Genomic DNA, 56,686 nt, shown 5'->3' on the forward strand with positions numbered 1-56,686 from the left:
CACCGTACTGACCCAGAAGCGCCTGGTGAAGTCGACCAATTCCGGGTTCGGGCCCTCATCGCCAGTGGGTACGCCCATCGGCTCCAACGCCATGCCGCAAATCGGGCACGAGCCGGGCTTGTCGCGAATGATCTCGGGATGCATCGGGCAGGTGTATTGCGTGCCTTTCGGCATTGGCAGCAGTGCCGGCCTGTCGCCGAGATATTTTTGCGGCTCGGCCTCAAACTTCGCCTGGCAACCGGCCGAGCAGAAATAGAAACCCTGGCCTTCGTGCCGGAGAAAATGCGTCGCGGTGGCGCGGTCGACGCTCATTCCGCAAACAGGGTCGATGGCGGTCAGGTATTTTTCAGGCTCAGCGACGAATTTCGTGCGGCAGCCTTCGCTGCAGAAGTGAACGAGACGACCGCCATGCTCTGCCGACGGCTTGCCCGCGGCCGGATCGACGCTCATGCCGCAGACGGGATCGCGCACCACGGCCTCGGGGGCCGGTGCAGCCGCCTTTGCCGCACAGCAGCCGCCATGGTGGTGATGCTCGGAATGCGCCATCGAATAAATGCCTTCATGTCTGTCTGGATGCGGAGGTAGTGCTTCCAGTAACTGGAAGGTCAAGGGGTGATTTCCACTTTTCGATCATGGCCGCCATCGGACGGCATCGAGGGAAAAGTCGCTTACGCAATTTCTTTCCTATGTTATGGACGCGACCAACCGCATCCGCTGCATCGAACCCACCCACATGAAATGCCTGGTCATCAATCTCGATCGGTCCCGCGACCGCCTCGCCCATATGACGGCCGAGTTCGCCCGCATCGGCGTCGCCTTTGAACGGGTCGTCGCCATCGACGCGCGCGATCGGCCTGATCTGGCCGAAATGCCGCAAAGGAAAAAGCGTTTGCGTATGGCCGACACCGAGATCGCTTGCCTGCTCAGTCACAAACAGTGCTGGTCGATGATCGCGGCAGGCGATGACGCCTATGGCGCCATCTTCGAGGACGATGTCGTCTTCTCTGACAATGCCGGCGCTTTGCTTGCCGATATGGGCTGGATCCCCGCCGATGCGGACATTGTCAAGCTGGAAACGTTCTTCAATCGAACCGTGATTTCACGCAAGGGGGTCGCTTGTGGCCACGGTTTTTCTGCGAGCAGGCTGCACGCCGTCCATATCGGCGCGGCCGGGTACATCCTGTCGAGACAGGCTGCACGAGACCTCATCGAGGCGACGAATGAGATCGCCATGCCCGTCGATCATCTCGTCTTCAATCCGCGTTTTGCGACTTCGTCCGACAAGATCATTTATCAGCTTGTGCCGGCTTTGTGCCTGCAGGCTCAGTTCCTTGGCGGCGGACCAGTGCAATTGCCGAGCCTGCTCAAGCAGGAGCGCACAGAGGAACGGGTGGCAAGCGGGATGGGCACGAAGCGCCACAAGCCGATTGCGGCCAAGGTAGGGATCGAGATAAGGCGACTGGCGAGGCAAATCACCGATCTCTTCCAGTTACGGCGGGAGAAAATCATCCCGTTCGAGTATCGCGGCCGACGCGTCCGTCCGCCCCATACCCAGCATCGCGAAAACGCGCTATAGACGCCGCGCAAAGGCGAGGCCAACCGGCAATCTATGGCAACAATCTCCCTCAAGCTCGACGAGCTGATCGACAGCGAGGCCTTGCGCCGCGAGATGACGGCGCTGACCTCTGCCGGCAACGGCGCCGAGTCCGGCGCGCGCGTCGGCGCGCTCAAGCTGTTGAAGGGACGCCTGACCGAGGGCCGCAAGGTCGCCGAGCGCATGCTGATGGACGATGGCAGCGGCGCGGCCTGTGCTGCCCGGCTGTCGCATCTCATGGACGAGATCATCCGTGCCCTCTACGAGTTCGCCGCGACCCATGTCTATCGGGTGAAGAACCCGTCGACCGCCGAACGCATGGCCGTCGTCGCGGTCGGCGGCTATGGTCGCGGCACGCTGGCGCCGGGTTCCGACATCGACCTCTTGTTCCTGCTGCCCTACAAGCAGACGCCGTGGGGCGAACAGATCGTCGAATACATGCTCTATATGCTGTGGGACCTCGGGCTGAAGGTCGGCCACGCCACCCGCAACATCGACGAGTGCCTGAGGCTGTCGCGCAGCGACATCACCATCCGCACCTCGATCCTGGAGGCCCGGTTCCTGTGGGGAGAGCAAAAGCTCTTTGACGAATTGCTGATCCGCTTCGACCATGAAGTGGTGCGCACCACCGGGCCGGAATATGTGCAGGCCAAGCTCGCCGAGCGCGACGAGCGCCATGCCAAGGCCGGCGAAAGCCGCTATCTGGTCGAGCCCAACGTCAAGGACGGCAAGGGCGGCCTGCGCGACTTGCAGACGCTGTTCTGGATCGCGAAATACTTCTATCGCGTGCGCACCGGCGAGGAGTTGGTCGACAAGGCCGTTTTCACCGAGGCCGAATACAGGGAGTTCCTCAAGGCCGAGGACTTTCTGTGGGCGGTGCGCTGCCACATGCATTTCCTCACCGGCAAGCCCGAGGAAAGGCTGCATTTCGACATCCAGCGCGAAATCGCCGAGCGTCTCGGTTACACCACCCATCCCGGCCTGTCGGCGGTCGAGCGCTTCATGAAGCACTATTTTCTCGTCGCCAAGGATGTCGGGGACCTTACCCGCATCTTCTGCGCCGCGCTCGAGGAAGAGCAGGCCAAGCACGTGCCGGGCTTCAACCGCATCTTCCTCACCTTCCAGCGCCGCAAGCGCAAGCTGGCCGGCACCTCTGATTTCATCGTCGACAACCATCGCATCAACGTCGCCGACGACACAGTCTTCGAGCGCGACCCGGTCAATCTGCTCAGGCTGTTCTGGTTTGCCGACAAGCACGGGCTCGAATTCCATCCCGATGCACTGAAGCTGCTCACCCGTTCGCTCGGTCTCGTCAACAAGTCGCTGCGGCGCGACCTGGAAGCCAACCGGCTGTTCCTCGACATCCTGACCTCGGACCGCAATGCCGAGCTCAATTTGCGGCGCATGAACGAGGCGGGCCTGCTCGGCAAGCTGATCCCCGACTTCGGCAAGATCGTCGCCATGATGCAGTTCTCGATGTACCACCACTATACGGTGGACGAGCACCTGATCCGCTGCATCGGCGTGCTGGCCGAGATCGAGCGCGGCGATGGCGAAAAGGTGCATCCGCTGTCGCACACGCTGATGCCGGGGCTGAAGAAGAGCCGCGAGGCGCTTTATGTCGCCGTGCTCTTGCATGACATCGCCAAGGGGCGGCCCGAGGATCACTCCGAGGCGGGCGCCCGGATCGCGCGGCGCATCTGCCCGCACATGGGGCTGTCGGCCGCCGATACCGAGACCGTCGCCTGGCTGGTCGAGAACCATCTCGTCATGTCGATGACGGCGCAGACCCGCGACCTCAACGACCGCAAGACGATTGAGGATTTCGCCGCGATCGTGCAGTCGGTCGAACGGCTGAAGATGCTGCTGATTCTCACCGTATGCGACATCAGAGGCGTCGGTCCGGGCGTCTGGAACGGCTGGAAAGGCCAACTCCTGCGCACGCTCTACTACGAGACCGAACTCTTGTTGACCGGCGGTTTTTCGGAAGTGTCGCGCGCCCAGCGCACGGCGGCATCTCGCGAACGGCTGGCCGAGGCGCTGGCCGACTGGCCGGACAAGGCGCGCAAGCGCTATGTCGGCCTGCACTATGAGAATTACCTCTTGACCGTCGACCTTGCCGACCAGTTGCGCCATGCCGAATTCATCCGCGAGGCGGACGCGGCGGGCAAGAAGCTCGCCACCGTCGTCAGGACCCACCAGTTCGAGGCGGTGACCGAGATCACCGTGCTGGCGCAGGACCATCCGCGCCTGCTCTCTGTCATTGCCGGCGCCTGTGCGGGGGCCGGCGGCAACATCGTCGACGCGCAGATCTTCACCACATCCGACGGCCGCGCGCTGGACATCATCCTGATCTCCAGGGAGTTCGACCGCGACGAGGACGAGCGCCGCCGGGCCGAGCGCGTCGGCCGGCTGATCGAGGACGTGCTGTCGGGCAAGAGCTGGCTGCCGGAGATGATCGAAAAGCGCACCAAGCCACGGCGCGGCGCCAAGGTGTTCAAGATCCCGCCGCGCGCCGAAATCCGCAACACGCTGTCGAACCGTTTTTCGGTCATCGAGGTCGAGGGCCTGGACCGGCCCGGGCTGTTGTCGGAGATCACCGGAACGCTGTCCGACCTGTCGCTCGACATCGCCTCGGCCCACATCACCACCTTCGGCGAGAAGGTCATCGACACCTTCTATGTCACCGACCTGACGGGACAGAAGATCGACAGCCCGGCGCGCACCGCCGCCATCCGCACCAGGCTTATTACAGCGCTCGAGGGCGTGGTCCCCGAGCGCGGCGGCAAGGCCAAGGCGGCGGCCGAGTGACCATCACTTTGTCCCAATCACCCCCTTTCTCCCAATCATCTAGGCAATCTCCGCGCGCATGAGCCTCGTCAAGAAATTCGCCACAGTTGCGTCCGGCACGCTGATGAGCCGCGCGCTCGGCTTTGGCCGCGAAATGCTGATGGCGGCCGCACTCGGCACTGGGCCGGTGGCGGACGCCTTCAACGCCGCGTTCCAGTTTCCCAACACGTTCCGCCGGCTGTTTGCCGAGGGCGCGTTCAACGCCGCCTTCGTGCCGCTGTTTGCCAAGGAGATCGAGACCCACGGCACCGACGGCGCCAAGCGCTTTTCGGAGGAAGTGTTCGGCGTGCTGTTCTCGGCGCTGCTGGCGCTGACCATCGTCATGGAACTGGCGATGCCGCTGATCGTGCGCTATCTGGTGGCGCCGGGCTTTGCCGACACGCCGGGCAAGTTCGAGACGACCGTCCTGCTTGCGACGATCATGTTCCCCTATCTCATCTGCATGTCGCTCGCGGCCATGATGGCCGGCATGCTGAATTCGCTGCGCCGCTATTTCGCGGCTGCCGTCGCACCGGCCTTCCTCAACATCATCCTGATCAGCGTGCTCGGTTACGCCTGGTACCACGGCATGGATGCGCATGATGTCGGCTTCAGCCTGTCCTGGGGCGTCCTGGCGGCGGGGTTGGTGCAGCTCGCCATCGTCTGGATCGCGGTGCGCAATGCCGGCATCGCAATCGGCTTTCGCCGGCCGAAGATGACGCCCAACGTCAAGCGGCTGCTGATCCTGGCGCTGCCGGCGGCGATCACCGGCGGCATCACCCAGATCAACCAGTTGATCGGCACGGCGATCGCCTCGGCGCAGGACAGCGCCGTGTCCTCGCTTGCCTATGCCGACCGCATCTACCAGCTGCCGCTCGGCGTCGTCGGCGTCGCGGTGGCGATCGTGCTTTTGCCGGAACTGTCGCGGGCGCTGAAGTCGGGCAATCTGGTCGAGGCGGCCAATCTGCAGAACCGCTCGGTCGAGTTCACTTTGTTCATGACCTTGCCGGCGGCGGCGGCCCTCTGGGTGATGTCCGAGCCGATCGTGCGGTTGGTCTATGAGCGCGGCGCCTTCGCAGCCAACGGCTCGACGCCGACGGTGGCGGCGATCCTGGCGATCTTCGGCCTCGGCCTACCGGCCTTCGTGCTGATCAAGGCCTTCACCCCCGGCTACTTCGCCCGCGAGGATACCCGCACGCCGATGATGTTCGCCGCCATTTCGGTCGGCGTGAACGTGGCCACCGCGCTGACGCTGTTTCCGACGATGGGTGCACCCGGCATTGCCGTGGCATCGGCTGTCGCCGGCTGGGTCAACGCTATGATGCTGCTTGCAGTGCTGATCCGGCGCGGCCATTGGGGGCGCGATGTGCCACTGCTCAAGCGCATCCCGCGCCTGGTGCTGTCGGCGGCGGTCATGGCGGCAGCACTCTATTTCGCCGAGCATTGGCTGGCCGTCAGGCTCGGCCCCGGCTCGCCCTTGGTGATCAAGGCGACGACGCTGCTGGCGCTGGTGGCCGGCGGCGCCCTGCTCTATTTCGTCACCGCCTTTGCCACAGGCGGCGCCGATTTCGGCATGATCCGGCGCAATGTGAAACGCGGATCGGGCAAGGTGCCACCCGTTAAGGAACCGTCTCCAGATCCGTAAGGCGGACCGTAGCGACTCGCTCGGCAAGCATCAGTCGTCGCCAGACAATTCGTCGTAGACCGAGCGTGGCAGGGGTTCGCGAGCCTGCTTGCTAAGTTGGATTCCGAACTCGGCGCGAAGCCGTGCCGCTGTCTCCAGCGGCATCTCGCGGGCGTGTGGGCGCTTGGGCGCGCTTTGCTCGTCGTCGTCAGCTGCGAGAGGCATCCATCTTCTCATTATCTGCAAGACACATCCCACCATATCATGAATGTCGATGTCGGCGCCGCCCCTCATTGCCCTGCCGGGCATTTCTCCCCGTAAACGGGGAGAAAGAAGCTGGGCGGGCGCTTGCGCCTCCCTGGCAACGCTGGTGATGGCGAAATCGGCGACGGCTGCATCTTTCTCCCCGTCAATATACGGGGAGAAATGTCCGGCAGGACAATGAGGGGCGGCGCGGACCTGTCAGGCCGAGATACAGACCCAACAAGCGTGATACGAACAAAACGAACAAGTAGTCCGCCTGAAACAGTTGCTCAGGGACCATCCCCCGCCTCTTGATCCTCTCCACGCCTTCGTCCATAAGCGCGCCGTCGCAAGACTTTCGCCGCGTGCGAAACGGCCCTCCACAAGCCATGAGGAACCCATGACCGCCTTCAAACAGCTCGTCTTTTCCGGCGTCCAGCCGACCGGCAATCTGCATCTCGGCAACTATCTCGGCGCCATCAAGAAATTCGTCGCACTACAGGATACATCCGACTGCATCTATTGCGTCGTCGACCTGCATTCGCTGACCGCGCAACTCGTCCATGACGATCTCGCCGACCAGACCCGCTCGATCACTGCGGCGTTCCTTGCCTCGGGCATCGACCCGAAGAAGCACATCGTCTTCAACCAGTCGCGGGTCATGCAGCATGCCGAGCTTGCCTGGATCTTCAACTGCGTGGCGCGAATCGGCTGGATGAACAAGATGACGCAGTTCAAGGACAAGGCCGGCAAGGACCGCGAGAATGCCTCGCTGGGCCTGCTTGCCTATCCCTCGCTGATGGCGGCCGACATTCTGCTCTATCGCGCCACCCATGTGCCGGTGGGCGAGGACCAGAAGCAGCATCTGGAGCTGACCCGCGACATCGCGCAAAAATTCAACAATGACTTTTCGAGCCGCATCGCCAGCCTTGGCGTCGGCGTCGAGATGCAGGTCGGCGAAGAGACCGTGAACGGCTTTTTCCCGATCACCGAACCGGTCATCGGCGGCCCGGCAGCGCGCATCATGAGCCTGCGCGACGGCTCCAAGAAAATGTCGAAATCGGACCCGTCCGACCTGTCGCGCATCAATCTGACCGACGATGCCGACACCATCTCGAAGAAGATCCGCAAGGCCAAGACCGACCCGGAGGCCTTGCCGAGCGAAATCGACGGACTGGAAAGCCGCCCGGAAGCGGAAAACCTGGTCGGCATCTATGCCGGGCTGGCCGAGATGTCGAAGGCCGACGTGCTGAAGGAATTCGGCGGCCAGCAATTTTCCGTGTTCAAGCCGGCGCTGGCTGACCTTGCCGTGGAAAAGCTGGCGCCGATCGCCGGCGAGATGCGCCGCATCGAGGGCGACCGCGCCTATGTCGATGCGGTGCTGAAGGATGGCGGCGAACGAGCCGGGGTGCTGGCCGAGACCACGATGAAGACCGTGCGCGACATTATCGGCCTGCTGCAGGGCTGAGCCTAGAGCCGGATGATTTCAGGTCGAATCGACCTGAAATCTGAATCCGGCCCTAGATCAAAGAGATAGAGCATGATGCCTGGACAAACGGTTTCCCGTTTGTCCGAGAAAACCGCTTCACACTTTTCGGCATCATGCTCTAGCCGTCACAGTGCACTGCACCACACTGGCACAAGGCCGGCGGCTTGCCGCCGGTCTGCCGTGGTGGCAGATTGCGGCCGAAAACACATCGAGTAGATAGACATGGTCTCCAAACGCCTCAGTCGCGAAGCCGGCCATCGCAGGAAATTCCTGACGATCATCGACGACACGCCGGAGTGCGAGCGCGCCGTCGCCTACGCCTCGAAGAGGGCGCAGAGCACCAGCGGCACGCTGGTGTTGCTCTACATCATCACACCGGACGATTTCCAGCACTGGCTGGGCGTCGAGAAGATCATGCGCGAGGAGGCCAACGCCACGGCGCGCGCGGCGCTGGACGGCTATGCCAACAAGGTGCGCCAGAAGCTCGGCATCGAGCCCGAAATGGTGGTGCGCGAAGGCAAGCCGACCGAAGAGATCCACAAACTGATCGAGGAAGACCAGGATATCGCCATCCTGGTGCTGGCGGCAGGCGCCGGCAAGGAAGGTCCCGGACCGCTGGTCGGCGCTGTCGCCGGCAAGGGCGCGGCCTTCCCTATTCCGGTCACAGTGGTGCCGCAGAATTTGTCGGACGAGGAGATCGACAGCCTCGCCTAGAGCATGATGCCGAAAAACGTGAAGCGGTTTTCGGATAACATCAAGCTCTTCGATTTAGAGCCCGCCCGGGATTCATTCCCGCCAGCAAAAACATTCCGCCAGCCAGCCCTTTGAGCGATGCGTTTCGCTTGAATGTCCAGCCAATTGAGCCTATTTAGAATTATTCCAAACTAGCTGCCCGACTGGGGCACGGAGACGGCCATGTTCATCCAGACCGAATCGACGCCGAACCCGGCAACGCTGAAATTCCTGCCCGGCAAGGAAGTGCTTGTTGAAGGCACCGCCGACTTCCGCGACGCCGACAGTGCCGCGAGCGCCTCGCCGCTGGCCGGCCGGCTGTTCGAGATTCCCGGCATCACCGGCGTGTTCTTCGGCTATGACTTCATCACCGTGACCAAGGATGGCCCCGACTGGCAGCATCTGAAGCCGGCAATCCTCGGCGCCATCATGGAGCACTTCATGTCGGGCGCGCCTGTCATGGTCAATGCCGGCCCCGCCGCCGAGACCAGCCAGACCGGCGAATTCTACGACAAGGCCGACGAGGAACTGGTCATCACCATCAAGGAACTGCTCGACACAAGGGTGCGCCCGGCGGTTGCCCAGGATGGCGGCGACATCACCTTCCGCGGCTTTGAGAACGGCACTGTGTTCCTGCACATGAAGGGCGCCTGCGCCGGTTGCCCGTCGTCGACGGCGACGCTGAAGCACGGCATCCAGAACCTGCTCCGCCACTTTGTGCCGGAAGTACAGCAAGTCGAACAGGTTTCCTGAGAGTTTCTCAGCGCACATCCTCCGCCAGTGCCGTAAAAAACAAAAAACCGGGCCAAATTGCCCGGTTTTCTGTTTGGGACGTCCGTTGTTGCCTAGACGGTCCGCGCACGAACTGTAATCACATCACAATGACCTTGGCGCCGACCGACGTGCGGTCGTAGAGGTCGATGATATCCTGGTTCATCAGCCGGATGCAGCCCGACGACATCGCCTTGCCGATCGAATTCCATTCCGGGCTGCCATGCAGGCGGTAGCCCATGTCGCCGCCCTTGTTAAACAGGTACATGGCGCGCGCGCCGAGCGGGTTCTTCAGGCCCGGCTCCATGCCGCCGGCAAACTTGGCCAGTTCCGGCTGACGCTGGATCATCTGCCGCGGCGGGGTCCAGGTCGGCCATTCGCGCTTCAGCGCGATGTGGGCGGTGCCGTGCCATTCAAAACCTTCGCGGCCGACGCCGATGCCGTAGCGGATCGCCCGGCCGTCGCCTTCGACGAAGTAGAGAAACTTGTTCTGCGTATCGACGACAATGGTGCCCGGCTTTTCCGAGGTGTCGTAATTCACCTCCTGCCGGTGGTACTTCAACGGCACTTTCTCGATCGGGATGCGCGGCAGCTGATAGCCTGCATCGTTCACCGCACCGTAGTTGTTGCTGAAGAGCTGCGAGCCGATCGTGCTGCAACCCGAGATCGCGGTCGACAACGCAAGTGCAGCGACGATTGCAAATGACTTCATGCGCATGAAATGGTCCGATGCCCCGCCCAGAATCGAGCGGCACGTTGCGGCCGCTTTTCCTGAAATCATTCATGCTGGCATTTGCTTTGCTTGCCAAGCGCGCGATGCCTATATGCGAGACCTTACCTGCTGGTAAGCCGTCCACTATGGCATTTCGGCAACAGGGGTCACGGGATTGTGAAGGAAAAACAATGGGCGGTCCTGTCGGATGGCCCGGAATCGAGGAACCACTATGAATGTTGGCGATGCCGCGGTGCGGTCCGGCCTGCCGGCCAAGACCATCCGCTACTATGAAGAGATCGGCCTGATCGCGCCGGCGCGCGCCGGCAATGGCTATCGCGATTATTCCAGCGACGACATCCACCGGCTGGCCTTCCTGCGCCGCGCCCGCAACCTCGGCTTTTCAATCGATGATTGCCGCCAGTTGATGGCACTTTATCGCGATCGCAGCCGCGCCAGCCACGACGTGCGCGAGATCGCCGCCGCCCATGTCAGTGCGATCGAGGAGAAGGTGCGCGAGCTGCAGTCGATGCGCGCGACCTTGCAGAAGCTGATCCACGCCTGCCATGGCGACGACCGGCCGGACTGCCCGATCCTGGACGATATTGCGGGATCGGCGCCGGCTGGAGACAGGCCGGCCTCGGCCACGGCTTGAAGGACTGGGCGCCGGGCGGTTTCGGCGCTTCGCAGGGAGGGCGATCCAGCGATGATGTCGGCAACCGTTGAACTGCGCACTGTCGAGGGCACGCAGGCCGCGATGGGCTGGGCCGGCGGACATACGGTGGTGGTCGACCGGCCCGAAGGCAAGGCCGGCGGCATGGGGCTGGGCTTCAACGGCGCCCAGATACTGGCGCTGGCGATCGGCGGCTGCTTCTGCAACGACCTGCGCTATGTCGCCGAGGAGATGGGCGTTGGTCTGGGAAAGATCGCCGTCAGCGTGACCGTGAACCTCGACGGCAAGCCGTTGCTGGCGACCTCAGCCACGATGACCGTTTCCTGCGAAACACTGGACGGTTCAGATCCCCGGAAGGTCATCGACAAAGCCGGTGAGATTTCCGCGATCAGCAACTCGCTGCGGCGGGGCGTGCCGGTGACGATCGAGGTGGCCTGAAGGCATGCCCCAGGGTTGATAGGGTGCCGCTATGGTATGGAACGGGGCCGGTTCGGGCCGCCATGGCTGGGTGGCGCACGAAAGCTGACTTCGGTAGGTCTAATATCTCGTTTGACTAAAATACGGAACGTCCAATGGACAAGAACGGAACCAAAGCGGTTACATCAGACCTTTGCGTTTACGGCGCAAGACTTTAGTCCTGCCGTCTTATAGCTAAGAACGGAAGTTGATTGGCACGACATAGGGCCGCCCCGGATTAATACCAGACCGCACCCAGACCAAATATGGTGCGATCGCGGAACGCTCGGATCAGGTCGTCGCGCCAGCTTTGTCAACCGGATAATCGCCTAATGGGGCGCTGATGCTGGGATCAAAATCCGAAAGCGACTGCCACCTTCAGACGAACGAGTAAGAAGCAGACCTAGCTTGAGGTAGGCTCAAACTCGTCTCTGACTTCCTTCCAGAGCAAGAAATTGAATGGCCACACTCTGAGATACGGGATCAGCTTTTCTCGCGGCATAGCCGCAAGAAGAAGGGTGGTCAGAACTGGAAACACACAGGACAGAAATGCTACAAACGCTATCGGCATCATCGCTACCACAACGAAGCCACCGACAATATGCGGCCAAGTACCCTTCTCGGCTACGATTCCCGCGCTAGCAAGAAGGCCAATCCCCAGCAAGATGAGGCCTATCGTAGCCAACGATACGAGCAGCGCGGTGAGTGTGGTTCTACGCTTCATGGTTTGCATCCCCCAGTAGCCTATCTCAAGCGTAGCGGGGATCAATCGGCAGGGCGGCGTTTGTAAAGTACATAATCCCCTTTTGGGAGGCGATTATGTACCTTACAAACACGGGAAGGATCGCGCGAGCGAAGGCGCCTGATGCGGTAGCAAGCGACGGACATGAGAAATGTGGGGTTTGCTCTGGGAGTTCTATGCGACGCCCGAATGCTTTGAGATTCGACTCTTTCGGTTTCTGCCAATCTATCGGCTGAAAGCGACGAACATCGTCGCCGCCCACGTCATCGAAGGTCGGTTCAATTTCGCCGCTATCTTGAATCTGGGCTCACATCCTTGGAATACCGTCAGCATCGTCAATCGTTGGCCTCGGAAGGTGGTCTTAGTCGAAAAACGGTGGTGGCCTCGGTTCCTAGCGATCACGCCGAAAAACCCGGATGAGTTCGCAGCGATGCTAGTCCGCAAGGTCTAGCGCCGGGACGCTCTTTGGCTTGTGTGTTCGCAAAGTACATAATCGCCTACATAAGACAGGTTCAAACCGTGAACAAAATCTGGCATGGTGGCTGCCATGCCGATCATTTCCCCGATTCCCCTCAATCCCCTGATCGACGGCCGCCAGTCGGAACGCGCCATACTGGTGCGGCGTGGCGTGCAGCGGCTGTTGATGCAGATGGGAATGCATATGCTGCCTGAACTGTCGCTGGCCACGGGCCGGCGCGCCGATCTGGTGGCGCTGACCCGGCAAGGCGACATCTGGATCATCGAGATCAAATCCTCGATCGAGGATTTTCGCGTCGACCGCAAATGGCCTGACTACCGGCTGCATTCCGATCGCTTCTTCTTCGCCACCCATCCCGGTGTGCCCTCAGAGATTTTTCCCGAGGAATGCGGTTTCATCCTTTCCGACGGCTACGGTGCGGAAATCCTGCGCGATGCGCCGGAGCACCGCATGGCGGCGGCGACGCGCAAGGCGCTGATGCTGCGCATTGCAAGGGCGGGTGCAGCGCGGCTGCTGGCGGCGGAGCTTGCGGGCGTGGCTGTGCCGGCGCTGGAGGGGGAGAGCGAATAACCGTGCGCCGGGCCGACGGTGGCGCGTCCCGCTGGTGCCCGACCATGGCTTCGCGCAGGCCCGCCGATCCATTGAGAGAATTTTTTGACCTGCACCGATGATTTCCGATCACCTCGGCTGTCCTGATCAGTAGGCGCGTTGGATGGTCCGGCGGCCGGAAAGAGAGGTGATCCATGGGATCGTTGCAAGGTCAGAATGTCGTCGTCGTCGGAGGCAGCCGGGGCGTCGGCCGCTCAATCGTGGAGGCTGCGCTTGGCGAGGGCGCGACAGTGCTTGCCGTTGCTCGCGGTGCAGCGGCGCTGAAGGAACTCTCCTGGGAGACATCAGGTGTGAAGACGCTTACGGTCGACGCCACCGACGAGACCGCACCCGATGCGGTTTTCGCCGCGCTCGAGCCGGACGTGCTGGTGATCTGCGCCGGCGCCCTTGCTCCGTCCGCGCCCGTCCAGGATCAGAGCTGGGAGGACTTCTCGGTGAACTGGGAAGTGGACGTCAAAGCGTCGTTCCTGTTCTGCAAGGCCGCGCTCCAGGGCCGGCTGAAACCAGGCAGCCGGGTTGTGCTGATCTCCAGTGGTGCAGCCTTGACCGGCGGACCGCCGTTCGCCGGCGGGTATGCAGGCGCAAAACGCATGCAGATGTTCCTGGCCGGTCATTGCCAGAAGGAATCGGATCGGCTTGGACTGGACCTGCGCTTTATGGCGCTCGCACCGGCCCGCATCATGCCAGGGACCGGCATAGGCGATGCCGGGCTCGATGGCTTTGCGGCCTATTTGGGCATTCAGCCTACGGACGTCCTCGCGAGCATGACCGACATGCAGACGCCGGCCGATGTCGGCCGCGCGGTGGTCGCGCTCGCCACAGGCAAATCGGAAGGCAGCTCCTTCGCCGTCAGCGGCAGCGGACTTGCGGCAGCGGCGTGAGGCGCGCACGATGCCAGGCAGCTTCAGCACCGCAGGCTCCTCCATGACAGACGCTCTTGGCCCCGTTGAGCCCCTGGGGCGGCCGATCCTCGATCGACTGGCCTTCGAGCGTTTGACGGCGGCCCACCGCCGCGAGCTCAAACTCCATTGCTATCGGATGATGGGCTCGCTGCATGAGGCAGACGACCTTGTCCAGGACACTTTGCTGAGGGCGTGGCGCGGCAGGTCGCAATTCGACGGCCGGGGCTCGGTGCGCGGCTGGCTCTATACGATCGCCACCCGCAGCTGCCTCAACGCCATCAAGGCGAGGTCGACGGCGCATCGCACTCTCCAGCAGCCCGGACGACCTGAGACCGACGGGCGGGCCACCGGCGGGCCCGCCGCCGAGTTCACCTGGCTGGAGCCGTATCCGGACACAGAGCTTCCGGACCTCGTTGACGACGAGCCCGGTCCGGAAGCGCGCTACGAAGCCCGTGAAGCGGTGCAACTCGCCTTCGTGGCGGCGATCCAGCTTCTGCCGCCCAGGCAGCGGGCCATTCTGCTTCTGTGCGATGTGCTGGGATGGTCGGCTGTCGAGACGGCGCAATTGCTGGGCGGCTCGACCGCTTCGATCAACAGCGCCTTGCAGCGGGCCCGCGCAACGCTGGGCGAGCGATATCCTCAGGGGCGTCCGCAGCAGCGGTCACGGCCCAACCGGCAAGAGGCGCTGCTGCTCGAGCGCTACATGCAGGCCTGGCAGGCGGCCAAGCTCGACGGCCTGATCGAGCTCTTGAAGGAAGACGCCACCTACCACATGCCACCATGGCGGGAATGGTACCGGGGACGCGAGGCGATCCATGCCTTCTTCGAGACCGTCTGGGGCAATTTTTCGGGCTACCGCACGGTGGCCATCGGAGCCAACGCCCAACCGGCGGTCGGCGTCTACGCACGCAGCCATCAGGATCTATTGTGGCGCCCGCATTCGCTGCATGTCATCGAAGCTGCGGACGGCAAAATCGCCTCGCTGACGATCTACGTGCCGCCGCTCGGACCCGAACTGTTCGCGGCTTTCGGCCTGCCGCCAATCTAGTCTTCGTCAATCTCCCCCACGGCCGGCGCCATCAGCAGCACGGCAGCGCCGAGCAGTGCGGCGATGAACGAGCCTGCCAGGATGCCGACCTTGACCGCGTCCTGCAGCGCCACGTCGTTGGCGAAGGCGAGCAAGCCGATGAACAGGCTCATGGTGAAGCCGATGCCGCACAGCAGCGAAATGCCGATCATGTGCAGCCAGCCGGCGTTGACCGGCAGGTCGGCGAAGCCGAGCCGGATCGCCAGCGCCGACGAGCCGAAGACGCCGACCAGCTTGCCCAGCACGAGGCCGGCGGCAACGCCGAGCGTCAGCGGCTCGACCAGGGCAGCGGCGCTGAGGCCGGCCAGCGACACGCCGGCATTGGCAAAGCCGAAGATCGGAATGACGATGAAAGGCACGATCTTGTGCAGACCGTGTTCGAGCCGGTGCAGCGGCGAATGGTCGAGATCGTGGCCGCTGCCGGGAGACACTTTGAGCGGGATGGCGAGCGCCAGCGCAACGCCGGCCAGCGTCGCATGGACGCCTGATTTCAGCACCAGCACCCACAGGATGGCGCCGAGCACGAGATAGGGCGTCAGCGTCGTCACCCGCATGCGGTTGAGCACGACGAGCACCGCGATGACGGCGAAGGCGGCGCCAAGATAGGCGAGCGATAGTCCGCTTGTGTAAAAGATGGCGATGATGATGACGGCGCCGAGATCGTCGATGATAGCGAGCGCGGTGAGAAAGATTTTCAGCGACGCCGGCACGCGATTGCCGAGCAGCGACAGCACCCCGAGCGCAAAGGCGATGTCGGTGGCGGTCGGGATCGCCCAGCCGGAGAGCGCGGCCGGATTGTTGCGGTTGATGGCGACATAGACCAGCGCCGGGACCAGCATGCCGCCGGCGGCAGCGACGCCCGGCAGCACGCGGCGCGGCCAGGTCGAGAGCTGGCCGTCCAGCATCTCGCGCTTGATCTCCAGGCCGACCAGCAGGAAGAACACCGCCATCAGGCCGTCATTGATCCAGTGCGAGAGGCTGAGCGGGCCGAGATAGGCGTGGAGGGCGGCGAAATAGGTTTCGGCCAGGGGCGAATTCGCGACGATCAGCGCAAGCGCCGCCGCCACCATCAGGATGATGCCACCCGCCGCCTCGCCATCGAGGAATTCGCGAAGGATGGATTTCGGCCGCTCGTCGCGCATGTTTCCTCCGTTATCGGGTTTCCCCGTGGCCTTAGCGATGATGCGCAAAGGTCGATGGCAGGGCAAGCGCAACTCTTTCCAGCGTTGGCGCCGCCCCTCATTGTCCTGCCGGACATTTCTCCCCGTATAGTGACGGGGAGAAAGGGGCAGCTTCAGCCTAGCCGTCGTTTCCTGCAACGCCGGCGATTGGCGAAACCAGCGATGAGAGCGCCCCTCTCCCCGTCTCTATACGGGGAGAGGATGCCGGCAGGCAGGTGAGGGGCAGCGTTGACGTTCGGCAATTGGCGGCCTGCGCGCGTGAACCTCAGCGCGGCGCGCGCTTGGCCAGTATCCGCTGCAGCGTGCGGCGGTGCATGTTCAGCCTCCGCGCGGTTTCGGAGACGTTGCGGTCGCACATTTCGTACACGCGCTGGATGTGTTCCCAGCGCACACGATCGGCCGACATCGGGTTTTCGGGCGGGGCGGCGCGTTCGCCGGCGGTGCGGGTCAGGGCCGCAAACACATCGTCGGCATCGGCGGGCTTCGACAGATAGTCGATGGCGCCGAGCTTCACCGCCGTCACCGCGGTGGCGATGTTGCCATAGCCGGTGAGGATGACGGTGCGGGCATCGTCGCGCTTCTCGCGAATGGCGGCGACGACGTCGAGGCCGTTGCCGTCGCCGAGCCGCATGTCGACCACCGCATAGGCCGGCGGATGGGCGCGCGCCTTGGCCACCGCCTCCTCGACGCTCTCGGCCGTCTCGACCACAAAGCCCCTGGTTTCCATGGCGCGGGCCAGCCGCGTCAGGAACGGCTTGTCGTCGTCGACGATCAGCAGCGAGGTGTCCTCGCCTTCAACCATTGCGCCAATTGTTTCTTCGCCAGTCATCGTCTTCAAAAAATCCTGCTGCCTTAATTTTACGCAGATATAGTTCCTGAACGCCATTGTCCAATTTTGCCGGTCTCAGCCAGTGCATGACCCCGAAAATCGTAATCGATTTTCGGAAAGGATCATGCGCCAAATCAAAATGCCTCAGGCGGTGTCGAACATCGAGGTTCCCACCGATTCCGGGTTTAGGAAGACGGTGCGCGGCCACGATACCTGCACGATGGCGCCCTCGCCCAGCCCGCTCGAATTGCGGAAATCGAGCGTGGCGCCGGAGCGTTCGAGCAAGGTCTTGGCGATGAAGAGCCCGAGACCCAGTCCGCCGCCGGCTTCATTGCCCTGGCGCGTCGACATGTAGGGCTCGCCGATGCGGTCGATGATTTCGGGCGGAAAGCCCGGCCCGTCGTCGATGATCGAGAAGGTGACGTCGAGCTCGTCCCAGCTCCATTGCACGGTGACGGTCTTGCGGGCGAAGTCGACGGCATTCTCGACCAGATTGCCGAGGCCGTAGATCACGCCGGGATTGCGTCGCCCGACCGGTTCGGGGCCGATGCGCTCGCCCGGCCGAAGCTTGATCGAGATGCCGAAATCGCGGTGCGGCGCCGTCACCTCCTCGACCAGCGAGGTCAGCGGCAGCCGCGACAGATGCGCCTCGCCCTCCGAGGACAGGCTGGTGAGGCGTTTCAAGATCTCGCGGCAGCGCTCGCTCTGCGACCGCAGAAGTTTGACGTCCTCACCGTATTTCGGGTCGTCGCCAAGCGCCTTTTCCATCTCCTTGGAGACCAGGGCGATGGTGGCGAGCGGCGTGCCGAGCTCGTGTGCTGCGGCGGCAGCCAGGCCATCAAGCGCCGACAGATGCTGCTCGCGCTGCAGCACCAGCTCGGTGGCGGCAAGCGCGTTGGCGAGCAGGCGGGCCTCCTCGGCGACGCGGAAGGCGTAGATGGCGGTAAAGGCGATCGACGAGAACACCGCCATCCAAATGCCGGCGACATAGATAAACGGCATTGGCAGCGGCGCGCCCTCGTACCAGGGCAGCGGCAGATGGAAGAACACCAGCAAGCTTGCCCCCACTATCACCAGCCCGCCGAGAATGGCGGTGAGACGCAGTGGCAACGATGTCGCCGAGACGACCACAGGCACGGTCATCAGCAGCGAAAACGGATTGGTGAGACCGCCGGTCATGTAGAGCAGGCCGGCAAGCTGCAGGCTGTCGAAGGTCAGGATGACGAAGGCCGAAAACGGCGTCAGCCGGTGCGCCGCCGGATAGCGGAAGGTCAGAACCAGGTTCAGCCAGGCCGAGCAGGCGATCAGCGCGAAGCAGAGGCTGACCGGCAGCGGGAATTTCAGCCCATAGGCGACGACCAGGACGGTCAGGCTCTGGCCGACAATCGCCAGCCAGCGCAGTCGGATCAGCGTGTTGAGGCGCAGCCGCTGGCTTTGCTGGAAGTCGGGCGCACGCAGGATGTTGATCATGGCCAAGGATTATAGCCGGGAAAGCAGAAACGCTAGGTGCCGCGCGGTTTTGCCCGGGCGGTGGCGGCGGCGAGCAGCGGATTTTCCGGCCAGACATGGCGGGGGTAGCGGCCGCGCATGTCGGTGCGCACATCGGCCCAGGAGCCGCGCCAGAAGCCGGGCAGGTCGCGCGTCGTCTGGATCGGCCGGTGCGCCGGCGACAGCAGCTCGAGCGTCAGCGGCACGGTGCCGTTGGCGATAGCGGGATGGCGGTCGAGGCCGAACAGCTCCTGCACGCGGATCGCCAGCACCGGCCATTCGCCGTCATAGCGGATCGGCACATGGCTGCCGGACGGCGCATCGAAATGGGTTGGCGCCAGTGTGCCGATCTTGCGCTGCAATTCATGCGGCACCAGCGCCATCAGGCCTGAAGACAGCGCGCCGGGATCGATCGCGGCGAAGGACGCCTTGCCTGTGAGGAACGGCAGCAGCCAGTCGTCGAGGCGTTCGATGAGGGCCGTGTCCGAAACATCGGGCCAGGGCGCACCGAGGCCGCGGTGCAGCCAGCCGAGGCGCTGGCGTAGCGTCTCCCCCTCCTTGCCCCACTCCAGCAGAGAGAGCCCGTGTTCGCGCAACGCATCCAGAATGGCGCGGTTGGCGTCGGCGCCGGACGGCGCCGGCAGCATTCGCTCGGACAAAGTGATGGCGCCGAGCCTGGCGGTCTCACGCACGCGCACCGCGCGCCGCTCGCGGTCGAAGCTCGTCTCGCGGCGGGTCTCGATCCTGTCGGAAAGTGCGGCGCGGATATCGGCCTCGTCGACGGCGGCCGCTGCGGTGATGCGGGCATTTTGCGCCTTGCCCTGCAGATCGGCAACGACCAGCCAGCTCTCGCCGGCCAGCGGATCGGCGGCGTCGACCATGGCGCCGGAGCCGTTGGCGAGCACGAAACGCCCGCGCTCGCCGCGCGCCTTGGCGACCCGGTCCGGCCAGGCGTGGATGAGCAAAGCGCCGGCGCTTTTACCCTCCCCCTTGCGGGGAGGGTCGGCGAGCGCGCCTTGCGCAGCAAGGCGAGGGAGACGGGGTGGGGGTGCGGCGCCCAGCCTACCCCCACCCCGCTCCGCTTCGCGGATCGACCCTCCCCACAAGGGGGAGGGTGAAGAAGCCTGCTTCGCCAGCCGCTCAGCCAGCTGCCTTGCCGCCACGGCCCGCGGCGATTTCTCGGTGCGAAAGCGCATCAATCGACGCTCGAGGTCGGCGCCGTCGCCGCCGAGGCCGCGTTCGGTGAGCAGCACCGGCAGCATCGCAGCCTCCGTCGCATGGCCGGTCCCCGCAGCTTCGGCGACCATGTGCGCCAGCCGTACCGGCAGCGCCAGCTTACGCATCGCGCCGCCCGCCTCGGTCAGCCGTCCGGTCGCGTCGATGGCGTGCAGCGCACTGAGCAGCGTCCGCGCCTCGTTGAGCGCCGGCGTAGGCGGCGGATCGAGGAAGGACAGGCTCGCCGGATCGGCGACGCCGAAAGCGGCGCAATCGAGCAGCAGGCTGGACAGATCGGCTTCGAGTATCTCGGGCGGGGTGAAGGCGGGAAGTGCCGCCGTCTGCTCGGCCCGCCACAGCCGGATGGCGACACCTGGCTGCGTGCGCCCGGCGCGCCCGGCGCGCTGGTCGGCCGATGCCCTGGAAACACGCACCGTCTCCAGCCGCGTCAGGCCGCTCGCCGGCTCGTAGCGCGGCAGCCGCGACAGGCCGGAATCGATGACGACGCGCACGCCGTCGATGGTGATCGAGGTCTCGGCGATCGACGTCGCCAGCACCACCTTGCGGCGGCCCGGCGGCGCCGGCTTGATGGCGGCGTCCTGCGCCCTGTTGTCGAGCTGGCCGTAGAGCGGCACGGTGTCGGTGTCGGCTCCCAAGCGGTCCTGCAGCCGCTCGGCGGTGCGCTCGATCTCGCGTTGCCCAGGCAGGAAGGCGAGCACGCTGCCGCTCTCCTCGGCAAGCGCCGAACGGATTGCCTTGGCCATGGCGTCTTCGACGGAAACACCAGCCGGCCGCTCGTCGTAACGGATGTCGACGGGAAAGGCCCGGCCTTGACTTTCGATCACCGGCGCGCCGGACAAGAGTTTCGCAACGCGCGCGCCGTCGAGCGTCGCCGACATCACCAGCAGCCGCAAATCCGGCCGCAGCGCACCTTGCACATCGAGCGCCAAAGCGAGGCCGAAATCGCCGTCGAGCGAACGCTCATGGAACTCGTCGAAAATCACTGCGGAGACGCCGGGCAACTCCGGATCGTCGAGGATCATGCGCGCCAGCACGCCTTCGGTGACGACCAGGATTCTTGTCCGGGCCGAGGTGCGGTTTTCCATGCGCATGGCATAGCCGACGGTGGCGCCGGGCTCCTCGCCGAGCAATTCGGCCATGCGGCGGGCGGCTGCGCGGGCGGCGAGCCGGCGCGGTTCAAGCAGGACGATCTTGCCGGCGCCCAGCCACGGCGCGTCGAGCAGCGCCAGCGGCACCAGCGTCGTCTTGCCGGCGCCGGGCGGCGCCACCAGCACGGCGCTGTTGCCAGCGCCGAGCGCCTCGCTCAGCGCCGGCAGCACGGCGGACACTGGAAGCTCCGGCAAGGGTCTTGTCGTCATCGCGTCCGCATATCAGCGGTCACTATGGCCGTGCAACCGGCGCTCGCTCACAGTCTTGTTCGCGACAGCGGGTTCCAGCGCACCCTACCCAACCGCACTTCCTCGCGCACCATGGTCAGCAGGCCGGAAGCGCCAACGACGGCGAGGCCGACCAGGGACAGCCAGTCGGGATATTCCTGAAAGAACAGCGCCCCGAGGATCACCGCCCAGACGATCTGCGAATAGTGCGTTGGCGCGATGCGGTTGGCGGGAGCGTATTTGACCGCAAGCAGTTGCAGGAACTGCCCGCAGGAGGTGAAGGCACCCGATATGACAAACCATACCAGCTGCCTGGCATCCGGGAGCTTGAACGAGGTGGCGGCGGCGGCGATTCCGTTGAAGACCAGGGCGCAGCCGACCAGGACGCCGAGCATGGTCGTGCGCTTTTCCTGCTGGGCGAGCGAACGCGTCAGGATGATGCTGGTGGCGGCAAGGAAGGCGACGCCGAAAGCGGCGAGGTGGCCGAGATGCAGCTCGCGAAAGCCCGGCTGCACCACCAGCATGACACCAGCAAAGCCGGCGACCACAGCCAGCCAGCGCCATGGGCCGACCTTCTCCTTGAGAATGACGGTAGAAAGGACGGTGACGCAGAGCGGCGCCAGGAAGATCAACGCATAGGCCTCGGCCAGCGGGATGGTGGTGAAGGCATAAACGCCGAGCACGCCCGAAGCGATGCCGGCCCAAGTGCGGGCCTGCACCGCCCACGGCCGTTTGGTCCGCCAGAAGTCCCGCCAGCGCTCGCCTTTCGGCCGGGTGAAGAGCAGGAAGAAGCCGGAAAACAGCGTCACAAAGAAACCGATCTCGAAGACGGTGAACTGTGCGCCAAGGCTCTTGATAACGGCGTCGCTGCACGAATAGCTTGCATAGGCGATGAGAGCGAGCAGAATTCCGTTCGTCACGTTTTTCCATTTCCGGGGAGAGTGCGGTGAAGGTATTGGCGCTCGGCGCGCATCCGGACGACATCGAGATATTCATGTTCGGTACGCTGGCCGCCTATGCGGCGCAAGGCGCAGAACTCACTTTCGCCATAGCCACGGATGGCGCCAAGGGCGGCAAGGGCGACCCTGGCGTTTTGGCGCGTGTCCGGCGCGAGGAAGCGACGGCCGCCGCGGCTTTGCTCGCCGCGACGCTTCACTTTCTCGACTTCCCCGACGGTGATCTGGTGGCCGATGCAGCGCTGATCGGTACGCTGAAAACGCTTATACGCGAGACATCAGCGGATCTGGTGATCACGCACGCGCCCAACGATTATCATGCCGACCACCGCGCGCTGTCGGACGGGGTGCGCATCGCGGCATCCTTCGCCGTGCCGGTGCTGCATGCCGATACGATGGGCGGAACCGGATTTTCGCCGACGCACTATGTCGACATCTCCGCCTACCGCGATGTCAAAACACAGGCGATCCGCGCGCATTGCTCGCAGATGCCGGAGCAATATGTCGACAGGGCGCGCGTCCAGAATGAGTTTCGCGCCGGGCAGTGCAACAGCGTCGCCGGGTCCCTGGCCGAGGCCTTCCGCTTCGAGCCGACTTTTCCCTTCGCCGATATACGCGCCCTGCTGCCGCCGGCGCCGCCAGTCCGGCCGGTGACGCCACAGACGAGCGTTGTAGTCGACGCCGGCTAAGCAACTCCCGGGAGAGCCCTGCGGCAATCATTTCCCAACGATTTCAATGCCCGTTTCGCCATGCTGCGGCGCAGCAACGATTTCGCTTGCCTTGTTTAGTAAAAATTGCATCACTAAACAAATTACTAAACATCTGCGACGCACCGCGCCGCCATGTTTAGGCCCTCGGAGGAGCGAGGGTTGAGGGGCTCTTGAAACCGCCATCCGGGCGCGTTTCGCAAATGGGAGGAAGGCATGAAATCGAGCTTGAAACTGGCGTTGGGACTGACCTCGGCGATCACTGCGTCGACAGCCGTCTCGAACGTTGCGCACGCTGAAGACCTGACGCTGTGCTGGGCCGCCTGGGACCCGGCCAACGCACTTGTCGAACTGTCCAAGGACTTTACCAAGGAAACCGGCATCGGCATGAAATTCGAGTTCGTGCCGTGGACCAACTATGCCGACCGCTTCCTCAACGAGCTCAACTCGCACGGCAAGCTCTGCGACCTGATCATCGGCGACAGCCAGTGGATCGGCGGCTCGGCCGAAAACGGCCACTACGTCAAGCTGAACGACTTCTTCGACAAGGAGAAGATCAGCATGGACGATTTCGTCCCCGCAACCGTCGTCGGCTATTCCGAATGGCCGAAGAACACGCCGAACTACTGGGCGCTGCCGGCCATGGGCGACGTCGTCGGCTGGACCTACCGCAAGGATTGGTTCTCCAAGCCGGAACTGCAGAAGGAATTCAAGGAAAAGTATGGCTGGGATCTCGGCCCGCCGACCACCTTCGACCAGCTGAAGCAGATCGCCGAATTCTTCCAGAAGCGCGAGATCGACGGCAAGACCGTCTATGGCGCCTCGATCTACACCGAGCGTGGCTCGGAAGGCATCACCATGGGCGCCATGGACGTCCTCTACAGCTTTGGCTTCCAGTATGAAAACCCGAAGAAGCCCTACGAAATGGAAGGCTTCGTCAACTCCGACAAATCGGTGAAGGGGCTGGAATTCTACAAGGCGCTCTATGATTGCTGCACCCCGCCCGGCGCGTCGAACAGCTACATGGGCGAAGGCGTCGACGCCTTCAAATCCGGCCAGGTAGCGATGCATATGAACTTCGCCTTCACCTGGCCCGGCCTGCAGAAGGACGAGAATGTCGGCGGCGACAAGATCGGCTACTTCGTTAACCCGAAGGGCCCGGACGGCGACCAGTTCGCCCAGCTCGGCGGCCAGGGCATCTCGGTTGTGTCCTATTCCGACAAGCAGGAATCGGCGCTGAAATACATCAAATGGTTTGCCAACAAGGACGTGCAGGCCAAGTGGTGGTCGCTCGGCGGCTATTCCTGCCTGAACGCGGTGGTCAAGGACCCGGCCTTCCCGTCCAGCCAGCCCTATGCGCAGACCTTCCTCGACTCGATGGCGATCGTGAAGGACTTCTGGGCCGAACCCAGCTACGCACCGCTGCTGCAGGCGTCGCAGAAGCGCTTCCACGACTATGTCGTCGCCGGCCAGGGTTCGGCCAAGGATGCGCTCGACGGCCTGGTCAAGGACTGGACGCAGGTGTTCCAGGACGATGGTAAGATGTAACCGGACAACGGTTTAACGGCTCCTCCCGAGCCAGACCGACGCGTCCCGTGCCGCCCTTGGCACGGGACGCAGTTCAGATAAATTCATGACAGAGACGACCCACGTGACCGAAGCAGGACTTACCATGCTCAATCGGACTGCGGAGAACGTTGCCCGGGCGACCCCGGAGCCGTTGGCCCGCAAGGTCCGGGGCATCAGCGACAAGGGCCTCGCCTGGCTGTTCATCTCGCCGACGATCCTTTTGCTGCTCGCCATCAACATCTTCCCGCTGTTCTGGGCGATCTATCTGTCCTTCACCAACTTCCGCGCCAACCGGCCGAACGAGGTGGTGAAGAACCTCGGCTTTGCCAATTACCAGCGCATCCTCGGCGATCAGGACATCTGGATCGCCATGCAGACGACGGCACATTTCGTGTTCTGGACCATTCTTTTGCAGACGCTGATCGGCTTTACGCTCGCCTGGCTGATCGACAGGAAATTCCGCGGCCATGCCTTCTGGACGACCATCATCCTGGTGCCGATGATGCTGTCGCCTGCGGTGGTCGGCAATTTCTGGCGCTTCCTCTACGAACCGCAGATCGGCCTGTTCGCCTATGCCATCTCGTTCGTCACCGGCATTCCGCCGACGAACATCCAGATGCTGTCCAACGTCGAGCTGGCGCCGTGGTCGATCATCATCGTCGACACCTGGATGTGGACGCCCTACGTGATGCTGATCTGCCTCGCCGGCCTGCGCTCCATCCCCGAATACATCTATGAGGCGGCCGAGGTCGACCGCGCCTCCAACTGGCGGCAGTTCTGGTCGATCACACTGCCGATGGCGCTGCCGTTCATCATGCTGGCGGTGCTGTTTCGCGGCATCGAGAACTTCAAGATGTTCGACATGGTCAATCTGTTGACCGGCGGCGGTCCCGGCTCGACCACCGAGGTCGCCTCAATCACGCTGAAACGGCAGGCCTTCGAGAGCTGGCGCACCGGCTATTCCTCGGCCTTCGCCATCATCCTGTTCGTCGCGGTGTTTGGCCTCGCAAACATCTACGTCAAGGCGCTCAACAAGGTGAAGCAGAGATGAGCCTGACCACCGCCCACTCCGTCGTCGCCCCGTCGGGAACGGCAAAAGGCATCGCCGGCACGATCATCGTCGCCTATGCGCTGATCTCGATCGTGCCGCTGTTGTGGATTTTTGCCACCAGCTTCAAGACGCCGCCGGATTCGATCGCCTATCCGCCGAAAATCGTCTTCCAACCGAGCATCGAAGGCTATTGCAACCTGTTCACGACCCGCACCCGGCAGACGCCGGAATACATCAACTCGCTGGGACCGGCGACCGGCTTCTGCGACGAGACCGTGCGCAAGCGCAACATGGTGATTGCCGGCCCGTCCAACTTCCTGCCGCGCTTCGTCAACTCGCTGATCATCGCCTTCGGCTCGACCTTCTGCGCCGTCTTTCTCGGTACGCTGTCGGCCTACGGTTTCTCGCGCTTCAAGGTGCCGCTGGCCGACGATCTGCTGTTCTTCATCCTGTCGACGCGCTTCATGCCGCCGATCGCGGTCGCGATCCCCATCTACCTCATGTACCGCGAGCTTGGCCTCTCCGACACCGCGCTCGGCATGATCCTGCTCTACACGGCGGTCAACGTCTCGCTGGCGGTGTGGCTCTTGAAAGGCTTCATCGACGAGATTCCGCGTGAATACGAAGAAGCGGCGATGATCGACGGCTATACCAGGCTGCAGGCCTTCTGGCGTACCGTGCTGCCGCAGGCCACCACCGGCATTGCCGCGACCGCCATCTTCTGCCTGATCTTCGCCTGGAACGAATATGCCTTCGCCGCTCTTTTGACCTCGGGCACGGCGCAGACCGCGCCGCCCTTTATCCCGACCATCATCGGCGAAGGCGGCCAGGACTGGCCAGCGGTGGCAGCGGGCACGACGATCTTCCTGGTGCCGATCTTGGTCTTCACCATTCTGCTTCGCAAACAACTCTTGCGCGGCATCACCTTCGGCGCGGTGCGCAAATGAGCCTGATCCAACCCACGAAACGCAAGTCGCGCTGGCCGCGCTGGGCTAGGCGCGGCCTCTTGGAAAACATCGCCACGGCGATCATCGCCATCGGCTTCCTTATGCTGTTCCAGCCCTTCGCGCTGGCGCTCTACACCTACTCCTTCATCACCATGCTTGCCGGCACGGTGATGTTCATCATCGTCTCGAAGTTCCCGGAATAGTCATGGCCGAAATCCGCGTCCAACACCTGAGAAAGGCCTTCGGCGATTTCGTCGCCGTGCAGGATTCGAGCTTCGTCGTCGAGGATGGCGAATTCTTCGTCATGCTCGGGCCGTCGGGCTGCGGCAAGACGACGACATTGCGCATGATCGCCGGGCTCGAACTGCCGACCGGAGGTCAGATCCTGCTCGGCGGCGAGGACGTCACCATGCGCCGCGCGCGGGAGCGCGACATCGCCTTCGTCTTCCAGCTGTTTGCGCTCTACCCGCACATGAATGTGCGCAAGAACATCGGCTTCCCGCTTTTGGCGCAAGGCATGCCGTCGGCCGAAATCCGTCAACGCGTCGAAGAGACGGCAAAGCTGCTGCGCATCGACCATCTGCTGAACAAATCGGTCTCAGGGCTTGCCGGCGGCGACCGCCAGCGCGTGGCGCTCGGCCGTGCCATCGTGCGGCGGCCAAAGTGCTTTTTGATGGATGAGCCACTGGGGACGCTCGATACCGAGTTCCGTGACCTCATGGTGCATGAGCTGCGCGAGCTGCACAACCGCATCCACGCCACCACCGTCTATGTCACGCACGACCAGATGGAAGCGATGTCGATGGCCGACAAGATCGCTGTCATGAACCATGGCGTCATCGAACAGTTCGGCAGCCCACGCGAAATCTACGACCGTCCGGCAACCATGTTCGTTGCCGACTTCATCGGCTCGCCGCCGATGAACTTTCTGGGCTTTGGCGGCGGGCTGGCGAAGGGCGCCAAGGAGATTGTCGTTCAGGGCGCGAAGGTTGCAGTACCCGAAGTGCGCGAGGACATCGCACCAGCCGACATGGCGCTCGGCATAAGGCCGGAACACATCCGCTTCGACGACGCATCGAAACTGCGCGGCGCGATTTACGGCACCGAATATCTCGGCACCACGCAGATCGTCGCGGTGGAGACGGCGGACGGCATCATCAAGGCGCGCGTGCCTGCCGAGATCCGGCTCGCTGCCGGCGATCATGTCGGGCTGACACTGAACAGTGCGCGGCTGTCCCTGTTCGACAAGGGATCGGGCCGTGCCGTGCGCACCGCGATCCACGATACGGCCTCTCAAGGGAGAGCGCAGCATGGCTGACGTACACATCAAAGGCGTGACCAAGACTTTCGGCGACCATGCCGCCGTCAGCAATCTCGACCTCCAGATCAAGGACGGCGAATTCGTCGTGCTGCTTGGTCCCACAGGCGCCGGCAAGACGACGACGCTGCGCCTGATCGCCGGGCTGGAGCGGCCCGACAGCGGCACGATCCATATTGGCGGGCACAATGCGACGATGCTGTCGCCGGCCGAGCGCGACACCGCTTTCGTGTTCCAGCAATATTCGCTCTATCCGCATCTGTCGGTCTACGACAACCTCGCCTTCCCGCTGCGCTCGCCGGCGCGGAAAATACCGGAAGACCAGATCCGCCGCCGCGTCGAAGAAGTGGCGAAAATGGTGCGCATCCACCACAAGCTGAACAACCGCTCGACCAAGCTTTCGGGCGGCGAGATGCAGCGCGTCGCCATTGGCCGCGCTTTGGTGCGCAAGCCGTCGATCTATTTGATGGATGAGCCGCTGTCATCGCTGGACGCCAAATTGCGCGCCGATCTCAGGCTCGAACTCAAGCGCATCCAGGCCGAGCTCGGCGCCACCATGCTCTACGTCACCCACGACCAGATCGAGGCTATGACCATGGCCGACCGCATCGGCATCCTCGCCGATGGCGTGCTGGTGCAGATCGGCACGCCGCGCACGATCTATTCCGAGCCGGCAAATCTTCATGTCGCGGCACGGCTCGGCCAGCCGGCGATCAATCTTCTGCCGGCCGGACTGTTGCCCGATGGCGGCGCTCCAACCGGCACCAAGACGATCGGCGCACGCACCGAGCATCTGTCGATCGCGAAGGCCGCGAACGGCCTCGCCGACGGCGTCGTCGATTGGGTCGAGCATCTCGGCGACCAGAACCATCTGCATGTGACGGTGGGGGCCAAGAAGCTGGTGACGCTGACCGACCCCGACACGGATCTGGCGCAAGGCGACAAGGTGGTAATCCGCTACCGCTCGCCACTCTATTTCGGCGCCGATGGGCAACGACTGATGTGAGGTTTCGGTGTCTCGCCAAGGGTACGGCACCGGCTTCTGATTGACGAATACAGGACGAATTCGATGAAGCATTTTTTCAACCGCAGGGAAACGATCGTCACCGAGGCGCTGGACGGTCTGTTGCGGACCATCGGTTCGGGTGATCTGGCGCGCCTCGATGGCTATCCCGAGATCAAGGTCGTGCTGCGCGCCGACTGGGACAAGGCAAAAGTTGCCGTCATCTCCGGCGGCGGCGCCGGGCACGAGCCATCGCATGCCGGCTTCGTAGGCAAGGGCATGCTGACGGCGGCCGTTTCGGGCGAGATCTTCGCCTCGCCAAGCGTCGAAGCGGTGCTGGCGGCCATCCGCGCTGTCACCGGCCCGGCCGGCTGCCTGCTGATCGTCAAGAACTACACCGGCGACCGGCTCAATTTCGGCCTGGCGGCCGAGAAGGCGCGCGCCGAGGGGTTTCGTGTCGAGATGGCGATCGTCGCCGACGACATCGCCTTGCCGGACATCAACCAACCGCGCGGGGTCGCCGGCACCTTGTTCGTGCACAAGATAGCCGGCCATCTGTCGGAGGCCGGAAGCGATCTGACAGCGATCGCGACGGCGGCGCGCGCGGCGGCGAAGGACGTCATCTCGCTCGGCATGTCGCTGTCATCCTGCTCGATCCCCGGCCAGCCACATGAAGAGCGGTTCGGCGAAAACGATGGCGAACTCGGCCTCGGCATCCATGGCGAGCCGGGCGTCGAGCGGATCGCGGTGCAAAGCGCCGACAAGCTTGTCGCGATCATGGCGGAGCGGCTTACGGCACGGCTCGACCCGTCGGCCAAGCATGCGCTGCTGATCAGCAATCTCGGTTCGGTGCCGCCGCTCCAAATGTCGCTGGTTGCCAATGCAGTGCTGACCTCGCCGCTGGCCAGGACCGTGAAGCTTGCGATCGGCCCCGGCCCGCTGATGACGGCGCTCAACATGAACGGCTTTTCGCTGTCGCTGATCAAGCTCGATGCCGCGCGCGAGGCGGCCTTACTGGCGCCGGTCGGACCGCACGCCTGGATGCCGGCAAAGCCCGTTGCAGCGCCTGCCATTGTGCCAATGGCGAAAGCGGCCAGAAAGAGCGCAGCCCAAAAGGCCAGCCAGGACGCCGGCACCAGGCGCCTTGTCATCACGATCTGCGAACGGCTGATTGCGCTCGAAGAGACTTTGAACGGGCTGGACGCCAAAGCGGGCGATGGCGATACAGGCTCGACGGTAGCGACCGGCGCGCGCAGCGTGCTGGAAAAGCTCGATGCGCTGCCGCTGGCCGATCCGGCTGCCACGCTGGCGGCGGTGGGCGATCTCCTGGGTGTCGCCATGGGTGGTTCCTCGGGCGTGCTGCTGTCGATCTTCTTCACGGCGGCAGCGCAGGCTACGAATACGGGTGCGACCCTGTCCAAGGCGCTGCTTGCCGGCCTTGACCGGATGACCTTCTACGGCGGCGCCAAGATCGGCGACCGCACCATGGTCGATGCGCTGGAACCGGCGCTGAAAGCGCTCGACGCCAATGGCCTGGACGCTGCGGCGACAGCAGCCCGACACGGCGCCGAGGCGACGGCGGCCATGGAGAAGGCGAAGGCCGGACGATCGGCCTATGTCGGCACCAAATTGCAGGGCGTGGTCGACCCCGGCGCGCATGCCGTGGCCGAAGTGTTCGCCGCCGCCGCCGCGCTGTATGCAGCGGCCTGATGGCATGCTTCAGTTGTCGAATGAAAATTCTTTCGATACTGCCGGCAGGACCGAAACCGGGAATCTGGATATGGCGGCGTTGGACCTTGTCGGGCTGATCACGGCCGCCGCGGATACGATTGCCGCTCACGCCGAGGAGTTGACCGCGCTCGACCAGGCGATCGGTGACGGTGACCACGGGCTGAACATGAAGCGCGGCTTTGAAGCCGTGCGCAACGAGGCCGAGGCTTTTTCGGCTAAGCTGCTGCCCGAGGCCCTGAAGGGGATCGGCACCAAGCTGGTGATGACGGTGGGTGGCGCGTCCGGGCCGCTGTTCGGCACGCTTTTCCTGGCGCTCGGCAAGGAGATTTCGGCAGAGCCGGATCGCGCCAACCTGACAGCTGCCTTCGGCAAGGCGATCGAAGCGGTGGCCGCCAGAGGCAAGTCGCAGGTCGGCCAGAAGACGATGCTCGACGTGCTGCAGCCGGTGCATGACGCGCTTGCGGATGGAAAGACAGGTTCTGAGATCGCTAATATCGCTGACGCGGCGGCCGACGCGACCATTCCGATGAAGGCGCTGCGCGGGCGCGCCTCATTCCTCGGCGACCGCTCCATCGGCCATATGGATGCCGGCGCGCGTTCGACTGCGCTGCTGGTGCGGACCGTCGCCGAAACCATCGGGGAAAGCGTATGAGCAATGTCGGCATCGTCATCGTCTCGCATTCGCCGCTGGTCGCCGAAGGCACGGCCGACATGGTGCGCCAGATGGTGGGCGACGAAGTGCCGCTTGCATGGTGCGGCGGAAACGGCCATGGCGGGCTCGGCACCAGTGTCGAGGCGATCATGGGCGCCATCGAAAAGGCCTGGTCGGAGGCCGGAGTCGCCATCCTCGTTGATCTCGGCGGCGCCGAGACCAACTCGGAGATGGCGGTGGAAATGATCGGTGAGCCGCGGGCGCAGAAGATTGTCGTCTGCAACGCGCCGATCGTCGAAGGTGCCGTGATGGCGGCGACCGAGGCGTCCGGCGGCGCCTCGCTGAAGGAAGTGGTGGCGACGGCGCATGAATTGTCGCCGTCGTGAGTGAACGGGAATTTTGAGCGCATGTCCGCATTTGCCGAAGCGACCGTCCTGATCACCCACGAGGTGGGTCTGCACGCGCGCCCTTCGGTGAAGTTCACCAAGCTTGCCAAGAGCTTTGCCGCCGAGGTGGAAATAGCGCTTGCCGCCAACGGTCCGTGGTTCGACGCCAAGAGCATCGTCAAGGTGATGGCAACCAGGGCACCGAAAGGCACCGTGCTGCACATAAGGGCCAGCGGCGAGGCCGCTGCTGAGGCGGTCGGCGCGTTGGCTGAACTGGTGCGGCGCGATTTCGACGAGGGCGCGGGCCATGCCCGAACCGCTTAGGCTGCAAGGCATTTCGGCTTCGGCCGGCTATGCCGAAGGGCCGCTGTTCAATCTCGACCGCGGCCCTGCGCGCTACACGGGCAAGGCGACAGCCGGCGAGGAGAAGGCTGCACTGGAAGCAGCACTCGCCAGCGCGACGGACCGGCTCGCGACCCTGATAGAAACCGCCGATGGCGAGGCGGCCGGGATCCTTGAATTCCAGATCGCCATGATTGAGGACGATGCCCTGACCGGTCCGGCCTTCGCCGCGATCGCATCCGGCATACCGGCTGACCTGGCCTGGCGGCAGGCACTCGATGCCGAGATCGCCGGCTACGAAACATCGGAACAGGATTATTTCCGCGCCCGCGCTGCCGATATGCGCGATATCCGCGACCGCGTGCTGCGCGCCCTGACCGAGGAGCAGGAGAGCGCTGCGCCAGCGGGCGCCATTCTCTATGGCGAGGACATTGCGCCGACGCGCTTTCTCGAGACCGACTGGAGCGCCGGCGGCGGCATCGCGCTGAGGGCCGGCAGCACCGCCAGCCACGTCGCCATGCTCGCGCGCTCACGCGGTGTGCCGATGGTGGTGGGGCTTGGCTCTTCGCCGGCTAATCCCGATGGCCTGGCCCTGCTCGATGCCGAACATGGCGGCATTGTATTGGCGCCCTCAAAGGCCGAGATCGAAACCTTTCGCCGTTCGTCGTCTTCGTTTGCGGCACGCCGCGACAAGGCCGAAGCCTATCTGGCGAGGCCGGCAGTGACCAAGGCCGGCACGACGGTGCGCGTGCAGGTCAACATCGCCGATCCGTCCGAGGTCGACAGCATCGACATCGCAACCTGCGACGGCGTCGGGCTGATGCGCACCGAATTCCTGTTCGGCAAGGCGCCGCCGGACGAGGAGACGCAATACAGCTGCTATCGCAAAGTGCTGGAATGGGCCGGCGACAAGCCGGTGACCATCCGCACCGTCGATGCCGGCGGCGACAAGCCGGTGCCGGGCTTCACCGTTGAGGAGAGCAACCCGTTCCTCGGCCTGCGCGGTATCAGGCTGTCGCTGGCAAGGCCGAACGTGTTTCGTGTGCAAATCCGGGCGTTGCTGCGCGCCGCGGTGCACGGCAATCTGAAGGTGATGTTTCCAATGATCGCCGTCATCGAGGAGTACCAGCGCGCCGCCGCTTTGTTCGCGGAGGAGCAGGCTGGGCTCGTCGCACGCGGCGTCGCGCAAAAAATGCCGCCGCTCGGCATCATGGTCGAAGTGCCGTCGGTGGCTATCGCGCCGGAGGCGTTTGCCGATGTCGCCTTCTTCTCGATCGGCTCCAACGATCTGACCCAGTATGTGATGGCGGCCGCCCGTGACAACTCTGCCGTGGCGCATCTCAATTCGGTGCGACATCCGGCCGTGCTGCGGCTCGTTGCGGAAGTGACCGCGTTCGGCTTGCGCGCAAAGATTCCGGTCAGCCTGTGCGGCGATGCCGGCGGCGACCCTGCGGCGATACCGGCGCTGATCGAGGCCGGCCTGCGCGATCTCTCGGTCGCTCCGGCACAACTTGCCATGGCCAAGGCGACTATAGCAGATGTTGCGGTCTAGGCGTGGCTGAGATGGTCGACAAGACACCAGAACCCGGCTCCGAAGAGGCGATCCGCGCCTACAAGACGATCCTGTCGCAGGTCATCGACCAGCGCCCGTCGGGCATGCGCCAGCGCCTTGCCGATGCGCTGGGCAAGCACCGCAGCTTCGTGACGCAAATCTCCAGCGCGGCCTATTCGATCCCGATTCCTTCAAAACATTTGCCGGCTATTTTTTCCGTCTGCCATTTCAGCCCAGCCGAGCGCGACCACTTTCTCGCCGCCTACCATTTGGCGCATCCCGGCAAGATGTCGATCGCCGCAGGCATGCGCAAGACGCGGCATGTCTCGCTGATCGTGCCCGATTTCGGCGACGACAAGCAGAATGCGGCGCTTGACCGCGCGATCAACGAATTCATCCAGAAGATCACCAGCATCACCGGCAGGAGTGGTGGCTGATCGTCTCGTGTCGGGAGGACACATGAAGAAGTTTATGAATTCCGTCGACACGGTGCTGAGCGAAAGCCTCGATGGCTTCGTTTCCGCCCATGCCGACATTCTAGTGCTCGGTGACGAGCACAAATTCATCCGCCGCAAGGTGCTGAAGCCGGGGAAGGTGGCGCTGATCTCGGGCGGCGGTTCCGGCCACGAGCCGCTGCACGCCGGCTTTGTCGGCCACGGCATGCTGGACGCCGCCTGCCCCGGCCAGGTGTTCACCTCGCCGACGCCGGACCAGATGCTGGCGGCGGCGGCAGCCGTCGACACCGGCGCCGGCTGCCTGTTCATCGTCAAGAACTACGAAGGCGACGTGATGAATTTCGACATGGCCGCCGAGATGGCCGACGGCGTCCTGCAGGTGGTGACGAATGACGACGTCGCGGTCGAAAACTCGTCCTATACGACCGGCCGGCGCGGCGTTGCCGGCACGCTGGTGGTCGAAAAGATCATCGGCGCCGCCGCCGAGCAAGGCGTGGCGCTGGCAGATCTCAAGGCGCTCGGCGACCGCGTCAACGGCGCAACGCGTTCAATGGGCGTGGCGCTGACCAGCTGCACCGTGCCGGCGGCGGGCAAGCCGACCTTCGACATTGGCGATGGCGAGATGGAATTCGGCGTCGGCATCCATGGCGAGCCCGGCCGGCGTCGCGACACGGTGAAAAGCGCCGATGCGATCGCTGGGGAAATCTGCGCCGCGATCCTGGGCGATCTCGGCGACAAGGCGAAGGGCCCGGCCCTGCTGTTCATCAACGGCTTTGGCGGCACACCGCTGATGGAACTCTATCTGATGTACAACAGCGCCCGCACAATCTTTGAAAAGCACGGCGTGACGGTGACCCGTTCGCTGGTCGGATCCTATGTGACATCTCTGGACATGGCTGGCTGCTCGATCACGCTGACCATGCTGGACGGCGAAACGACGGGCTTGTGGGACGCGCCGGTGCATACGGCGGCGCTGCGTTGGGGAATGTGACGGAGAGGCTTTGCCCGATATTCCGATCAGGCAGCGTTATGAACCGGCCGTCAGCCCGCCGGACCGATCGGACCGGACGCACCGTTGCCCGCGGTCACGCTGGACAACTTGCCTGCCTTGCGCAGCACCGGCGTCTCATATTGCTTTTTGGTCATTTCATTTCCCCCTTTGCCGGCGAGTCCAGTAAAGGACCCCGACAAGGCCGCCGGCATCTAGCTCAGCCAAACCGAAGTCTCAGAAGTCTTAAAGTGTCTTCGACGCTCCACCGGCCACCAGGCTGGACAATTTTCCTGCCTTGCGAAGCACGGGCGCCTCATACTTTTTCTTGGTCATTTCCAAACACCCTTTGAGTCCAACAAAAAGAATGGACGGAAACGGTAGAAAGTCAATTCATGAGCCCGGCTCTGCGACCCTATGCTGGCTTCATGCATGCTTTTCTGCAACATACGCCCTTCCAGAAGCCAACGTCATCCGGGTTGATGCTGCCACCACTTACGCCTGCCGATGAAAAACTGCTGCTGACCTTCGCCGACCCGGAGGCGCCGGCTGCCATTGGCATTGATGTTGCTGCCAAAACCTTGCTGGCACTGCTCGCCAATGCCGAATTCCACGGCGTGCTGCCGATCATGCTGCGCAAGCTCAGGGAAATCGGCGACGCCCAACTGCCGGTCGACGCCGCCTTGCAACAGAAACTGTCGGAACTGCGCGACCAGTCGACCCTGGCGACCGGCCAGTCGATGCTGCTGCAGTATCATGGCGATCGCATCATGAAGGCATTGGCGGCGAAGGGCGTTCCGGCTCGGATCGTCAAAGGCCCGGTGTTCGCACGCAAGCTTTATCGCCACGCCGCCGACCGGCCGTTCACCGACATCGACATTCTGGTTGAGCCGGCCAGCATCGTCGAGGCCAATGCCGTAATTGCCGGATGCGGCTTCGATCTTTGGAGCGGCGAGGCGCAGTCGCAGGATTTGCAGGAGTTCAAATGGCTGGAGAAGGAGAATACCAGCCTGCTGATCGAACTGCACGGCAATTTGGTGCATGATTCCGGCATGCGGCGGCGGCTGTCACTAGGCTTTCGCGAATTGCAGATCATCGACAGTGGCGAGGCCGACACGCCGGCTGCGTTGCTGACCATCGCCATCGTGCATGCCGCTGGCGGGCACAAGTTCCACCGGCTGCAGCTTTGCGTCGACGTGTTGCAGGGTGTGCGCGCACTGCGCTCGCCTGCGGACGAGGACCGGCTGTTCGAGGCGGCGCGCATGAGCGGCATCGAGCTCGAACTGGCGACGGTTCTCAATGTGACGGGGCGGCTGTTTAATGCACCGCATGCGGTCGAACTGGCCGACCGCATCAAACCCGATCTCACGATACGTCTGGCCAAATGGCTCATCACCGGCGATACGCTGCTCGGCGTCAATTCCCGGGACAAGATGCATTCGCGTCTGCGCCGCGACGCCTTCCGCTGGGTTCAGCGGCTTGCCAGGCCAAAGCCGCATTTCGCCTGAATGGTGCTTAGTCCCGCGCCGCCAGCGCCGAGCGGATCAACGGGGCCGCCTCGGCCGGGTTCGCGCCGACTTCCAGCGTAAACGTCGCAACGGCTTTGACCAACATCGCGATCGTTGCCATGCGGCGCTTCTGCGCCGGCAAAAGGCCGGTCATGCCGGTCCTGACATTGTCGGCGGCGAGCGCCACCATGGCGTCGGTCCTGGCCATCGGCACCAGCCGGGTTTGCGCATCCGCCGAGCGGGCGAGATGAAGCAGTGCTACAACCGGCCGGTCGACTGTCTCCTCGATGCGAATGATCTCGGCGAGACGTTCCAGCGAGACGGCCTGCTCGCCATTGGTATCCCATTTGTCGCCAAGGCAGGGAGCCACGAAAGGCAGCATCGCCGCCGTGTTGCGGTGGACCTTCACCTTGCGCGGCAAGCCCCAGGCCGTGATACCGCCGTCGGATGCAAGCTTGAAGATCATGACGTCGTCCGAGCACAGGCCGAAGCCTTGCGATGCCAGCGCCAGCGAAGTCGTCGACTTGCCGGTGCCGCTTGGCGCATGGATCAGCACGAGCGCCTCGCGGTCGGGCAACGTCAGGCCGGCGGTGTGGAGCATATGCTGGCCGCCGGCATCGAGGGCGGCATCCAGCACCATCATAAGCAACGTCCATTTGACCTTGGCGTCGGGATGAACACGGATTTCGGCCCAGCCCTCATCGGCGTTGATCGAGGCGGTCTGCAGGCCGGGAAAGATCAGGTGAACGATGCCGCCGCCGTCGATCAGCCGGCAATGGCCTTCCTCTGGCACCTCACCGTCGAAAGCGAGTTTGCCGGCAGGCGATTCCTGCAACGCCGACGTCTCGACGATGTTGACGCGGAAACCGGGCTCGACGGGTTCGGCCACACGCAACGTGCCGAGCATGAGGTCGAAACTCGGCCAGAGATCGGCCCGCGAGGCCGATATGCTGATGACCTGGCCCTTGAGGTCATAGCAGAAAGTGGCCGCCGAACCGGTCAAGCAGCGTGCGCCTTTCCGGCATCGGCGTGATGGCGATAGATCTGCACCATGCCGGGCAGGCAGTCGCTGACCACCGGCCGGCCGTCGAGGCAAACCCAGCAATGGGCGGACATGCGCGGCGCCTGCATCGACTTTGGATCGACGCCGAAGCGCAGATCCGGATCGAAGCCGGCAAAGCGCAGGAAGCGGTGGGCGAGCAGGCCTTCCCTGAGGCATCTGCGATCGCGCATCAGCCAGGGGTGCCGGACGGTGCGGTTGACGGCAGCCACGATGTAGGCGGACGACAGGCCGCGATAGGGGGTAGGCGCGCTGAGCGGCGCCCATTTCAACACCGATTCGAAGCTGCGGCGGCCGATCAGGACCGGCATCAGCCGCGCGCTTGTCCACAAATGGACGCGAAACAGGGTGCGCAGGAGAACACCGTCCGCCATCACACAGCCGGGGCGGCGAGAATGCCTTCGCTCACCAGTTCGGCAGCCAGCGCCGCCATGTCCTGGTCGAGCGTATCCTTGTCGACCTCGAACTCGCCGGAAAGCAGGACAACGATCTGGTCGAGGCTGCGGGCGCCGTCGACCTTGTCGAGAAAGGCTTCCGTGGTGCCATTGCAGGTGTAAAGCTGACCGCTGCGTGCGAGGAGCACGACAGCGCCATCGCCGACATGCTGGACAGAGGCGTCGTCGGCCAGCCGCAGAACCATTTCAGAAGCGATTTGGGCCATGGCGCTCCTCCAGACCATTTTCCTGAAGAGGAGATAGCGCGGCGATGCGGCGATGTCCATTACGCGGACGGGACGGAGAACAGGCCGGTCGAAACGATCTGTGGCAATCCGGCAACGGCAACACCTCTACGACACACGCTACCAAAACACGGTGGAGACATCCAATCCTGGGTTGTGGTAACTTCCACGCCGTCGCAAAGGCTGAGAGCAGGAACCCTCCCCAGAAATAGTCGGTGCGCAAACCGTCAAGCCGGCTGTCGGACAGGGTCAAGGTGTTGCTTTTCTTACCTTAAGTAAGCTATTGAGTCGCCGGGTTTTGGGAGACTTACGAGTATGCGTTACAATTGGGAGCGGGCTCCGACGGCGTTCGAGCGCCATCGGAAGGCACTGGCAGCCGCCATATTGATTGCAGGTGGCGTCGGCCTGATGCTGGCGGCCTTGCCGCTTTAAGAGCTGATTCCGACACGAGCCTCACGGGGCGTATAAGCCGTTGCTGCCTGCCGCAAGGCAGGCCGCGGATCATCGTGCGTACCCGGTCACGGCGAAATAACTGCCGTCGGGCGAAAAGCCGATGATGCGCCTTGCCGCGGCATCGCCGGCCTGGGCGGCGGAAACGATCGCCAACAGCAGCGCTGCTCCAACGGCAGATCCAACCCGTATCGCACCATCATTGCGCGCCCTGCCCCGATTTCAAACCCAGGCAATCGTGCCTGCAATTTGCGGCCAAGGCGAGATCGACTATGCGCCAAATTTCAGGAGCCACATGGCATTTGGGGGGAGACATGGCCCGGAAAACCCGCATAGGCTATTGCAAGACAGGGAATTTTCCCGAGGAGGGATGAATGGCGTCACGCTATCACGAGGTCTACGACGGCTGGAAACGCGACCCGGAACAGTTCTGGGCCGAGGCCGCCGAGGCGATCGACTGGTATTCGCCGTGGACAAGCGTGTTCGATGCCAGTGCGGGCGTTTACGGGCGCTGGTTCAACGGCGCCACCTGCAACACCTGCTACAACGCCATCGACCGCCATGTCGTCGGCGGCCGCGCCGACCAGATCGCGCTGATCCATGACAGCGCCATCACCGGCACGGTCAAGAAATTCACCTATGCGGAGCTGAAGCGCGAAGTGGTGGCGCTGACGTCGGTGCTGAAGAACCGCGGCATCGTCAAGGGCGACCGCGTCATCATCTACATGCCGATGGTGGCCGAAGCGGCGATCGCCATGCTCGCCTGCGCCCGCATCGGAGCGGTGCATTCGGTCGTGTTCGGCGGCTTTGCCTCGCACGAGCTTGCCACCCGCATCGACGATGCCAAGCCGAAGCTGATCATTTCGGCGTCGTGCGGCCTGGAGCCCGGACGCGTCGTTGCCTACAAGCCGCTGCTCGAAAAGGCGATCGAGATGTCGCGGCACAAGCCGGACGCCTGCCTGATCCTGCAGCGCGACCAGCTGCGCTGCGATCTGAAGGAGCATTACGACATCGATTTTGCCGACGCAGTTGCGCGCGAGCGCGCGGCAGGCGCCAATGTCGACTGCGTTCCGGTGCTCGCCACCGACCCGCTCTACATCATCTACACCTCCGGTACGACCGGCCAGCCAAAGGGCATCGTGCGCGACAATGGCGGCCATATGGTCGCGCTGAAATGGACGATGGAAAACGAGTTCGGCGTCAAACCGGGCGAAGTGTTCTGGGCGGCCTCCGATGTCGGCTGGGTGGTCGGCCATTCCTACATCGTCTACGGGCCGCTGCTGCATGGCGCGACAAGCGTGCTGTTCGAGGGCAAGCCGATCGGCACGCCCGATGCCGGCACTTATTGGCGAGTAATTGCCGAGCATGGGGTCGTCGCGCTGTTCACCGCGCCAACCGCCTTCCGCGCCATCAAGGGGCAGGACCCCAAAGGCGAGTTCGTTGCGAAATACGATCTGGCCAAATTCCGCACCTTGTTCCTCGCCGGCGAGCGCGCCGACCCCGAAACCATCAAATGGGCGGAGCAGAAACTCAATGTGCCGGTGGTCGACCATTGGTGGCAGACCGAGACCGGCTCGCCGATGACCATCAACCCGGCGGGCCTCGGCCTGCTGCCGGTGAAATACGGCTCGCCCGGCGTGCCGATGCCGGGCTACGACATCCGGGTGCTCGACGATGCCGGCCATGAGGTGTCGCGCGGCACACTTGGCAATGTGGTGGTGAAACTGCCGCTGCCGGCCGGCTGCCTGCCGACGCTGTGGAACGCCGACGCCCGCTTCCGGCAGGCCTATCTTGAGGAGTTCCCCGGCTACTACAAGACCGCCGACGCCGGCATGATCGACGAGGACGGCTATCTTTATGTCATGGCGCGCACCGACGACATCATCAATGTCGCCGGCCACCGGCTGTCGACAGGCGCCATGGAAGAGGTGCTTTCAGCGCATCCCGATGTCGCCGAATGCGCGGTCATCGGCATCGCCGACGCCATGAAAGGCCAAGTGCCGCTCGGCTTCGTCGTGCTCAATGCCGGCGTCGCCCGCGATGCGGCTGCCATCGAAAGCGAGGTGGTGGGGCTGGTGCGCGAACGGATCGGTCCGGTCGCCGCCTTCAAGACGGTGGTGACGATCAAGCGGCTGCCCAAGACGCGCTCCGGCAAGATCCTGCGCGGCACGATGCAGAAGATCGCCGACAAGGAAGAATGGACGATGCCGGCGACCATCGACGATCCCGTCATACTCGACGAGATCACCGCGGCGCTCAGGGCCCGCGGCATCGGAACCTGACCACTCGCGCTGCGGGGGCCGAGCCGGGGCAGAGGCGTGGTGGCGATCGGCTGAGCCACGGATCCGGCTGCTGCTCGACCTGAAGGCGGCCTGACCACCGGGCCTTGAGGCCGGCGGCGAAAGCAGCCGCCGTTATGGAATTTCCAACACCTGCCATGTATCCACGGGTTTGCGGCGCGTCACAAAGGCGCGCCCGTGGAAACGAAACACGATTTTCGGCAGGCATCGAGCCCCAGTGGCCTTGTTTCAGCGATCCAGACCCCCTCGGCCGGCGCCGCGCGAGCGCCTGGAAATGGATATGGAGGATACCGTCGTCTACGCGATCGGCGACGTGCATGGCTGCTACAAGGAATTGCTGTCGCTGGAAGAGAAGATCGCGCTCGACGGGCTGCAATTTCGCGGGCGCAAGATCATCGTCATGCTTGGCGACTATATCGACCGCGGGCCGCAATCGGCGCGCGTGCTAGATCATCTGCTGGCGCCGCCGCCGAAAGGGTTTTTGCGCGTCTGCCTGGCGGGAAACCATGAAGTGGCGATGCTGAACTATCTCGACGGCTATCTGTCGCGGGACCGCTGGCTGGCGGTCGGCGGCCGCGAGACGCTGTTTTCCTACGGCGTCGACCCGGAGCGACTGAGCAGCCTCTATGCATCCGGCGACGAGGTCGACAGGCGCATAAGGGAGGTCATCCCGGTCGATCATATCGACTTCCTGCGTAGCCTGCCGGTATTGCTCTGTTCGGACAAATTCGTCTTCGTCCATGCCGGCATCAGGCCGGGCATCGACCTTGTGGCGCAGGACGAGCAGGATCTGCTTAACATCCGCGACGAGTTCTTCGACGCTGCCCATCTGCTGGACCGCTTTGTTGTGCACGGGCACACGCCGGTCGACATCCCCCGGCTCGATGGACGGAGGCTCGACATCGACACGGGCGCCTTTCACAGCGGCCGGCTGACCGCCGTCAGGATCGCCGACAAATTCGGCAAGCTGATCTTTTCCTGACAGTTGAATGCGGCTTGCCAGGAGCGCGAGGATGAGAGGCGGCATTCCAGCCAGGCCAGCGTTTAACGCTGGCCTGCTTGAACTCGTTCTGCGCCGGCTCTAAGCGGCCTTCTTGGCGCGCAGATCCGACTTTTCGAGATAATAGGTCGAATAGCGGTCGAAGAATTTCTCCGAGCCGCCGAGCGAACCGTATTTCGCAAGCTTCTTCAGGTCGACCTTGTTGAGCACGGCGCCGACGATCTTGTTGGCAACATAGGGCTCCTGCTCCAGCAGCGAGCGCACCATGGCGCGCGGCGTGCGGCCCCATTCGGCGACCAGCACGAAGCCGTCGACCAGCGGCGCGAAGGCCTTGGCGTCGACCACGGGGCCGAGCGGCGGCAGGTCGACGACGATGTACTCGAATGTCTCCTTGGCGTTGTCGATGAAGCGCCGCATGCCGGCCGACGAAAGCAGCTCGCTGGTGTGCGAGAACTGGCCGCGCAGCACGGCCGGGATGATCGCCAGCTTGGTCTGGCGGTCGACCTTTCCGACCGACTGCCAGGTCTGGCCGTTGACCACGGCTTCCATCAGCCCTTGCTCGGCCTCCATGCCGAGGTTGCGGCTGAGGCCCGGATTGCGCAGATCGGCGTCGATCAAAAGGGTTTTCGAACCGTTGGCGGCAAGCAATCCAGCCAGATTGGCGGCGACCGTCGACTTGCCCTCGCCAGGCAGGATCGAGATCACGCCGATGACCCGGCTGCCTTGCCCTTCCATGACGACGTCGAAGGCGATCTTGGCGTTGCGCAGCGTTTCGGAAAACATCGAGGCCGGCGCATCAACGCTGACCCGCATGCGCGCCCGTTTCTCGGCCGCCGACAAGGTGTTGGTGCCTTTGGCATCCGCCGCACCCTCATCGGCGTCCTTGCTCAGCCTGCCGCCGATCGTCGGCAGATAGCCGAGGAATTTGAGGCCGACGCGATCGCGAACGTCCTCGCCGGTCCTGAAGAACCGCTCGTTGAACTCGTTCAGGCCGCCAAAGCCGGCGCCGAGCAGCACGCCAAGCACCAGTGCAAGCGCCAGCACCCTGGAGGTGCGCGGGCTCGAGGCGGAAAGCGGTGCTGACGCATCCGAGATGATGCGGACCTTGCCGACCGGGAAGGACTGCTGCTGCGAGGCTTCCTCATAGCGGCCGAGGAAGGTCTGGTAGAGCGTGGTCAGCGCCTGCGCCTGCTGCTCGAGTTCGCGCAGCTTGACCTGCGACTGGTTGTCGACGGAGCTCTTGCCGGCGGCGTCGGCGATCTTCTGCCTCAACGCCGTCTCGCGCGACAGAGCCACTTCATATTCGTTGCGATAGCTTTCGGTCAGTTGCTTCAACTCGCCGAAAATCTGTGTCGACAGATCGGCCTTCTCCTTGGTCAGCGCCACGGCTTGCGGATGCTCGGCGCCGAAATTGGCCGTCACGTCCTGCAGTCGCTTGGCGACCGTGAGATAGCGGGTCTTGAGCGTTGCAATGACCGAGCTCGCCGGCTGGTCGCTCGATATGGCGGAATCGTTGAAGGCGTTGTCGGAACCGCTTTCGACGATGGCCTTGTATTGCTGGTAGCGGGCGCCGGCGCGCGCCGTATCGGCCTGCGCGACGATCAGCTGGGCGGTGAGGTCGGCGATCTGCTTGTCGCTGATCAGCTGGCCGTCACTGTTGGCGGCCAGGCCGTGCTCGGACCTGAACTTCTCGACCGCGAGCGCCGCTGCCTGCGAGTTTTGCCGAAGTTCGGTCAGCCGGCCCTGCAGCCAAACCGCCGCGCGCTCGGTGGCGTCGAAGCTGGCGTTGAGCTGGTCTGCGAGATAGGCGTCGGCATAGGCCTTGGTGATGGCGGTGGCCAGCGCCGGATTTGTCGATTGGTAACCGATGGCAATCACATAGCTGCGGCCGGTGCGCTGTGCCAGCACCTCGCTCTGCAGCTTCAGCACGGCATAGTCATGGCGCGCCGTCTGCATCATCGCCTGGCGCGTCGCTTCATCGATATTTTCCATGCCGGGAATCTGGTCGGCGGAACTTGAGCGGAAATAGCCGACCACGCCGCGCACGAAGCCGATGCCCTTGGCCAGGGCTGATTGCGGCGGGTTCATGAATTCTGCGTTCTGGTCAAGCTTCAGCTTGTCGACCACCACTGAGGCCAACCGCGCCGAGTTGATGATTTCGATCTGGCTGAGAAGGGCGGCGTCGGTCTGCATGGTGACGGATGTAGCCGAGATGTCGTCGACCACCTTGTTCAGGCCTTCGTCGATCAGCACGCTGGCGACCGACATGTATTGCTTGGGCGTGGTCTGCAGATAAAGCACGCCCATGAACAGGCCGATGATGGCGCAGACCGCCACCACCTTGACCTGCCGCGCCGCCATGCCAAGCAGGCGCTCGACGTCGATGAAGTCTTCACCCTTTTCCTGATCGGTGTTGGGCAATGGCATCCTCTTGTCGAGAGGAAAGCTGGCATAATTCATCTTCGGTCCAATTCTAGGTTACAGGCGCCGGAGCGAGACGGGGTCAGGCCCCGTCTCATCCGAAGCTGCGGAGATCGGGGGCAAGATATGCAACGCAAGCTTCATGCCATCTGGCGCCGGGCCTGAACGGCCAGGCGCGCAGGCATGAGCTGCGCCATCGTCCAAACGCATATGCCCTCGAAAGATGGGCATTATGCGGCCACTTCCTGACGCTCATGCGACCGCACGAACGCCTGCAGCATTTCCAGCACCGGACCCTTCATGTCGTCGCGCGCCAGCGCGAAGGCGATGGTGGCCTCGATGAAGCCTTCCTTGGAGCCGCAATCGAACATGCGGCCGTTGAAGGGCTGGGCATAGAAAGACTGGCTTTTCGCCAAGCGGACCATGGCGTCGGTGAGCTGGATTTCGTTGCCGGCGCCGCGCTGCTGATTGCCCAGCAGTGAGAATATCTCGGGCTGCAGGATGTAGCGGCCGTTGATATAATAGTTCGACGGCGCATTGGCCGGCGCCGGCTTTTCGACCATTGCCGTCACCTCGAAGCCGCTGCCGGCCTCAATGCCACGGCCGACAATGCCATATTTGCTGGTCTCAGACGGGTCGCAGCGCTCGACGGCGATGACGTTGCCGCCGGTCTGGCGGTAGAGATCCATGGTTTCGGCGAGGCAACCGCGGCCGCCGAACGACACCATGTCGGGAAGCAGGAGCGCAAACGGCTCGTCGCCGATGACTTCGCGTGCGCACCACACGGCATGGCCGAGGCCCTGCGGCGACTGCTGGCGGATGAAGCTGGTGGCGCCGGCCACCGGCAGCATGCTTTCGAGCGCCTCCAGCTGGGTCTTCTTGCCGGTCTGCTCAAGCGTTCCGATCAGTTCAGGATGCAGGTCGAAATAGTCCTCGATGACAGCCTTGTTGCGGCCGGTGACGAACACAACGTGCTCGATACCGGCTTCGAAGGCCTCGTCTACCGCATATTGGACGACGGGCCGGTCGACCACGGGCAGCATTTCCTTGGGCATCGATTTGGTCGCCGGCAGGAACCGTGTTCCGAGCCCCGCCACCGGGATGACTGCCTTCCTGACTTTCTGCATCTGGTATTCCTTCTTGAGAGAAAAGATTTCTACCTATCGCCGGCCGATTCACTGTTGGAGCATGATCTCCGGACAAAACGGGAACCGTTTTGTCCGAGAAAACCGGTTCCCACTTTTCGGGATCATGCTCTGGCCCGCATGCTTCATCTCCCCGTCCCCACGGCAAACTGTGCCGCAACCCTCCGCAGCCGGACGGCGATCGGCATCGACATATGCCTGACAGCTGCCGGATCACTTAGCGCGGTGCGTATCGCCTTCAACGGCGAGCGCGCCTTGATGTGCTGGACCAGCGACAGGAACGATGCCGCCTTGCGCAGGCTGCGGGCGCGCCTGGCGAAGGCGGCCGCGGCAGCCGCGTCCATGGAATTGGTCTCCGCGAAGACCGCATCGGCCTTGCGCATCGCCTCGACATGGTGAAGTTCGAGCACACGCGAGATCGAGCCTGTGCGGATGTGGTAGATATAGCCGGTCGTCGGCTCGACCACGCATTTGCCGCCCTTGGCAAGCGCGTTGGCGAGCAGGATGTAATCCTCGCCGATGCTCAGATTTTCATCATAGCGGAGCCCGTTTTCGGTCAGGAAGCGGCGCTGGAAGATCGGCTTGAGATAGCCAAGATTGAACGTGGATTCGAAAACGATGTTGCCGGCGATGTAGTCGGCGAGCGTGATCTCACGCAGGCCTTCCAGATATTCGGCGGGAAACATGGTCGCTTCGGCAACGCCGTCCTCGCGCACCACCTGGAGGTTGTCGACGGCGATCACAGCGCCTGCCTTTTCCGCCCGCGCGATCATGGCGGAAAGCCGCCCGGGAAGGACGGCATCGTCGGAATCGAGCACCGCGACCCAGCGGCCGGAAGCCAGCTCGAGCCCGGCATTCCTGGCGCCGCCCGGTCCGCGGTTTGCGGGCAATGCGACGACGCGGACGGTGTCCTGCGGGTAGGCTCTTGCGACGTCGAGCGTGTTGTCGCGCGACTGGTCGTCGACGACGATGATTTCGACGCTCACATCGCGCTGGGCCATGGCGCTGACGATCGCCCGGTCAAGCGTGGCCGCGGCATTGTACGCGGCGATGACAAAGGAGACGTCAGGCTGCACGCTTGCCTCCTTGCTGTGGCGAAGGCAGGCCGTATTGGCGAATCTCGCTGATACCGACCAGGCCACTGACGACGCCGACATGCATGATGCCGCGCAGCACGCTGCGGTTGCGGCGAACCGGGCTGATCGCGGTGAGCGCCGCCATGCCGAAACAGTAGGCGGCCTTGGCCGAGGCAAGGCCGACGTCCTTCACGCGTCTGGCAGCACCGGCATTTTGGCCGATGAGGTGGCCATGTGTCTGGCCGAAGCGGAAGCGGCGGCGGCGCAGCCAGTCGAACGCCGCACGGGCGGAAGGCACTACTTCCTCGACCCATGCTTCTGGCGCGAAGGCGATGCGGCCACCGTCCCTGACCATGCGATCGAAGAATTCAGTGTCCTCGCCGCCGCTTTGGCCGCGCGCCAGGCTAAAACGCCGGTCGCGCAGGCTGTCGGCGCCCATTCTGAGCAGCACGTTGCAGGTGTAGCCGGTACGGATTTCGCCCTGCACCCAGACCGGCAAGGTCGAATGGAAATCGCCCTTTCGCATCCAGTCCGGCGCGTCCGCGCGGTAGAGCGCCCGCACCGGACCGAGCACGGCCTCGGCGCCGCTCGTCTCGGCGGTGGCGACCAGCTCGGCAAGCCATTGCGCGGAGGCGGTCTCATCATCGTCGATGAAGGCGACAAAATCCGCCGTGCTGGTGTCAAGACAGGCGTTGCGGGCGACCGAGATGTTGCGTGCCGGGGCATGCCGGTAGCGGACCAGCAGCTTCAATTCCCGCGCCAGCTCGGTCACCAGCGACTTGGCGGTCGGCTCGTCGTCATTGTCGGCAACGATGACGCCGATGCCGAAGCCGGCAGGCATGTTCATGGCAGCGAGCGAGCGCAGCGTTTCGGCCAGTTCCGGCCGGCGAAACGTGCAGACGCAAATATCGATGCGGCGATCCCTGGAGGCCATGCTCACGACGCCACCTTGCGCTGCGATCGCGCCCCGAGCAGTTGCAGCCAAAACCCGACCGACCAGCCGAAATGCATCACCATCGCCGAAATGCCGGTCAGCACATTGTTGGGGTTGCGCTGGGCAATCGCGGTCCAGACGCCATAGCCGAGACAGACCGAGGCCCAGACCAGCAGCGGCACCGCCGCCAGCCAGTGGATGAAGGAAAATGCCGCGAGAAGAACGACCGGCGCCACCAGCAGCGGGATCATCTGCCGGACTTTCGGGATCATGCGGTGCTTGAGCACGTTCTTGGCGCGGCCGCGGCCATAGCCGAGATATTGGAAATACAGGCCTTTCAGCGAGGAACGCGGATAGTAGACCATCTGCGTCTTGCCGCTCATCCAGATGCGGTAGCCGGCCTGCCGCAGCCGGTAGTCGAGCTCCGCATCCTCATTGTGGCTGAAGGTCTCGTCATAGCCGCCAACCGCGGTGAAGGCTGGAATCCGGATCAGAGCGTGATGGCCATGGTCGACCCATTCGCCGGCCGAGAGGTGCCGGTGCTTGGAGCCGCCGGTGCCAAGTTTGGAGTTCTGCGCCGCCGCGACCGCTTTCTGGACCGCGCCGCTGCCGCTGGTCAGCATCGAGACGACGACCGAATCGGCTGATGTGGCCAGCGCCTCCTCGACCAGCCGGTCGCAATAATCGGCGGGATAGCCGCCATGGGCGTCGATGCGGATGAGATATTCGGCGCCGGCGCCAAAGCTGGCGACGGCGAGGTTGATCGCGGCGCTCTGGATGCGCTTTGGGTTGTGCAGGAGGATGACCTGAGGGTCCTTAGCCGCAACCGCCTCGACAATGGCCAAAGTGCCGTCGGTGCTGCCGCCATCGGCAACGACGATGCGGGCGCCGAGCCTTGCAGCGACTGGCCTCAGTTGCTCGAGCAGCGCCCCGATATGCGCCGCCTCGTTCAGGCACGGAATGACGATCAGGCTTGGCGAAAGCGCTTCGGTTTGCGTCATCGGTGCCTTACCGCGCTCTGTATTTTTGTCATCGCCAATCATCCCTAAGCCAGTGCCTCGGTGACGAAGGAGCCGGGTGAAACCGCCAGGCCGCGCAGCCGGTCGACAAAGGCGCGGCAGTCGCTGCGGTCGTAGCTCCAGGTTCGCGGATTGCGGGCCAGCACGCGCGCCTTGGCCTTGCTGAAGCGCTCCTGGTCCATGCGGCCGAGCGCGGTTTCCAGCGTCTGCGGCGTGGCATCGGAGAGCAGGACGCCAATGTCCTGCTGGTTGAGGAACCGCCCGGTTTCGGTGTTGCCCATCGAGATCGGCACGGCGCCGAAGCGGCATCCCTCATAGAGGCGATTGGGCAGCAGCCATTCCGAATTCTGCCCTTCCTCGAAGAAGTCGATCGCCCAGGAAAAATGCACTTCGCCGTAGATCGCCGCCATGTCTTCCGGGTTGCGGTAGGGGCCACGGAAGGAGAGATAGGGCTCGGCTTCGACAAAAGCGTGGAAATCCGGAAATTCCGAGAGTGCCGGACGGCCCCGCAGGACGACCTCGAAGCGCCCGCCCTGGCGGCGGGTGAAATCGGCCAGCAGTTCCAGCGAGCGGCGGCAGCGCAGCGCGCCGAACCAGCCAATGCGCCAGGGCGGCGCGACAGGGTTTTCCGCCTTCAAGCGATCGTCCGTGGCGATCGCCGCGGTTTCGAAATATTTGTTTTCGACCAGCTCCACCGGGGCCGTGACTTGCCCGAACGGCTTGAAATAATTGGCGATGAAGGCCGGCGAGCTGGTCACCAGCAGCTTCACGTCGCGGGCGAGATAGCGTTCCGCGGTGCGCAGCGCCTTGCCCAGCATGTCGTTGCGCAGCACCAGGCGGTGGATGTCGAGGCATTCGTAGACGATCGGCACGCCCCGGAACGCCGCCTTGGCACGTCTGGCCAGCGCCAGCATTTCCAGATTGCGCGCGATGATGAGATCGGGCTTCGGCATCGCCCCAAGCTTCGAGCCTATCGACAGCGCCGCCTTCGCGACCGCCGCCATGCGCTGGCCGAATCGGCCGTCACGCGTCGCGCCAAGGTCGATCGGCTGCAGGCCCTCGACGTCGGGAACAGCATTTGTGGTCCGACGGAAGCCGGCCAATGTGACCCGCGCGCCGCCTGCCCTGAGCATTATGATCCGCCGGCGCACGGCCGGGTCGGAAACGTCGTGCACAAGGTACAAGACATGCAGCATGAAAACTCGACCACTATTGGCCCACCCAAAGGAATGCTAACGCAGCTTTTGCTGCATCGCAACATTTTTGGTGCACCGTAGCAAAATTAGCCGCCTCTACCGCGCCGCACAAATACATCGCCGGAAGGCGGCAGCGCGCAAAAAGTGGGTACACAGGTGAGCCGCAGAAAATGGTACGACATGCGGAGCCGGCAGTTTCGGGCAATTTTGCCCCCGTGCGCGGCAAAATCGCGATCCGACCACGCCGACCATCAAAACTCCGATGCCGGTGATCGTGGTAAACCAATTGCTAATATTGTGTTGCACCGCAACAAAAAATGATGTTGAATTCACCCCAGGGAAGTTGGGGTTTTGAATTGGCTAGGGGATCCGCGCTGCATTCTGCCGCAGTGCGGGATGATGAGCGCATGGCAGCTCAGCTGCACTTTTGAAATAGCTTGCGAAGACCCCTGATGCCAACTGTTTAAATACGGGTAGGTGCTGTATGGGCAAGTCTCTTCGTATTGCCGTCTATGACGACAAGTATCCGACCAGTTTCGTTACGCCACGAGCGTCCCGACATACGATCCTGCGACAGCGATTTCTGCCGTTCAACCTGATCTCTTCGAAGCTGGAAGGTGTGACGCTGATCGAACCTGCTCTGTCCGTTGACATGGTGCATGCGTTCAATCGGATACCTGTCAATTCCTCGAAGTACATCATGTCATTCGAATCCCATTTGCCGCGGCAGTTCGCGCTTCGCAAACGCGGACTTATGGCGCGTTACCTGGTCTCGCGGATCACGAACCCCGGCTGCCGCCGCATTATCGCCTTATCGCATTTTGCCCGCAGATGTTTTCTGGCCCAGCATGCCGGAAATCCGCAGCTGGACCTCCTGACCGCAAAGCTGATGGTTCGTCACCCGAATATCGTCGTGCCCGCGGTTGAGGATGCGATGTCCCAAGACACCGCAGCGGAACTGGTACTGACATTCGTCGGTGCCCATTTCGGCCGCAAGGGCGGATGTGTTGCGGTCAAAATCGCGGAAAAGGCGTTGGAGCAAAATTTGCCAATCCGGGTGAACATCGTTTCCAGTCTCCAGGTTGGCGGTCCCATATGGACAGACCCGACAGCTCCAGGGTTCTTCGACCCCTATCTCAAGCTGCTCGGACTGAAGAATGTCCAACATCACAGGGTGCTGCCAAACCAGGCGGTGCGAAAATTGCTGCGCAATTCGCATTTCGGCATCCTCGCCACGTTCGGCGATACGTTTGGGTACTCTGCACTGGAATCGATGTCCGAGCACACTCCGATTCTTGGGACGGGGGTCTGCGCTCTGCCGGAATTCCTGGAGGACGGCGTCAACGGGATTTCATTGCCAGTGAAGCTGAACGAGGTCGGTGATTGGTGGAACCCGGGATACGACTTCCGCGGCGACGCGAATTTTGCCCAATATTTCCGCGATGAAGTCGAGCGTCTTGCCTGCTTGGCCATTGACCGGTTGAGGACCTATATCGGCCACCCCGAACTGATGGCGCCGCTACGGCGCCAAGCCCGCAGGACGGCGGAAACCATGTTTGCGGCCGAACCCGCAGGCGCATTTCTCGATGCGCTTTACGATCGTGTTGCACTGGAGCGCGCGACGGATCCGGCGCAACTCGATCCGGCTCTTGACGTTTCCTCTCCGCAATCCTTGCCGGCTGAATCCTTGCCGTCCGAATCATCGCCGTTTGTGCCGAATGAAAATACACCGGAGCAACCCCACCGCATCCCGACCGCCTCCGCGGCTTGAGCACCCGGGCACCGTTCCGAAAGTAGCGACCGCGGTTGCTTTGCTGTTGCGCATTGGCCCGCCGATCGGAAGGGGGCGGTTTATTCCCGGACGGTGCGGCAAAGGAAATCGCCTTTGCTGCTTCGCAACATTTTTGATGCAGTGCGGCGAAAAATTGCCATATCCTTGGTGCACGGCTCAATCATCAAGGTGGCACGTAAGCTGCTACACGTCGAAGAGCCGCATCAAACGGCCGGCTTGAAGTCACCGCCGAAAGGTTAAAGGCGCCAACGGAGGCCATGCATGAATTGCACGCGCAGAAAGCTCCTGGTGCTTCTGGCTGCCTCCACGGCAGTGCAATCGGTTGCTGGACAGGCGCTGGCTGAGAGCGTCGTAGCAGGAGCCGGGGACGCTGCCCTCGACAAGCTTCCCGACTGGTCGGCGGTCAAGCTCCAGCTTTGGAAATACACCAATCCCTTCGTGCCGTCGCAATGGAGCGAGCCCAAGCTCGGAGGCTATGACTGGAAGGCCGCGAACGTCAAAATCGTCGACGGTGCACTCCAGCTTAGTGTCAGCGAGAAAGCGTCCGCGCAGGTGATATCCGGCGGAAAATCCGATTCTTCTTCGGCAAAGTGGGAAGTGGATGTAACGCTCCCGACGATGAGGCCAGGGTTGATCGCAGCGCCGCTTTGGACATTCAACGACAAAGCCCATGAGGAAATCGATTTTGAGATCGTCGGCACGAAAGGGTTGCAGCTCACCGTCTGGGCGGACGTCGACAACCAGCACAAGAGCGTTTGGGTAAAATGGATTCTGCTTGGGGATCTGTCGGGCAAGCGATACCGCCTTGGCATAGAATATGAGGCCGGGAAACGCGTTGCCTTCTTCATCGACGGGAAGGAAGCTGCTGTGGTTACCCCGGCTGACACCACTGGTGGCGCCTTTCCGAACCAGCCCATGAAGCCATATTTCGACCTTTGGGTTGCGGCAGGCGCTGTCATGGACACACGCTGGGCCGGCAAATGGGAGCCAATGGCTGCCTCAGACAGATTGGTCATGACACTTCACGGTTACAGGCGAAGCGATATCGGCCCGTGAAGTCAAAGAGGACCGGCCGCGAAAGCTGCAGATGTCCACTGTCGAGCGGATTGGGTCGTGCCGGCGCGACTTGATGCTGCATTGCAACATTTTGGTGCGCCGTAGCAATAGGCGCACGTTTTTTGTTGCAGTGCAAAATTGATCAGCTAATCTTGGACCTGCTTGAGTGCCGCTCGGGCCGTGCGTTGGCCACCAGCCCGGTGCAACGCCCTAAATCGTGACGCGGACCGCATCGGGATTGTCCTGGCGTGCAGCATTTTCGGTCACTACGCCCGTCTTGAGCACCGCAGGCCCCGCCGCGGGACCTGCTGACGAAATGAGGTAATTCCATGAAGATCGTCGTCGAAAACACAGTCTGCCTGAATACCGGAGATGCGGCGATTCTGCTGGCGATCCGCCACATTCTCAAGACGATCGTGCCGGGCAATTTGCGGTTCGCCGTGTTCGACAGCCAGCCCGAGGTTGCAGAAAGGCTCTATCCGAAGAAGGACTATCCGGACCTCGAATTTCACAAGCTGCTGTCGGAATCCCTGTTCCGATACAAGAATGGCAGCGGGCTGAAGGACCGGTTCAAGCCGATCTACAATCGGCTCGTTCTCCAGGCCCTGCGCTGGTTTGGCGCCAGCGCGCTTGGCACTTTTTTCAGCCAGGGCGACCGGCGCGGTCTCGACATTTACGCCGACGCGGACATGGTGGTCACGACAGGTGGAACCTATCTCGTCGAGAACTACAATCTCGAACGACGCCTCAATCAGTTCCGGCTTGATGCCATATTTGGCAAGGATCCGGTCTTCTTCACGCAATCCCTCGGCCCGTTCAACAAAAGTTACAACCGCCAGGAGCTTGGCCCGATCTTTGACCGCAGCCCGCTCATCCTGCTGCGCGATGAACGGTCGCGGACCCATATCCAGGATCTGGTGAAGGATCTCGGCAAGTGCCACGTGGTGGCCGATGCCGTATTCGCCCTGGCCGATACCGACAGGATCGGCAAGTCACTCGCTTCCAGCCAGCCGCCGGCGCCGACTGGCCGCGTCGGCATTTCCGTACGCCACTGGAACTACGTCAGCGATGGTGAAGGCGGCATGCGCCGCTATCTAGATTCGATCCGCGAGATCGCCACAATTCTTGTCAGGGACCTTGGCAAGGAGGTGACCTTTGTCTCCACGTGTCAGGGCGTGCCGGAATATGCCCATGACGATTCCAAGACCGCGCGGGCGATCGTCGCGGAGCTCGATCCTGAGATCGCCAGGCATGTGGCGGTAGACGCCGCATTTCACACGCCGGACCAGTTGATGGCGTTGGTGAAGGGCTTCGACTTCGTCGTCGCGACGCGCATGCACATGATGATCATGTCGCTTTGCGTCGGCACGCCGGTGCTGCCGATCGCCTATGAGTTCAAGACCAAGGAAGTGGCCAAGCGCATAGGTGTCGACGATGTGCTGCTCGACATCGACACCGTGACGCCCGCAGAGGCGCGCGAAAAGCTCGGCCGGTTTGCGGGAAATCTCGACCGCTATCGCAAGACAAGCCTTCAGGCCGTGCTTGAGGAACACGCTTCGGCTATGTCGGCCACAAACCTGCTGGCGTCGCTGATCGGTAGTCGCTCAGCGGATGTTGCGCGCGGCGTTGGACAGGGTGGTGAACAAAGCGCGTCGCGACTGCGGGACGGCAAGCATGAAAACGAGACCGATGCCGTAGTTGAGGGCAAGCGCCAGAAAGACCGCGAGCAGGTCTGACTGGCCGGTCAGCGACGCTGGCAACCACAGGTACAAGAACCAGGCAAGCAGGGACGAGGCGATGAAAAGCCCCTGCATGAGCAGGAAGTCGGCAGCGGTCACCGGACCTACGCGATGGACCAGTACCGCGAGCACGGGAACGCGCAGCACGTAACCGCTGATGGCATAGGCCGCGGCAACGCCGACGGCGCCCCAATGCAGGCCAACGACGAAGGCAGCGACGGTCGTCAGCGACGAGTAGATGCCCCAGTGGAACATGGTCTTCGTCTTGCCCTGACAGATGAATATCCACCCCGTCGTGCTTGAAACGGACTGGACCAGGCTGGCGATGCCCAGCCAGGCAAAGATCGGCGCGACCGGCGCCCAGCCCGCACCGAAGAGAAGTCCGACGATCTGATCGGAGGTCAGCGTCAGCGCGGCGATGCCCGGCATGGTAACGGCCGCCAGCATCCAGTTGGTGCGCACATAGATATCGCGAAAGCGCGCCTTGTCGTCGTGGATGCGGCTGAGCAGCGGCACCATCACCCGCGTCAGCGGCTGGTTGATGTTCTGCAGCGGGAACAGCAAGAGCTTGTAGGCGCGGTCGTAATAGCCGAGCTCGATCGCGCCGGAATATTTTCCGATGAGAATGTTGTCGAGATTGCGCGAGAAGAAGTTGGCGAGGTTGAAGCCGGTCAGGTTGGCGCCGAACGACAATATGTCGGCGTCGACTTTCAGGTCCGGCCGCAACGGCGTCCATCGCGCCACCCGCCAGGCGGCGGCCAGGGCGACAACCGCCGAAACCGCCGGACCGATGACCAGCGACCAGTAGCCGAGCCCCGCATAGGCCGCGATCGCGGCGGCCAGAAGTCCGGCGGCGGCGCTTATCACGTCGTTCAGTGCGAGCTGGCCGAACTGCAGGTGGCGATTCATCAACGCCAGCGGCACCGCGGCCAGACTGCCGAGAAGCAGCGGCAGGGCGGAGCCAAGGGTGATGCCGGACATGCGTTGATCGCCGTAGAACGCGGCGACGGCAGGCGCCAGGCCGGCCACCACCACGGCACTGCCCAGCCCGACGAGGGCGCTGATCCAGAACACCTGGTTGAGCTGCTGGTTGGTGATGTCCTTGCGCTGAACCACAGCCTGCTGCAGGCCCAGATTCTGAAGCAGTCCGACAAAGGCCACGATCGGCCCGACGGAAGCCACCAGACCGAAATCCTCGGGAACGAGCAGACGGGCGAGCACGATGACGGAGAGAAACTGGATCGCCATCTTGAAGCCCTGGGCGCCGATGGTAACCAGCCCGCCGCGCAGGGCGACACGACCGAACTGGGGGGGCGGATTGGCGTTCATGCAAGCGACCTCGTTTCGCCAAGCTGCATGGCGATTTCCACGAAATGTTGGTTCAGCAGATCGGAGTTGAACTCCGCCTCGATCTTCTTGCGCGCAGCGAGGGCGATCTCTTCACACGGCTTCGGATTCTCAGCGATCCAGGCAAGTTTCCCGGTCAGCGCCGCAACGTCCCGCTCAGGCACGAGAAAGCCTGTCTTGTGATCATCGATCAGTTCGGGAATCCCGGAATGATATGTGCTGACCACTGTCAGGCCGGCGGCCATCGCTTCCATCAGCGAAACCGGAATGCCTTCCAGATCGCCATCGCGCGCGCCGACGCTGGGCAGCAGGAACACATGCGCATCGCGCAGACGCTGCTTGACTTCGCTGTGCGGGCGGGACCCAAGAAAACTAACCCTGTCGGCAATGCCGAGATTTGTAGCGATCGCCTTCAACTCCTCAAGAAGTTCGCCGCCGCCGATCACCGAATAGACCCAGTCGCGGCGCGGCAGGCCGGCAAGCGCGCGAAGCGCATATTCGATGCCCTTCTTTTCGGTCAGGCGGCAGACCGAGATGAATGAGAGCGTGGCCTGCTCCCACGAGCGCCATTGGTAGTCGATCTCATTTGGCCGCACCCCCATATGATGAACCACAACCTGCTCGGGCGATGCACCGACCTCAATCAAGGCATCGCGGAAAAATGCGTTTACCGGCAGTTGAAGAACGCCCTTTTCGAACACGATTTTGTAGCGCGCGAGCGTATTGTCATGCAGCGGCTCGCCGACATCGCGGCCGTGAAATATCGTCACCAGGGGAGCGGAAATCCTGCCGCGCTTGATGGCGCGCGCCACGCGCATGCCGTTGTTGCCAAAGTGGGCGACGATGACGTCGGCGCCCTGCAATTTTCGCGCGTGAGCAATGTCGATGGCCGTCGAGAGCTTGTCCCAGAACCTGCCGGACCACTTCCTGAGCAGCGGGCGATAGCGACCCAGGCCGCCCCACCAGCATACGACCTTTCCTGGCAGCGCCTGCCAGCGCGGATCGTCGATATTGCGGTCCTTGCCGAAGGACGTCTCGTTGCAAACCACACCGACTTCCATGCCGCGCTCAAGGCACCCGGCTATCTGGTCGAGAACGAAAGTCTCGGACAATGAGGGAAACTTGTCGACTACGAAGCAAATCTTCATCGGCAGGATGCGCCCCTGCGGGGAGCTGGTGTGCCCCTGACGACAGCCGGGCGGAAAACGTCGTGCGCGAGGCACAAGACATGCAGCATGAAATTCGACCGCTGTTTG

51 protein-coding genes and 1 pseudogene (1 of these 52 cut by a window edge) are annotated in these 56,686 nt (G+C 63.3%); 31 read left to right on the top strand and 21 right to left on the bottom strand.

Features of this window, described 5'->3' with window-relative positions; translation table 11 throughout:
- Positions 1-546 carry the beginning of a heavy metal translocating P-type ATPase gene (locus AC04SH_RS09445; RefSeq protein WP_488574914.1) on the bottom strand. Its footprint begins 1,953 nt before the window's first position, so the window shows 546 of its 2,499 coding nt (coding positions 1-546); its start codon is at positions 544-546; the stop codon falls past the left edge of the window.
- 145 nt (positions 547-691) lie between these two features.
- Here AC04SH_RS09445 and AC04SH_RS09450 point away from each other — a divergent pair, with 145 nt between their 5' ends.
- The 3 genes from AC04SH_RS09450 to murJ are packed head-to-tail and all read left to right on the top strand — an operon-like array spanning position 692 to position 6,068.
- Complete coding sequence (locus AC04SH_RS09450; RefSeq protein ID WP_488574798.1) at positions 692-1,576, top strand: glycosyltransferase family 25 protein; 885 nt, start codon at positions 692-694, stop codon at positions 1,574-1,576.
- A 33-nt stretch (positions 1,577-1,609) separates the two neighbouring features.
- Complete coding sequence (locus AC04SH_RS09455) at positions 1,610-4,405, top strand: [protein-PII] uridylyltransferase (RefSeq protein ID WP_488574799.1); 2,796 nt, start codon at positions 1,610-1,612, stop codon at positions 4,403-4,405.
- A gap of 58 nt (positions 4,406-4,463) precedes the next feature.
- Positions 4,464-6,068: a murein biosynthesis integral membrane protein MurJ gene (gene murJ, locus AC04SH_RS09460; protein ID WP_488574800.1), complete on the top strand. Its 1,605-nt coding sequence runs from the start codon at positions 4,464-4,466 to the stop codon at positions 6,066-6,068.
- Positions 6,069-6,098: 30 nt separating this feature from the next.
- Here murJ and AC04SH_RS09465 read toward each other — a convergent pair whose 3' ends face one another.
- Entirely contained in the window at positions 6,099-6,272 is a 174-nt protein-coding gene (locus AC04SH_RS09465; RefSeq protein ID WP_488574801.1) for a hypothetical protein, read from the bottom strand.
- Between the two features lie 418 nt (positions 6,273-6,690).
- Here AC04SH_RS09465 and trpS point away from each other — a divergent pair, with 418 nt between their 5' ends.
- The 3 genes from trpS to AC04SH_RS09480 all read left to right on the top strand — a co-directional run bounded on the left by trpS (position 6,691) and on the right by AC04SH_RS09480 (position 9,264).
- Positions 6,691-7,758: a tryptophan--tRNA ligase gene (trpS, locus tag AC04SH_RS09470; RefSeq protein WP_488574802.1), complete on the top strand. Its 1,068-nt coding sequence runs from the start codon at positions 6,691-6,693 to the stop codon at positions 7,756-7,758.
- 243 nt (positions 7,759-8,001) lie between these two features.
- Positions 8,002-8,493, top strand: coding sequence for a universal stress protein (locus AC04SH_RS09475; protein WP_023672856.1), 492 nt, complete (start codon positions 8,002-8,004; stop codon positions 8,491-8,493).
- Positions 8,494-8,694: 201 nt separating this feature from the next.
- Positions 8,695-9,264, top strand: a complete 570-nt coding sequence (locus AC04SH_RS09480; protein WP_488574803.1) for a NifU family protein — start codon at positions 8,695-8,697, stop codon at positions 9,262-9,264.
- Positions 9,265-9,382: 118 nt separating this feature from the next.
- Here the strand turns inward: AC04SH_RS09480 and AC04SH_RS09485 are convergent, their stop codons facing one another.
- Entirely contained in the window at positions 9,383-10,000 is a 618-nt protein-coding gene (locus AC04SH_RS09485) for a L,D-transpeptidase (protein WP_477233522.1), read from the bottom strand.
- A 226-nt stretch (positions 10,001-10,226) separates the two neighbouring features.
- Here AC04SH_RS09485 and cueR point away from each other — a divergent pair, with 226 nt between their 5' ends.
- Together cueR and AC04SH_RS09495 are read left to right on the top strand one after the other, a co-directional pair.
- On the top strand, positions 10,227-10,649 hold the full coding sequence (gene cueR / locus AC04SH_RS09490) for a Cu(I)-responsive transcriptional regulator (protein WP_477233521.1): 423 nt from the start codon (positions 10,227-10,229) through the stop codon (positions 10,647-10,649).
- Between the two features lie 51 nt (positions 10,650-10,700).
- The gene (locus AC04SH_RS09495; RefSeq protein WP_488574804.1) at positions 10,701-11,105 is read left to right on the top strand and encodes an OsmC family protein; all 405 of its coding nucleotides are present in this window, start codon (positions 10,701-10,703) and stop codon (positions 11,103-11,105) included.
- Positions 11,106-11,526: 421 nt separating this feature from the next.
- Here the strand turns inward: AC04SH_RS09495 and AC04SH_RS09500 are convergent, their stop codons facing one another.
- On the bottom strand, positions 11,527-11,847 hold the full coding sequence (locus AC04SH_RS09500; protein WP_488574805.1) for a hypothetical protein: 321 nt from the start codon (positions 11,845-11,847) through the stop codon (positions 11,527-11,529).
- A 565-nt stretch (positions 11,848-12,412) separates the two neighbouring features.
- On the opposite strand from AC04SH_RS09500, the gene AC04SH_RS09505 reads away from it, so the two are divergent.
- The 3 genes from AC04SH_RS09505 (at position 12,413) to AC04SH_RS09515 (ending at position 14,902) form a co-directional block, all read left to right on the top strand.
- Entirely contained in the window at positions 12,413-12,913 is a 501-nt protein-coding gene (locus tag AC04SH_RS09505) for an MmcB family DNA repair protein (protein ID WP_488574806.1), read from the top strand.
- A 173-nt stretch (positions 12,914-13,086) separates the two neighbouring features.
- A complete protein-coding gene (locus tag AC04SH_RS09510) occupies positions 13,087-13,833 on the top strand; it encodes an SDR family NAD(P)-dependent oxidoreductase (protein ID WP_488574807.1) in 747 nt (248 codons plus the stop codon).
- A gap of 43 nt (positions 13,834-13,876) precedes the next feature.
- Entirely contained in the window at positions 13,877-14,902 is a 1,026-nt protein-coding gene (locus AC04SH_RS09515) for an RNA polymerase subunit sigma-70 (RefSeq protein ID WP_488574808.1), read from the top strand.
- Here AC04SH_RS09515 and nhaA read toward each other — a convergent pair.
- The 5 genes from nhaA to AC04SH_RS09540 form a co-directional block, all read right to left on the bottom strand.
- Entirely contained in the window at positions 14,899-16,083 is a 1,185-nt protein-coding gene (gene nhaA / locus AC04SH_RS09520; RefSeq protein WP_488574809.1) for a Na+/H+ antiporter NhaA, read from the bottom strand. The genes AC04SH_RS09515 and nhaA overlap by 4 nt on opposite strands.
- Positions 16,084-16,387: 304 nt before the next feature.
- Positions 16,388-16,951, bottom strand: a complete 564-nt coding sequence (locus AC04SH_RS09525; RefSeq protein ID WP_112560594.1) for an ActR/PrrA/RegA family redox response regulator transcription factor — start codon at positions 16,949-16,951, stop codon at positions 16,388-16,390.
- Between the two features lie 144 nt (positions 16,952-17,095).
- Positions 17,096-18,421 (bottom strand): ActS/PrrB/RegB family redox-sensitive histidine kinase, encoded by a 1,326-nt coding sequence (locus AC04SH_RS09530; RefSeq protein ID WP_488574915.1) that lies wholly within the window; start codon positions 18,419-18,421, stop codon positions 17,096-17,098.
- A 32-nt stretch (positions 18,422-18,453) separates the two neighbouring features.
- Entirely contained in the window at positions 18,454-21,033 is a 2,580-nt protein-coding gene (gene hrpB, locus AC04SH_RS09535; RefSeq protein WP_488574810.1) for an ATP-dependent helicase HrpB, read from the bottom strand.
- A gap of 47 nt (positions 21,034-21,080) precedes the next feature.
- A complete protein-coding gene (locus AC04SH_RS09540; protein ID WP_488574811.1) occupies positions 21,081-21,971 on the bottom strand; it encodes a DMT family transporter in 891 nt (296 codons plus the stop codon).
- Between the two features lie 26 nt (positions 21,972-21,997).
- Between AC04SH_RS09540 and AC04SH_RS09545 the strand changes: the two genes are divergently transcribed.
- The 14 genes from AC04SH_RS09545 to dhaK all read left to right on the top strand — a co-directional run bounded on the left by AC04SH_RS09545 (position 21,998) and on the right by dhaK (position 34,711).
- Positions 21,998-22,696 (top strand): PIG-L deacetylase family protein, encoded by a 699-nt coding sequence (locus AC04SH_RS09545; RefSeq protein ID WP_488574812.1) that lies wholly within the window; start codon positions 21,998-22,000, stop codon positions 22,694-22,696.
- 234 nt (positions 22,697-22,930) lie between these two features.
- Complete coding sequence (locus AC04SH_RS09550) at positions 22,931-24,262, top strand: ABC transporter substrate-binding protein (protein ID WP_488574813.1); 1,332 nt, start codon at positions 22,931-22,933, stop codon at positions 24,260-24,262.
- A 124-nt stretch (positions 24,263-24,386) separates the two neighbouring features.
- The gene (locus tag AC04SH_RS09555) at positions 24,387-25,334 is read left to right on the top strand and encodes a carbohydrate ABC transporter permease (protein WP_477233737.1); all 948 of its coding nucleotides are present in this window, start codon (positions 24,387-24,389) and stop codon (positions 25,332-25,334) included.
- Complete coding sequence (locus AC04SH_RS09560) at positions 25,331-26,281, top strand: carbohydrate ABC transporter permease (protein ID WP_112560588.1); 951 nt, start codon at positions 25,331-25,333, stop codon at positions 26,279-26,281. Before AC04SH_RS09555 ends, AC04SH_RS09560 begins: the two co-directional genes overlap by 4 nt.
- Complete coding sequence (locus AC04SH_RS09565) at positions 26,278-26,484, top strand: hypothetical protein (RefSeq protein WP_488574814.1); 207 nt, start codon at positions 26,278-26,280, stop codon at positions 26,482-26,484. The genes AC04SH_RS09560 and AC04SH_RS09565 overlap by 4 nt, the downstream gene beginning before the upstream one ends.
- A gap of 2 nt (positions 26,485-26,486) precedes the next feature.
- Positions 26,487-27,599: an ABC transporter ATP-binding protein gene (locus AC04SH_RS09570; RefSeq protein ID WP_436257836.1), complete on the top strand. Its 1,113-nt coding sequence runs from the start codon at positions 26,487-26,489 to the stop codon at positions 27,597-27,599.
- Complete coding sequence (locus AC04SH_RS09575) at positions 27,592-28,605, top strand: ABC transporter ATP-binding protein (protein WP_488574815.1); 1,014 nt, start codon at positions 27,592-27,594, stop codon at positions 28,603-28,605. The genes AC04SH_RS09570 and AC04SH_RS09575 overlap by 8 nt, the downstream gene beginning before the upstream one ends.
- A 63-nt stretch (positions 28,606-28,668) precedes the next feature.
- Positions 28,669-30,312, top strand: a complete 1,644-nt coding sequence (locus tag AC04SH_RS09580) for a dihydroxyacetone kinase subunit DhaK (RefSeq protein ID WP_488574816.1) — start codon at positions 28,669-28,671, stop codon at positions 30,310-30,312.
- A 70-nt stretch (positions 30,313-30,382) separates the two neighbouring features.
- Positions 30,383-30,985, top strand: coding sequence for a dihydroxyacetone kinase subunit DhaL (dhaL, locus tag AC04SH_RS09585; RefSeq protein WP_488574817.1), 603 nt, complete (start codon positions 30,383-30,385; stop codon positions 30,983-30,985).
- A complete protein-coding gene (gene dhaM / locus AC04SH_RS09590) occupies positions 30,982-31,371 on the top strand; it encodes a dihydroxyacetone kinase phosphoryl donor subunit DhaM (RefSeq protein WP_142867578.1) in 390 nt (129 codons plus the stop codon). The genes dhaL and dhaM overlap by 4 nt, the downstream gene beginning before the upstream one ends.
- Positions 31,372-31,392: 21 nt before the next feature.
- The gene (locus tag AC04SH_RS09595) at positions 31,393-31,695 is read left to right on the top strand and encodes an HPr family phosphocarrier protein (protein ID WP_488574818.1); all 303 of its coding nucleotides are present in this window, start codon (positions 31,393-31,395) and stop codon (positions 31,693-31,695) included.
- Positions 31,679-33,265 carry a phosphoenolpyruvate--protein phosphotransferase gene (gene ptsP, locus AC04SH_RS09600; protein WP_488574819.1) on the top strand — a complete coding sequence of 529 codons (1,587 nt, stop codon included), beginning with the start codon at positions 31,679-31,681 and terminating at the stop codon, positions 33,263-33,265. Before AC04SH_RS09595 ends, ptsP begins: the two co-directional genes overlap by 17 nt.
- 11 nt (positions 33,266-33,276) lie before the next feature.
- Entirely contained in the window at positions 33,277-33,702 is a 426-nt protein-coding gene (locus tag AC04SH_RS09605; protein ID WP_488574820.1) for a hypothetical protein, read from the top strand.
- A 22-nt stretch (positions 33,703-33,724) separates the two neighbouring features.
- Positions 33,725-34,711 carry a dihydroxyacetone kinase subunit DhaK gene (gene dhaK, locus AC04SH_RS09610; protein ID WP_488574821.1) on the top strand — a complete coding sequence of 329 codons (987 nt, stop codon included), beginning with the start codon at positions 33,725-33,727 and terminating at the stop codon, positions 34,709-34,711.
- A 50-nt stretch (positions 34,712-34,761) separates the two neighbouring features.
- Here dhaK and AC04SH_RS09615 read toward each other — a convergent pair whose 3' ends face one another.
- The gene (locus AC04SH_RS09615) at positions 34,762-34,866 is read right to left on the bottom strand and encodes a lasso RiPP family leader peptide-containing protein (RefSeq protein WP_488574822.1); all 105 of its coding nucleotides are present in this window, start codon (positions 34,864-34,866) and stop codon (positions 34,762-34,764) included.
- Positions 34,867-35,190: 324 nt separating this feature from the next.
- Here AC04SH_RS09615 and AC04SH_RS09620 point away from each other — a divergent pair, with 324 nt between their 5' ends.
- Positions 35,191-36,216: a nucleotidyltransferase family protein gene (locus AC04SH_RS09620; protein ID WP_488574916.1), complete on the top strand. Its 1,026-nt coding sequence runs from the start codon at positions 35,191-35,193 to the stop codon at positions 36,214-36,216.
- 7 nt (positions 36,217-36,223) lie between these two features.
- Here the strand turns inward: AC04SH_RS09620 and AC04SH_RS09625 are convergent, their stop codons facing one another.
- Genes AC04SH_RS09625 through AC04SH_RS09635 form a run of 3 tightly spaced genes read right to left on the bottom strand, consistent with a single transcriptional unit; the run spans position 36,224 to position 37,937 of the window.
- Positions 36,224-37,219, bottom strand: a complete 996-nt coding sequence (locus tag AC04SH_RS09625) for a serine kinase (protein WP_488574823.1) — start codon at positions 37,217-37,219, stop codon at positions 36,224-36,226.
- A complete protein-coding gene (locus AC04SH_RS09630) occupies positions 37,216-37,650 on the bottom strand; it encodes a lasso peptide biosynthesis B2 protein (protein WP_488574824.1) in 435 nt (144 codons plus the stop codon). Before AC04SH_RS09630 ends, AC04SH_RS09625 begins: the two co-directional genes overlap by 4 nt.
- Entirely contained in the window at positions 37,650-37,937 is a 288-nt protein-coding gene (locus AC04SH_RS09635) for a PqqD family protein (RefSeq protein ID WP_477233497.1), read from the bottom strand. The genes AC04SH_RS09630 and AC04SH_RS09635 overlap by 1 nt, the downstream gene beginning before the upstream one ends.
- An 842-nt stretch (positions 37,938-38,779) precedes the next feature.
- On the opposite strand from AC04SH_RS09635, the gene AC04SH_RS09640 reads away from it, so the two are divergent.
- Positions 38,780-40,687 (top strand): propionyl-CoA synthetase, encoded by a 1,908-nt coding sequence (locus tag AC04SH_RS09640; RefSeq protein ID WP_488574825.1) that lies wholly within the window; start codon positions 38,780-38,782, stop codon positions 40,685-40,687.
- A gap of 292 nt (positions 40,688-40,979) precedes the next feature.
- Positions 40,980-41,687, top strand: coding sequence for a metallophosphoesterase family protein (locus AC04SH_RS09645; RefSeq protein WP_488574826.1), 708 nt, complete (start codon positions 40,980-40,982; stop codon positions 41,685-41,687).
- A gap of 99 nt (positions 41,688-41,786) precedes the next feature.
- Here AC04SH_RS09645 and AC04SH_RS09650 read toward each other — a convergent pair whose 3' ends face one another.
- The 6 genes from AC04SH_RS09650 to AC04SH_RS09675 all read right to left on the bottom strand — a co-directional run bounded on the left by AC04SH_RS09650 (position 41,787) and on the right by AC04SH_RS09675 (position 49,496).
- Complete coding sequence (locus AC04SH_RS09650) at positions 41,787-44,165, bottom strand: polysaccharide biosynthesis tyrosine autokinase (protein WP_488574827.1); 2,379 nt, start codon at positions 44,163-44,165, stop codon at positions 41,787-41,789.
- Between the two features lie 191 nt (positions 44,166-44,356).
- Complete coding sequence (gene galU, locus AC04SH_RS09655; RefSeq protein WP_488574828.1) at positions 44,357-45,253, bottom strand: UTP--glucose-1-phosphate uridylyltransferase GalU; 897 nt, start codon at positions 45,251-45,253, stop codon at positions 44,357-44,359.
- 143 nt (positions 45,254-45,396) lie between these two features.
- On the bottom strand, positions 45,397-46,347 hold the full coding sequence (locus AC04SH_RS09660) for a glycosyltransferase family 2 protein (RefSeq protein WP_312037241.1): 951 nt from the start codon (positions 46,345-46,347) through the stop codon (positions 45,397-45,399).
- Positions 46,337-47,281, bottom strand: a complete 945-nt coding sequence (locus tag AC04SH_RS09665) for a glycosyltransferase family 2 protein (RefSeq protein WP_488574829.1) — start codon at positions 47,279-47,281, stop codon at positions 46,337-46,339. Before AC04SH_RS09665 ends, AC04SH_RS09660 begins: the two co-directional genes overlap by 11 nt.
- A 2-nt stretch (positions 47,282-47,283) precedes the next feature.
- The gene (locus AC04SH_RS09670) at positions 47,284-48,282 is read right to left on the bottom strand and encodes a glycosyltransferase family 2 protein (RefSeq protein ID WP_488574830.1); all 999 of its coding nucleotides are present in this window, start codon (positions 48,280-48,282) and stop codon (positions 47,284-47,286) included.
- A gap of 44 nt (positions 48,283-48,326) precedes the next feature.
- Positions 48,327-49,496 carry a glycosyltransferase gene (locus AC04SH_RS09675; protein ID WP_488574831.1) on the bottom strand — a complete coding sequence of 390 codons (1,170 nt, stop codon included), beginning with the start codon at positions 49,494-49,496 and terminating at the stop codon, positions 48,327-48,329.
- A 484-nt stretch (positions 49,497-49,980) separates the two neighbouring features.
- Between AC04SH_RS09675 and AC04SH_RS09680 the strand changes: the two genes are divergently transcribed.
- From AC04SH_RS09680 to AC04SH_RS09690, 3 genes and pseudogenes are all read left to right on the top strand, one after another.
- Positions 49,981-51,267: a glycosyltransferase family 4 protein gene (locus AC04SH_RS09680; protein WP_488574832.1), complete on the top strand. Its 1,287-nt coding sequence runs from the start codon at positions 49,981-49,983 to the stop codon at positions 51,265-51,267.
- Positions 51,268-51,576: 309 nt separating this feature from the next.
- A complete protein-coding gene (locus AC04SH_RS09685; RefSeq protein WP_488574833.1) occupies positions 51,577-52,344 on the top strand; it encodes a family 16 glycosylhydrolase in 768 nt (255 codons plus the stop codon).
- 329 nt (positions 52,345-52,673) lie between these two features.
- A pseudogene (locus tag AC04SH_RS09690) lies at positions 52,674-53,723 on the top strand (polysaccharide pyruvyl transferase family protein); the annotation flags it as partial.
- A gap of 225 nt (positions 53,724-53,948) precedes the next feature.
- Here AC04SH_RS09690 and AC04SH_RS09695 read toward each other — a convergent pair.
- Both AC04SH_RS09695 and AC04SH_RS09700 read right to left on the bottom strand, forming a co-directional pair.
- Positions 53,949-55,412, bottom strand: a complete 1,464-nt coding sequence (locus AC04SH_RS09695; RefSeq protein WP_142867600.1) for a lipopolysaccharide biosynthesis protein — start codon at positions 55,410-55,412, stop codon at positions 53,949-53,951.
- Positions 55,409-56,578 carry a glycosyltransferase gene (locus AC04SH_RS09700; protein ID WP_112560564.1) on the bottom strand — a complete coding sequence of 390 codons (1,170 nt, stop codon included), beginning with the start codon at positions 56,576-56,578 and terminating at the stop codon, positions 55,409-55,411. The genes AC04SH_RS09695 and AC04SH_RS09700 overlap by 4 nt, the downstream gene beginning before the upstream one ends.
- Positions 56,579-56,686: the final 108 nt, after the last annotated feature.

The sequence above is a fragment of the Mesorhizobium sp. CNPSo 4688 genome (assembly GCF_057784295.1).

Excerpts from the sequence above, each read along its gene's own strand:
- murJ (WP_488574800.1), top strand. The coding sequence starts at position 4,464 with ATGAGCCTCGTCAAGAAATTCGCCACAGTTGCGTCCGGCACGCTGATG.
- AC04SH_RS09620 (WP_488574916.1), top strand. The coding sequence starts at position 35,191 with ATGCTGCCACCACTTACGCCTGCCGATGAAAAACTGCTGCTGACCTTC.
- AC04SH_RS09650 (WP_488574827.1), bottom strand. The coding sequence starts at position 44,165 with ATGAATTATGCCAGCTTTCCTCTCGACAAGAGGATGCCATTGCCCAAC.
- nhaA (WP_488574809.1), bottom strand. The coding sequence starts at position 16,083 with ATGCGCGACGAGCGGCCGAAATCCATCCTTCGCGAATTCCTCGATGGC.
- AC04SH_RS09565 (WP_488574814.1), top strand. The coding sequence starts at position 26,278 with ATGAGCCTGATCCAACCCACGAAACGCAAGTCGCGCTGGCCGCGCTGG.
- hrpB (WP_488574810.1), bottom strand. The coding sequence starts at position 21,033 with ATGACGACAAGACCCTTGCCGGAGCTTCCAGTGTCCGCCGTGCTGCCG.
- AC04SH_RS09605 (WP_488574820.1), top strand. The coding sequence starts at position 33,277 with ATGGTCGACAAGACACCAGAACCCGGCTCCGAAGAGGCGATCCGCGCC.
- AC04SH_RS09555 (WP_477233737.1), top strand. The coding sequence starts at position 24,387 with ATGCTCAATCGGACTGCGGAGAACGTTGCCCGGGCGACCCCGGAGCCG.
- AC04SH_RS09495 (WP_488574804.1), top strand. The coding sequence starts at position 10,701 with ATGATGTCGGCAACCGTTGAACTGCGCACTGTCGAGGGCACGCAGGCC.
- AC04SH_RS09670 (WP_488574830.1), bottom strand. The coding sequence starts at position 48,282 with ATGACGCAAACCGAAGCGCTTTCGCCAAGCCTGATCGTCATTCCGTGC.
- AC04SH_RS09560 (WP_112560588.1), top strand. The coding sequence starts at position 25,331 with ATGAGCCTGACCACCGCCCACTCCGTCGTCGCCCCGTCGGGAACGGCA.
- AC04SH_RS09700 (WP_112560564.1), bottom strand. The coding sequence starts at position 56,578 with ATGAAGATTTGCTTCGTAGTCGACAAGTTTCCCTCATTGTCCGAGACT.
- AC04SH_RS09675 (WP_488574831.1), bottom strand. The coding sequence starts at position 49,496 with ATGCTGCATGTCTTGTACCTTGTGCACGACGTTTCCGACCCGGCCGTG.
- AC04SH_RS09550 (WP_488574813.1), top strand. The coding sequence starts at position 22,931 with ATGAAATCGAGCTTGAAACTGGCGTTGGGACTGACCTCGGCGATCACT.
- AC04SH_RS09665 (WP_488574829.1), bottom strand. The coding sequence starts at position 47,281 with ATGGCCTCCAGGGATCGCCGCATCGATATTTGCGTCTGCACGTTTCGC.
- AC04SH_RS09695 (WP_142867600.1), bottom strand. The coding sequence starts at position 55,412 with ATGAACGCCAATCCGCCCCCCCAGTTCGGTCGTGTCGCCCTGCGCGGC.
- trpS (WP_488574802.1), top strand. The coding sequence starts at position 6,691 with ATGACCGCCTTCAAACAGCTCGTCTTTTCCGGCGTCCAGCCGACCGGC.
- AC04SH_RS09570 (WP_436257836.1), top strand. The coding sequence starts at position 26,487 with ATGGCCGAAATCCGCGTCCAACACCTGAGAAAGGCCTTCGGCGATTTC.
- AC04SH_RS09680 (WP_488574832.1), top strand. The coding sequence starts at position 49,981 with ATGGGCAAGTCTCTTCGTATTGCCGTCTATGACGACAAGTATCCGACC.
- AC04SH_RS09580 (WP_488574816.1), top strand. The coding sequence starts at position 28,669 with ATGAAGCATTTTTTCAACCGCAGGGAAACGATCGTCACCGAGGCGCTG.
- AC04SH_RS09450 (WP_488574798.1), top strand. The coding sequence starts at position 692 with ATGGACGCGACCAACCGCATCCGCTGCATCGAACCCACCCACATGAAA.
- AC04SH_RS09530 (WP_488574915.1), bottom strand. The coding sequence starts at position 18,421 with ATGATCAACATCCTGCGTGCGCCCGACTTCCAGCAAAGCCAGCGGCTG.
- AC04SH_RS09455 (WP_488574799.1), top strand. The coding sequence starts at position 1,610 with ATGGCAACAATCTCCCTCAAGCTCGACGAGCTGATCGACAGCGAGGCC.
- AC04SH_RS09510 (WP_488574807.1), top strand. The coding sequence starts at position 13,087 with ATGGGATCGTTGCAAGGTCAGAATGTCGTCGTCGTCGGAGGCAGCCGG.
- AC04SH_RS09575 (WP_488574815.1), top strand. The coding sequence starts at position 27,592 with ATGGCTGACGTACACATCAAAGGCGTGACCAAGACTTTCGGCGACCAT.
- AC04SH_RS09485 (WP_477233522.1), bottom strand. The coding sequence starts at position 10,000 with ATGCGCATGAAGTCATTTGCAATCGTCGCTGCACTTGCGTTGTCGACC.
- dhaL (WP_488574817.1), top strand. The coding sequence starts at position 30,383 with ATGGCGGCGTTGGACCTTGTCGGGCTGATCACGGCCGCCGCGGATACG.
- AC04SH_RS09505 (WP_488574806.1), top strand. The coding sequence starts at position 12,413 with ATGCCGATCATTTCCCCGATTCCCCTCAATCCCCTGATCGACGGCCGC.
- AC04SH_RS09645 (WP_488574826.1), top strand. The coding sequence starts at position 40,980 with ATGGATATGGAGGATACCGTCGTCTACGCGATCGGCGACGTGCATGGC.
- dhaM (WP_142867578.1), top strand. The coding sequence starts at position 30,982 with ATGAGCAATGTCGGCATCGTCATCGTCTCGCATTCGCCGCTGGTCGCC.
- AC04SH_RS09475 (WP_023672856.1), top strand. The coding sequence starts at position 8,002 with ATGGTCTCCAAACGCCTCAGTCGCGAAGCCGGCCATCGCAGGAAATTC.
- AC04SH_RS09615 (WP_488574822.1), bottom strand. The coding sequence starts at position 34,866 with ATGACCAAAAAGCAATATGAGACGCCGGTGCTGCGCAAGGCAGGCAAG.
- dhaK (WP_488574821.1), top strand. The coding sequence starts at position 33,725 with ATGAAGAAGTTTATGAATTCCGTCGACACGGTGCTGAGCGAAAGCCTC.
- AC04SH_RS09465 (WP_488574801.1), bottom strand. The coding sequence starts at position 6,272 with ATGCCTCTCGCAGCTGACGACGACGAGCAAAGCGCGCCCAAGCGCCCA.
- AC04SH_RS09630 (WP_488574824.1), bottom strand. The coding sequence starts at position 37,650 with ATGGCGGACGGTGTTCTCCTGCGCACCCTGTTTCGCGTCCATTTGTGG.
- ptsP (WP_488574819.1), top strand. The coding sequence starts at position 31,679 with ATGCCCGAACCGCTTAGGCTGCAAGGCATTTCGGCTTCGGCCGGCTAT.
- galU (WP_488574828.1), bottom strand. The coding sequence starts at position 45,253 with ATGCAGAAAGTCAGGAAGGCAGTCATCCCGGTGGCGGGGCTCGGAACA.
- AC04SH_RS09595 (WP_488574818.1), top strand. The coding sequence starts at position 31,393 with ATGTCCGCATTTGCCGAAGCGACCGTCCTGATCACCCACGAGGTGGGT.
- AC04SH_RS09640 (WP_488574825.1), top strand. The coding sequence starts at position 38,780 with ATGGCGTCACGCTATCACGAGGTCTACGACGGCTGGAAACGCGACCCG.
- AC04SH_RS09525 (WP_112560594.1), bottom strand. The coding sequence starts at position 16,951 with ATGACTGGCGAAGAAACAATTGGCGCAATGGTTGAAGGCGAGGACACC.
- AC04SH_RS09480 (WP_488574803.1), top strand. The coding sequence starts at position 8,695 with ATGTTCATCCAGACCGAATCGACGCCGAACCCGGCAACGCTGAAATTC.
- AC04SH_RS09500 (WP_488574805.1), bottom strand. The coding sequence starts at position 11,847 with ATGAAGCGTAGAACCACACTCACCGCGCTGCTCGTATCGTTGGCTACG.
- cueR (WP_477233521.1), top strand. The coding sequence starts at position 10,227 with ATGAATGTTGGCGATGCCGCGGTGCGGTCCGGCCTGCCGGCCAAGACC.
- AC04SH_RS09635 (WP_477233497.1), bottom strand. The coding sequence starts at position 37,937 with ATGGCCCAAATCGCTTCTGAAATGGTTCTGCGGCTGGCCGACGACGCC.
- AC04SH_RS09515 (WP_488574808.1), top strand. The coding sequence starts at position 13,877 with ATGACAGACGCTCTTGGCCCCGTTGAGCCCCTGGGGCGGCCGATCCTC.